At 42.6% G+C, this 41,054-nt stretch carries 26 protein-coding genes and 2 tRNA genes; 25 read left to right on the top strand and 3 right to left on the bottom strand.

The window, feature by feature from the left end; all coding sequences use genetic code 11:
• Positions 1-67: 67 nt before the first annotated feature.
• The gene (locus DXB58_RS24765) at positions 68-313 is read right to left on the bottom strand and encodes an RNA-binding protein (RefSeq protein WP_004297160.1); all 246 of its coding nucleotides are present in this window, start codon (positions 311-313) and stop codon (positions 68-70) included.
• A gap of 441 nt (positions 314-754) precedes the next feature.
• On the opposite strand from DXB58_RS24765, the gene tig reads away from it, so the two are divergent.
• The 13 genes from tig (at position 755) to DXB58_RS24700 (ending at position 20,573) form a co-directional block, all read left to right on the top strand.
• A complete protein-coding gene (gene tig / locus DXB58_RS24760; RefSeq protein ID WP_122138587.1) occupies positions 755-2,110 on the top strand; it encodes a trigger factor in 1,356 nt (451 codons plus the stop codon).
• A gap of 143 nt (positions 2,111-2,253) precedes the next feature.
• Positions 2,254-2,916, top strand: coding sequence for an ATP-dependent Clp endopeptidase proteolytic subunit ClpP (gene clpP / locus DXB58_RS24755; protein ID WP_004297164.1), 663 nt, complete (start codon positions 2,254-2,256; stop codon positions 2,914-2,916).
• Positions 2,917-2,918: 2 nt separating this feature from the next.
• Positions 2,919-4,163: an ATP-dependent Clp protease ATP-binding subunit ClpX gene (gene clpX, locus DXB58_RS24750; RefSeq protein WP_004324650.1), complete on the top strand. Its 1,245-nt coding sequence runs from the start codon at positions 2,919-2,921 to the stop codon at positions 4,161-4,163.
• 168 nt (positions 4,164-4,331) lie between these two features.
• Positions 4,332-6,512 (top strand): DNA helicase RecQ, encoded by a 2,181-nt coding sequence (gene recQ / locus DXB58_RS24745; RefSeq protein WP_004324651.1) that lies wholly within the window; start codon positions 4,332-4,334, stop codon positions 6,510-6,512.
• An 86-nt stretch (positions 6,513-6,598) separates the two neighbouring features.
• Entirely contained in the window at positions 6,599-8,077 is a 1,479-nt protein-coding gene (gene guaB, locus DXB58_RS24740; RefSeq protein WP_004324659.1) for an IMP dehydrogenase, read from the top strand.
• A gap of 103 nt (positions 8,078-8,180) precedes the next feature.
• A complete protein-coding gene (locus DXB58_RS24735) occupies positions 8,181-9,725 on the top strand; it encodes a peptidylprolyl isomerase (RefSeq protein ID WP_122138588.1) in 1,545 nt (514 codons plus the stop codon).
• Positions 9,726-9,779: 54 nt separating this feature from the next.
• Positions 9,780-10,625 (top strand): peptidyl-prolyl cis-trans isomerase, encoded by an 846-nt coding sequence (locus tag DXB58_RS24730; protein WP_122138586.1) that lies wholly within the window; start codon positions 9,780-9,782, stop codon positions 10,623-10,625.
• A 9-nt stretch (positions 10,626-10,634) separates the two neighbouring features.
• Positions 10,635-12,017, top strand: coding sequence for a peptidylprolyl isomerase (locus DXB58_RS24725; protein ID WP_122138585.1), 1,383 nt, complete (start codon positions 10,635-10,637; stop codon positions 12,015-12,017).
• 22 nt (positions 12,018-12,039) lie between these two features.
• Positions 12,040-13,803 carry an OstA-like protein gene (locus tag DXB58_RS24720; RefSeq protein WP_122138584.1) on the top strand — a complete coding sequence of 588 codons (1,764 nt, stop codon included), beginning with the start codon at positions 12,040-12,042 and terminating at the stop codon, positions 13,801-13,803.
• A 1-nt stretch (position 13,804) separates the two neighbouring features.
• Positions 13,805-14,104, top strand: coding sequence for a hypothetical protein (locus DXB58_RS24715; protein WP_004297174.1), 300 nt, complete (start codon positions 13,805-13,807; stop codon positions 14,102-14,104).
• Positions 14,105-14,121: 17 nt separating this feature from the next.
• Complete coding sequence (gene mutL / locus DXB58_RS24710) at positions 14,122-16,017, top strand: DNA mismatch repair endonuclease MutL (RefSeq protein ID WP_122138583.1); 1,896 nt, start codon at positions 14,122-14,124, stop codon at positions 16,015-16,017.
• Positions 16,018-16,120: 103 nt separating this feature from the next.
• Positions 16,121-17,308 (top strand): OmpA family protein, encoded by a 1,188-nt coding sequence (locus DXB58_RS24705; protein ID WP_004305595.1) that lies wholly within the window; start codon positions 16,121-16,123, stop codon positions 17,306-17,308.
• Positions 17,309-18,173: 865 nt separating this feature from the next.
• Entirely contained in the window at positions 18,174-20,573 is a 2,400-nt protein-coding gene (locus tag DXB58_RS24700; protein ID WP_122138582.1) for a DUF2339 domain-containing protein, read from the top strand.
• Between the two features lie 90 nt (positions 20,574-20,663).
• On the opposite strand, the gene trpS is transcribed toward DXB58_RS24700, so the two are convergent.
• The gene (gene trpS / locus DXB58_RS24695; RefSeq protein WP_004297181.1) at positions 20,664-21,758 is read right to left on the bottom strand and encodes a tryptophan--tRNA ligase; all 1,095 of its coding nucleotides are present in this window, start codon (positions 21,756-21,758) and stop codon (positions 20,664-20,666) included.
• A 204-nt stretch (positions 21,759-21,962) separates the two neighbouring features.
• Here trpS and DXB58_RS24690 point away from each other — a divergent pair, with 204 nt between their 5' ends.
• Together DXB58_RS24690 and carB are read left to right on the top strand one after the other, a co-directional pair.
• Positions 21,963-22,550 (top strand): hypothetical protein, encoded by a 588-nt coding sequence (locus DXB58_RS24690; RefSeq protein ID WP_004324666.1) that lies wholly within the window; start codon positions 21,963-21,965, stop codon positions 22,548-22,550.
• A 274-nt stretch (positions 22,551-22,824) separates the two neighbouring features.
• Positions 22,825-26,046 carry a carbamoyl-phosphate synthase (glutamine-hydrolyzing) large subunit gene (gene carB, locus DXB58_RS24680; protein WP_009000244.1) on the top strand — a complete coding sequence of 1,074 codons (3,222 nt, stop codon included), beginning with the start codon at positions 22,825-22,827 and terminating at the stop codon, positions 26,044-26,046.
• Between the two features lie 102 nt (positions 26,047-26,148).
• Here the strand turns inward: carB and DXB58_RS24675 are convergent, their stop codons facing one another.
• Positions 26,149-28,131 carry a family 20 glycosylhydrolase gene (locus tag DXB58_RS24675; RefSeq protein ID WP_122138581.1) on the bottom strand — a complete coding sequence of 661 codons (1,983 nt, stop codon included), beginning with the start codon at positions 28,129-28,131 and terminating at the stop codon, positions 26,149-26,151.
• 138 nt (positions 28,132-28,269) lie between these two features.
• On the opposite strand from DXB58_RS24675, the gene yaaA reads away from it, so the two are divergent.
• The 10 genes from yaaA to DXB58_RS24620 all read left to right on the top strand — a co-directional run bounded on the left by yaaA (position 28,270) and on the right by DXB58_RS24620 (position 40,852).
• Positions 28,270-29,043: a peroxide stress protein YaaA gene (gene yaaA / locus DXB58_RS24670; RefSeq protein ID WP_122138580.1), complete on the top strand. Its 774-nt coding sequence runs from the start codon at positions 28,270-28,272 to the stop codon at positions 29,041-29,043.
• Positions 29,044-29,046: 3 nt separating this feature from the next.
• Complete coding sequence (locus DXB58_RS24665; RefSeq protein ID WP_122138579.1) at positions 29,047-29,592, top strand: sugar O-acetyltransferase; 546 nt, start codon at positions 29,047-29,049, stop codon at positions 29,590-29,592.
• Between the two features lie 186 nt (positions 29,593-29,778).
• Positions 29,779-29,853 (top strand) — tRNA-Val (locus DXB58_RS24660).
• A 34-nt stretch (positions 29,854-29,887) separates the two neighbouring features.
• A tRNA-Val gene (locus DXB58_RS24655) sits at positions 29,888-29,962 on the top strand.
• 142 nt (positions 29,963-30,104) lie between these two features.
• Positions 30,105-31,451, top strand: coding sequence for an adenylosuccinate lyase (purB, locus tag DXB58_RS24650; RefSeq protein ID WP_122138578.1), 1,347 nt, complete (start codon positions 30,105-30,107; stop codon positions 31,449-31,451).
• A 73-nt stretch (positions 31,452-31,524) separates the two neighbouring features.
• Positions 31,525-33,012, top strand: a complete 1,488-nt coding sequence (locus tag DXB58_RS24645; RefSeq protein ID WP_055167709.1) for a pseudouridine synthase — start codon at positions 31,525-31,527, stop codon at positions 33,010-33,012.
• 104 nt (positions 33,013-33,116) lie between these two features.
• Entirely contained in the window at positions 33,117-34,520 is a 1,404-nt protein-coding gene (asnS, locus tag DXB58_RS24640) for an asparagine--tRNA ligase (RefSeq protein ID WP_122138577.1), read from the top strand.
• 139 nt (positions 34,521-34,659) lie between these two features.
• Positions 34,660-35,151, top strand: coding sequence for a DUF4488 domain-containing protein (locus DXB58_RS24635; protein WP_004324683.1), 492 nt, complete (start codon positions 34,660-34,662; stop codon positions 35,149-35,151).
• A gap of 256 nt (positions 35,152-35,407) precedes the next feature.
• Positions 35,408-36,616 carry a glycoside hydrolase family 88 protein gene (locus tag DXB58_RS24625; RefSeq protein WP_122138576.1) on the top strand — a complete coding sequence of 403 codons (1,209 nt, stop codon included), beginning with the start codon at positions 35,408-35,410 and terminating at the stop codon, positions 36,614-36,616.
• Positions 36,617-36,754: 138 nt separating this feature from the next.
• Positions 36,755-40,852, top strand: a complete 4,098-nt coding sequence (locus DXB58_RS24620) for a hybrid sensor histidine kinase/response regulator transcription factor (RefSeq protein ID WP_122138575.1) — start codon at positions 36,755-36,757, stop codon at positions 40,850-40,852.
• Positions 40,853-41,054 lie beyond the last annotated feature (202 nt).

Below are 41,054 nucleotides of genomic sequence, written 5' to 3'. Positions count from 1 at the left end.
AAAGTAGGAAGAAAACTACTTCGTTTTCCTCCTACTCGATTTTTCTTAGCTATGTTAGCGTCGGCAATTAAGCTCTAGGTCTAGCTTCTTTAACTACCATTGTACGGCCCATGTATTCAGCTCCGTTCAATTCAGCAATAGCTTTTGCAGCTGCAGCGTCGTCTTCCATTTCGATGAAAGCGAATCCTTTGGATTTACCGGTTTCACGGTCCATAACAACTTTAACTGATGATACTGCTCCGTAATCTTCCATCACTTGTTGCAGATCTCCTTCCTTAACACGGTAGTTAAGGTTTCCAACATAAATGTTCATAATGAAAATGATAAAAAATAAATAAATGAATAAAACTCTCTGGATAGATGGTTACTAATAAAAAGATTAAAACGACAGAGAGTTTACAAATGCGTTTTGGTAACGGAAGTAAAAACCTTGTAATCAAATCGAGAAACTAATGGTCCATCAATCCGCAACAAAGAAAAGAATAATTTTTGGATTAACCATCTTTTTGGAAAGTTAATTTGCGGATTATCAGAAAAAAAGTAGGCCGGGGGAACCTGGCGGGGTGGGTGTTGATGGTGATTTTATCTTGTTTATAGATGGAATATCAGTGAAATATCGATAAAAGATGTGTGAAAGATGGGTGGCGTTGCTGAAATAAATCTGCAATGTCTTTTGAAATTTGAAAGATTAGCACTAATTTTGCACCCTCTTTGAGTATAGAACAAAGTATAAATCAAATAAATAATTGTCAGAATGAACGTTTCATTACAAAACATTGACAAAGTAAGCGCAGAGCTTACTGTAAAGCTTGAGAAAGCCGATTATCAGGAGAAAGTAGACAAAGAGTTGAAGTCACTCCGTCAGAAGGCACAGATTCCGGGATTCCGTAAAGGTATGGTTCCGACAAGTCTTATTAAAAAGATGTATGGTAAGTCGGTAATTGCAGAGGTTGTGAATAAGGCACTGCAAGAAGCTGTTTACAATTATATTAAAGAAAATAAGGTGAATATGTTGGGCGAGCCGTTGCCTAACGAAGAAAAGCAACAGAATATTGATTTCGATACAATGGAAGAATTCGATTTCGTATTCGACATCGCTTTGGCACCTGAATTTAAAGCAGAAGTAAGTGCTAAAGATAAAGTAGATTATTATACTATCGAAGTTTCTGACGAAATGATCGACAACCAGGTGAAGATGTATACTCAACGCACTGGCAAGTATGATAAGGTAGACGCTTACGAAGATAATGATATGCTGAAAGGTCTGCTGGCACAGTTGGACGAAGAAGGCAACACAAAAGAAGGCGGTATTCAGGTAGAAGCTGCTGTGTTGATGCCTGCTTACATGAAGAACGACGATCAGAAAGCTATTTTTGCTAATGCAAAAGTAAATGATGTATTGGTGTTCAATCCGAATGTAGCTTATGACGGACATGCTGCCGAACTGGGTTCTTTGTTGAAGATTGACAAGGAGATTGCAAAAGACGTGAAGTCTGATTTCAGCTTCCAGATAGAAGAAATCACTCGTTTTGTTCCGGGTGAATTGACCCAGGAAGTATTCGACCAGGCATTCGGCGAAGGTGTTGTGAAGACTGAAGAAGAATTCCGCGCTAAGATTAAAGAAGAAATCGCAGCAAGATTTGTGGCTGACAGCGATTATAAATTCCTGATCGACATTCGCAAGGTGATGATGGAAAAAGTAGGTAAACTGGAATTCTCTGATGCCCTGCTGAAACGTATCATGTTGCTGAACAACGAAGAAAAGGGAGAAGAATATGTTGCTGAAAACTATGATAAGAGCATTGAAGAACTGACTTGGCACCTGATTAAGGAACAGTTGGTTGAAGCAAACGATATCAAAGTAGAACAGGAAGATGTGCTGAAGATGGCTAGAGAAACAACGAAGGCACAGTTTGCTCAATACGGTATGATGTCTATTCCTGACGATGTGCTTGACAACTATGCACAGGAAATGTTGAAGAAGAAAGAAACTATCAATAATTTGGTAAGTCGTGTGGTAGAAGTGAAGCTTGCTGCTGCTCTGAAAGCACAGGTTACTTTGGAGAACAAGAACGTTTCGATCGAAGAATTCAATAAAATGTTTGAGTAATCATTCGGTTGAATAAAATATAAAGTCACAGAAACACAGAGTTTTTATAAAATTATAACTCTGTGTTTTTTTGTGTCTCTGTATTCTTTTTCGTTTCTTTGTACTTACGTTTATTTTTAATTTATAAGAAAGGAACAATTAACATGGATGATTTTAGAAAATACGCAACCAAGCATTTAGGAATGAATGGCATGGTATTGGATGATGTGATTAAGTCGCAGGCCGGGTATTTGAATCCCTATATTCTGGAAGAAAGACAGTTGAACGTAACTCAACTCGACGTTTTCTCCCGTTTGATGATGGACCGCATCATTTTCCTTGGTACACAAGTTGATGACTATACAGCTAATACGCTTCAGGCACAGTTGTTGTATCTGGATTCTGTGGATCCGGGTAAGGATATCTCTATCTATATCAACTCTCCGGGCGGAAGTGTATATGCCGGACTGGGCATTTATGATACGATGCAGTTTATTTCAAGCGATGTTGCTACCATCTGTACAGGTATGGCAGCTTCAATGGCAGCCGTATTGCTGGTTGCCGGTGCTGAAGGCAAACGTTCTGCATTGCCTCACTCACGTGTGATGATTCATCAACCGATGGGTGGTGCGCAAGGACAAGCATCGGACATTGAAATCACAGCTCGTGAGATTCAGAAATTGAAGAAAGAACTTTATACGATCATCGCCGATCATTCGCATACTGATTTCGATAAAGTATGGGCGGACTCTGACCGCGACTACTGGATGACAGCTCAGGAAGCGAAAGAGTACGGTATGATTGATGAGGTATTGATTAAGAAATAAAAATGGCTGATTCAAAAACAAAGAAAAGGTGTAGCTTCTGTGGACGGTCGGAGAATGAAGTAGGATTTCTGATTACGGGAATGAGCGGCTACATTTGCGACAGCTGTGCTACCCAGGCTTATGAGATTACTCAGGAAGCATTGGGAGAAAGCAAGAAAAGTGCAGGAGCTACCAAGCTCAACTTAAAAGAACTGCCCAAACCGGTAGAAATCAAGAAATTCCTCGACCAGTATGTGATCGGACAGGATGATGCGAAACGCTTCCTTTCCGTATCGGTCTATAACCATTATAAACGTTTGTTGCAAAAAGACAGCGGTGATGATGTGGAGATTGAAAAGTCGAACATTATTATGGTGGGTAGTACCGGAACCGGGAAAACGTTGCTCGCACGCACGATTGCTAAGTTACTGCACGTGCCGTTTACTATTGTAGACGCTACAGTGCTGACGGAGGCCGGTTATGTGGGCGAAGATATCGAAAGTATTTTAACCCGTTTGCTTCAGGTGGCAGATTATAATGTACCTGAAGCTGAACAGGGTATCGTGTTTATCGACGAGATCGACAAAATTGCCCGTAAAGGAGATAATCCTTCCATCACTCGCGACGTGAGCGGTGAAGGCGTACAGCAGGGATTACTGAAATTGCTCGAAGGTTCTGTGGTGAACGTACCTCCCCAGGGAGGCCGTAAACATCCGGACCAGAAGATGATTCCGGTAAATACCAAGAATATTCTCTTTATCTGCGGCGGTGCGTTCGACGGTATCGAGAAGAAGATCGCCCAACGGTTGAACACCCATGTCGTAGGTTATACGGCATCCCAGAAAACAGCGACGGTAGACAAGAATAACATGATGCAGTATATCGCTCCACAGGATTTGAAGTCATTCGGACTGATTCCCGAAATTATCGGACGTCTTCCGGTGTTGACTTATTTGAATCCGCTGGACCGGGATGCGCTTCGTGCGATCCTTACCGAACCGAAAAACTCAATCATCAAACAGTACATCAAACTGTTTGAAATGGATGGTATCAAGCTGACATTTGAAGATGATGTCTTCGAATATATCGTCGACAAGGCGGTAGAATATAAGCTGGGTGCCCGCGGATTGCGCTCTATTGTGGAAACAATCATGATGGATGTCATGTTTGAAATCCCTTCAGAGAACAAAAAAGAGTATAAGGTGACGCTGGATTATGCAAAGATGCAACTGGAAAAAGCGAATATGGCACGACTACAAACCGCTTAAAATCAAAGAGTAAGGCTACAGAAAATGATCGTAACTGTATTTTCTTGAAAATATTAGTCGCATTTTGCTTGGTAATTACGAAGTTGTTTATAACTTTGTTTGGCTCTCTTGAAGAAGAGAACATACTTAAAGTTAAACCATGAACTGAATAAAACAACCTTAGTTAAGATGGCAGGGAAGATTAATTTAACAGATGAACTGAAAAAGTATTTCGGATTTAATAAGTTCAAGGGAAACCAGGAAGCGATCATTAATAACTTGCTCGATGGTAAAGATACCTTTGTACTGATGCCTACCGGTGGCGGGAAATCTTTATGCTATCAGCTACCTTCGGTCTTGATGGAAGGTACGGCAATCGTAATTTCTCCGCTCATTGCGTTGATGAAGAATCAAGTGGATGCAATGCGCAATTTCAGTGAAGAAGATGGCGTCGCCCATTTTATCAATTCTTCATTAAATAAAGGCGCGATAGACCAAGTGAGGTCGGACATCCTTGCCGGAAAGACAAAATTGCTATATGTAGCGCCGGAGTCGCTGACGAAAGAAGAAAACGTAGAGTTTTTGCGTTCGGTAAAGATTTCGTTCTATGCAGTGGATGAAGCTCACTGTATTTCTGAATGGGGCCATGACTTTCGACCGGAATACCGGCGGATTCGCCCTATTATCAATGAAATAGGTAAAGCTCCGTTGATTGCGCTTACCGCAACGGCGACACCGAAGGTGCAGCATGATATCCAGAAAAATCTGGGAATGGTAGATGCTCAAGTCTTCAAATCTTCGTTCAACCGTCCGAACCTTTATTATGAGGTACGTGCGAAGACCGCTAATATTGACAGGGATATTATCAAGTTTATCAAAAACAATCCGGAGAAATCGGGCATTATCTATTGCCTTAGCCGGAAAAAAGTGGAGGAACTTGCTGAAATCCTGCAGGCAAACGGTATCAATGCGCGTCCTTATCATGCTGGAATGGATTCGTTGACCAGGACCAAGAATCAGGATGATTTCCTGATGGAAAAAGTGGACGTTATTGTAGCGACTATCGCTTTCGGTATGGGAATTGACAAGCCGGACGTGAGGTTCGTGATTCACTACGATATTCCAAAGAGTCTGGAAGGGTATTACCAGGAGACCGGGCGCGCCGGTAGAGATGGCGGTGAAGGTCAGTGCATAACCTTTTATACAAACAAAGACTTGCAGAAACTGGAAAAGTTCATGCAAGGAAAACCTGTGGCAGAGCAGGAAATTGGCAAGCAGCTTCTGTTGGAAACCGCTGCTTATGCCGAATCTTCCGTATGCCGACGCAAGACGTTGCTGCATTATTTCGGTGAAGAATATACGGAAGAAAATTGTGGAAATTGTGACAACTGTTTAAACCCTAAAAAACAAGTGGAGGCTCAAGAGTTATTGTGTGCCGTGATTGAAGCGATTATCGCGGTGAAAGAAAATTTTAAGGCAGATTATATTATAGACATACTACAAGGTAAAGAAACTTCCGAAGTACAGGCGCATTTGCATGAAGACCTCGAAGTCTTCGGCTCCGGTATGGGTGAAGAGGATAAGACATGGAACGCAGTGATTCGTCAGGCGCTGATTGCAGGTTACTTGAGCAAAGATGTGGAGCATTACGGACTCCTGAAAGTGACGGAGGAAGGACATAAGTTCCTGAAGAGACCGAAGTCATTCAAGATTACCGAGGACAACGATTTCGAAGAGACGGAAGAAGAAGTTCCGGCACGCGGCGGTGGCTCCTGTGCAGTAGACCCGGCTCTTTATTCCATGTTGAAGGACTTGCGGAAGAAACTCTCGAAGAAACTGGAAGTGCCGCCTTATGTGATCTTCCAGGACCCGTCTTTGGAAGCAATGGCTACCATTTATCCGGTGACATTGGACGAGTTGCAGAATATACCTGGCGTAGGTGCCGGAAAAGCAAAACGTTATGGTGAAGAGTTCTGTAAATTAATCAAACGCCACTGTGAAGAGAATGAGATAGAACGTCCGGAAGACCTGCGGGTACGTACGGTTGCCAATAAATCTAAGATGAAGGTAGCTATTATTCAGGCTATCGACCGTAAAGTGGCGTTAGATGATATCGCTCTTTCCAAAGGGATTGAATTTGGTGAACTGTTGGACGAGGTAGAAGCGATCGTTTATTCGGGAACCAAACTGAATATAGATTACTTCCTGGAAGAAATCATGGATGAAGATCATATGCTTGATATCTACGATTATTTCAAGGAATCTACCACTGATAAGATTGATGATGCGCTTGACGAATTAGGCGATGACTTCACGGAAGAGGAAGTTCGTTTGGTACGTATTAAGTTCATCTCTGAAATGGCTAATTAAAAAAGCGAAAAAAATAGGCGTGCAGGTATGCGGTTTTGAATAAAAACCGTATATTTGCACGCAATAATTTTTAAACGCATAGCCCTATGTCATTTATTGCTGATAAGATTGTAATGGATGGGTTGACTTACGACGACGTATTGTTGATCCCCGCTTATTCTGAAGTTTTACCGCGCACTGTCGATCTCTCGACTAAGTTTTCAAAAAACATTGAGTTAAAAATTCCTTTTGTGACGGCTGCCATGGATACGGTTACCGAAGCGAAAATGGCTATTGCCATTGCTCGTGAAGGTGGTATCGGTGTGATTCACAAAAATATGTCTATCGAAGAACAGGCAAGACAAGTTGCTATCGTAAAGCGTGCCGAAAATGGTATGATTTATGACCCTGTAACGATCAAAAGAGGTTCTACTGTTCAGGATGCACTGGACATCATGGCGGAATATAAAATCGGTGGTATCCCTGTGGTAGATGATGAAGGTTATTTGGTGGGTATTGTTACCAACAGAGATTTGCGTTTCGAAAGAGACATGGCAAAACATATTGATCTTGTCATGACTCCGAAAGAAAGATTGGTGACTACTAACCAGTCTACTGACTTGGAATCTGCTGCACAGATTCTTCAGAAACATAAGATTGAGAAACTTCCGATTGTCGGAATGGACGGAAAGTTGATCGGTCTTGTCACTTATAAAGATATTACAAAAGCAAAAGATAAACCGATGGCTTGCAAAGACGCCAAAGGTCGTCTGCGTGTAGCTGCCGGTGTAGGTGTTACTGCCGATACGCTGGATCGTATGCAGGCATTGGTGGATGCCGGTGCAGATGCAATCGTGATTGATACAGCTCACGGACACTCTAAGTTTGTGATTGAAAAACTGAAAGAAGCAAAGAAACGCTTCCCGAATATTGATATTGTGGTAGGTAACATTGCTACCGGAGATGCTGCCAAAGCTTTGGTGGAAGCTGGTGCGGATGCTGTGAAAGTAGGTATCGGTCCGGGTTCTATCTGTACAACTCGTGTGGTTGCCGGTGTAGGTGTTCCACAGTTGTCAGCCGTCTATGATGTAGCAAAAGCGTTGAAGGGTACAGGTATTCCTTTGATTGCCGATGGTGGGTTGCGTTATTCGGGCGACGTGGTGAAAGCATTGGCTGCCGGAGGATATTGCGTAATGATCGGATCATTGGTTGCCGGAACAGAAGAATCTCCGGGTGACACTATTATCTTCAATGGTCGTAAATTCAAATCCTATCGTGGTATGGGTTCATTGGAAGCAATGGAGAACGGTTCGAAAGACCGCTACTTCCAGAGTGGAACTGCAGATGTGAAGAAGCTTGTTCCCGAAGGAATCGCTGCCCGTGTTCCTTATAAAGGTACGCTTTTCGAAGTTGTGTATCAGCTGACTGGCGGTTTGCGTGCAGGTATGGGATACTGTGGCGCTGCTAACATTGAGAAACTTCATGACGCTAAGTTTACCCGCATTACCAATGCAGGTGTAATGGAAAGTCATCCGCACGACGTGACGATTACCAGTGAATCGCCTAACTATAGCCGTCCGGAATAATAGATAGATACGGTGAACTATTAACGGTGAACGGTGAACAGGCTGTATAATCAGCAGGGTGTTCACTGCTCACCGTTTGTTGTTTGAAAAATAAAAATTGATGATGAAAAGAAGCCTGTTGTTGGGATGTATTTCTCTCTTTGTAGTCGCGGTCTTTGCACAGGAAGATCCGGTATTGATGCGTGTTAACGGAAGAGAGATACTCCGTTCGGAATTTGAATATGCATACCGCCGTTATGCGGAACGTTCAAATGCCAAACTTTCACCCAAAGAGTATGCGGCACTTTTCGCTCAATCAAAGTTGAAAGTGGAAGCAGCCAGAGCTGCCGGACTTGATACGACCTCTGTTTTTCGTAAACAACAAGAGAAATGTCGGACAGAGTTGGTGGAATCTTATCTGATAGACAGGCAAGTGATGGATAGTTGTGCCCGTGCTATCTATCAGAAGATGGGACTGAAAGCACGTAGCGGCAGGGTACAAGTGATGCAGATTTTCAAACGTTTGCCACAGACAATCACTTCCCGGCATTTAGAAGAAGAAAAAACGCGGATGGATTCTATATACCGGATGATACAGAATCAGCCGGATTTGAACTTTAACCGTTTGGTCGAAATATACTCGGATGATAAGCAAAGTAGATGGATCGAATGTCTGGAAACAACGAGCGAGTTTGAGAATGTTGCTTTCTCTCTGGCAAAAGGTATGGCATCGCAGCCCTTTTTCACTCCTGAAGGGATTCATATCTTGAAAGTGATGGATCGGGAGGAAACAGCTGCTTACGAAAATGTCAGTGCCAGGTTAATGGAACGGATACGGCGCAAGGAGATTTTGGACAAAGGTACAGGCGCGGTGCTCGAACGCTTGAAAAAAGCATGGCAGTATGCTCCCAATCAGGCGGCAATGGAAGAACTGCTGGCGAAAGGCCGTACAGAACAAACCCTGTTTACGATTGACGGACAAGCATACACCGGAACTATGTTCACGCATTTTGCCTCTTCTCATCCTCAAGCTGTCAAACGGCAGTTGGAAGGATTTATAGCTAAGTCATTGCTGGATTATGAAAGCCGGAATATCGATAAAAAGCATCCGGAAATTCCTTATGCCTTGCGGGAATCTGATGAAAACTATTTGGTGGAAGAGATAACACGTCAGAAAATAGATTTGCCCGCAGCTAATGACCGGGCGGGATTGGCTACTTATTTTAAATTTCATTCGTCGGATTATCGGTGGGAGAGCCCCCGGTATAGAGGAGTCGTGCTTCATTGCGTTGATAAAAAGACGGCAAAGCAAGCCAAAAAAATGCTGAAGAAAGTCCCGGAAAAAGAGTGGGCGGACAAGCTTCGGCAAACTTTTAATACATCCGGGGAGGAAAAGATACAAGTTGAACAAGGAATTTTTGCCGACGGAGACAATAAATATATAGATAAACTGGTTTTTAAGAAGGGTGATTTTGATCCTTTGATGTCTTATCCTTTTACTATTGTAGTAGGCGAAAAAATGAAAGGTCCGGATGATTATCGGGAAGTAATTGATCGGGTTCGAAAGGATTATCGAAGCTATCTTGACACGTGCTGGATGCGGGAATTGAGTGAGTCCGGTAAGGTTGAAATAAACCAAGAGGTTTTAAAAACAGTTAATAATAACTGATGTAACCGATTATTCACTATCTTCGTACCTTAAATAAGTAGATTTTAGTTGCCGATGCGAATATTAGTCCTCTTACTGATTACCCTTCTTGGTTGTGGAGCGTGCAAGGAACAGCGTGACCACAAAGGAAAGACTCCTTTAGTAGAGGTGGACGGTAACTTTTTATATAAAGAAGATTTGATGTCCGTGCTTCCGGTCGGATTGTCAAAAGATGATAGCATTCTCTTCACCGAGCACTATATTCGTAGTTGGGCGGAAGAGATTTTATTGTATGAGAAAGCTGCGAACAATATCCCCGATAATGTGGATGTAGACAAGCTGGTGGAGAATTATCGGAAAGCGTTGATAATGCATACTTATCAGCAGGAGTTGATTAACCAGAAGTTGACGAATGATATTTCCGAACACGAGATAGCAGAGTATTACGGCAAAAACAAGGAATTGTTTAAACTGGAAAGTCCGTTGATTAAGGGATTGTTTATTAAAGTGCCGTTGACAGCTCCGCAGTTGAATAATGTGCGCAGATGGTATAAGTCGGAAAAACAGGATGCTATCGAGAGCCTGGAAAAATATAGTTTGCAGAATGCGGTGAAATATGAATATTTCTATGATAAATGGGTGTCCGTGACCGATGTCCTGGACATGATTCCGTTGAAAGTAGAGGCACCGGAAGAGTACGTAAACAAACACCGTCAGGTAGAATTGAAAGATACGGCTTATTATTATTTCCTGAATGTGAGCGATTATCGCGGAGTTGGTGAGGAGAAACCGTATGAATTTGCCCGCTCGGAAGTGAAAGACTTACTGGTAAATCAGAAACGGGTGAGCTTTATGGAACAGGTAAAGAACGACTTGTATCAGCAGGCGGTAAGTAAGAAGAAGATTATATATAATTATTAAATACAAAGAATGAAGAAGTTTGTGAACTTTAGATTTGTTGTTACCCTTGTCCTGGCAATATTTGCTAATGTGGCAACCTATGCACAAGATAATGTGGTTGATGAAGTAGTTTGGGTAGTAGGTGACGAAGCTATTTTAAAATCAGATGTAGAAGAGGCCCGTATGGATGCCTTGTATAATGGACGCAGATTCGAAGGCGATCCTTATTGTGTAATTCCTGAAGAGATTGCTGTGCAGAAGTTATTCCTGCATCAGGCAAAGTTGGACAGTATCGAGGTTTCCGAAGCGGAAATCATCCAGCGTGTGGATATGATGACCAATATGTACATCCAGCAGATCGGTTCCAGAGAGAAAATGGAGGAGTATTTCAATAAAACATCCACCCAGATTCGTGAAACTTTGCGTGATAATGCACGTGACGGATTGACGGTTCAGAAGATGCAGCAGAAACTGGCAGGAGATATCAAAGTGACTCCGGCAGAAGTACGCCGTTATTTCAAAGACCTTCCACAGGATAGTATCCCTTACATTCCTACACAGGTGGAAGTGCAGATTATTACTTTGCAACCCAAAATACCCGTTTCGGAAATCGAGGATGTAAAGAAGACACTGCGTGATTATACGGATCGTGTGACAAAAGGAGAAATCGACTTCTCCACATTGGCACGTTTGTATTCTGAAGACAAGGCTTCTGCCATTAAAGGTGGTGAATGTGGATTTATGGGACGTGGTATGATGGACCCCGCTTATGCGAATGTGGCATTCAGCTTGCAGGACCCGAAGAAAGTTTCCAAAATTGTAGAATCGGAATTTGGTTTCCATATTATCCAGTTGATTGAGAAGCGTGGTGACCGTGTTAATACCCGCCATATCCTGTTGCGTCCGAAAGTATCGGAAAAAGAACTGACCGAGGCTTGTGCCCGTCTGGATTCTATTGCAGATGATATTCGTGCTAATAAATTCACATTTGATGATGCCGCTGCCGTTATCTCACAAGATAAGGATACCCGTAACAATCACGGTATCATGGTGAACATCAATGAACATTCAGGTATCACTACTTCTAAGTTCCAGATGCAGGATCTTCCTCAAGACGTTGCTAAGGTAGTGGATAAGATGAATGTTGGTGAGATTTCCAAAGCTTTTACAATGATTAATGAGAAAGATGGAAAAGAAGTATGCGCTATCGTGAAATTGAAAACCAAAATCAATGGTCATAAAGCAACCATCGCGGAAGACTATCAGGATCTGAAAGAAATCGTAATGGATAAGCGTCGCGAAGAGGTGTTGCAGAAATGGATTCTGAACAAGCAAAAACACACTTATGTACGCATCAACGAAAACTGGCAGAAGTGTGACTTCAAGTATCCGGGTTGGGTCAAGAATGACTGATATAACCTTGCTTTGACTTTATATGCTGAAAAAGAATAAGAAAAATAAACAACAAGACAGGCATAGATGGCTCCTTATAGGCTTTCTATGCCTGTTTGGTGTATGTCTTGTGGCACAAGTGAGGCCGACGAGACAGAAACCCACGGCAGGGGCTTCGACAAAATCGACTGCGGATACGTCTAAGACGGCTCCCAAAACCAAAACGCCGGCGGGTAATAAGAAACAATCGGACAACAAGAAGCAACCGGAGAATAAAAAGACCAAAGTTTACTTGCTTCATGCTGACGAAGGACAGGCGGATAAGCTGGCACGTCCGGATGTGCAGGTGTTGATTGGTAACGTGAAGTTGCGCCATGACAGTATGTATATGTACTGTGACAGTGCACTGATTTTTGAGAAAACCAACTCCGTAGAAGCCTTCAGCAATGTGCGTATGGAACAGGGAGACACCTTGTTCATCTATGGTGATTATCTTTATTATGACGGAATGACGCAAATTGCGCAACTTCGTGAAAATGTGAAGATGATTAACCGGAACACGACCCTGCTGACGGACAGCTTGAACTACGACCGTCTCTACGATCTCGGATATTATTTCGAGGGGGGAACTTTGATGGATGAAGAGAATGTACTGACTTCTGACTGGGGCGAATATAGCCCTGCAACAAAACAGTCGGTATTCAACCATGATGTGAAGTTGGTGAACCCTAAGTTTGTGTTGACCTCCGATACATTGAGGTATAATACTGAAAACAAAATAGCAGTGATTCTCGGACCTTCCAATATTGTCAGTGATAATAATCATATCTATTCGGAACGGGGATTCTATAACACATTGACCGAACAAGCGGAATTGTTGGACCGTTCGGTCCTGACCAATCAGGGGAAGAAACTTGTAGGCGACAGTCTGTTCTATGACCGGGTAATCGGTTACGGAGAAGCATTCGATAATGTGAAGATGACAGACTCCATCAATAAGAATATGCTGACGGGCGATTATTGTTTCTATAATGAATTGACGGACTCCGCGTTTGCAACAAAACGTGCTGTTGCTATCGATTATTCACAGGGAGACAGTCTTTATATGCATGGGGATACTTTGCAGATGGTGTCCTATAATCTGAATACCGATTCTTTGTACCGGTTGATGAAGGCTTACCATAAAGTACGTATGTATCGTACAGATGTTCAGGGAGTATGTGACTCACTGGTCTATAATTCGAAAGATTCCTGTATGACCATGTATACTGACCCTATTCTTTGGAATGACGGACAGCAACTGCTTGGTGAGCAGATCAAGATTTATATGAATGACAGCACGATTGACTGGGCGCACATTATCAACCAGGCGTTGACAGTGGAGATGAAAGACTCTATTCACTATAATCAAGTGTCCGGCAAGGAGATGAAAGCCTATTTCGTTAATGGAGATATGCGCCATATTGAAGTGATCGGTAATGTGTTGACAGCTTTTTATCCTGAAGAGAAAGACAGTACGATGACCGGATTTAATTGTTTGGAAGGTAGTATGTTGCATCTTTATATGAAGGATAAGAGAATGGAAAAAGGACTTTTTATCGGTAAATCCAACGGAACGATGTATCCGATGGACCAGATACCGCCTGATAAACTGCGTCTTCCCACTTTTGCCTGGTTCGATTATGTCCGTCCGCTAAATAAGGACGATATTTTCAACTGGCGCAGCAAGCGTGCGGGAGAAACATTGAAGCCGACTACCGACCGGCGACCAAAGACAGAAAAGCGAAACTTAATAAATATGAAGTAGTATGGGAATGTTTAACTCAATGAGAAAGCCCCGGGGCTTTAATCATCAATACATTTATGTAGACGAGCGGAAAGAAAAGCTCGCTAAGATGGAGGAGAACGCCAAACGTGACTTGGGGATGCTACCGGAGAAAGAATTTAATCCGGAAGATATTCGCGGTAAATTCGTCGAAGGTACTACACATTTGAAAAGAAGAAAAGCAAGTGGCCGCAAACCGGTTTCTTTCGGAATCATACTGATAATCATTGCCTTCCTTCTCTATCTGTGGCATTATTTAGCAACAGGAAGCTGGAGTTTTTAATTGTTAATTTACGAAGTATGAGCGATATCATTCATTTGTTACCTGATTCGGTAGCTAACCAGATTGCTGCCGGTGAAGTGATACAACGTCCGGCATCTGTTATCAAGGAGCTAGTGGAGAATGCGATTGATGCAGATGCGCAAAATATACATGTGTTAGTGACTGATGCGGGTAAAACCTGTATTCAGGTGATTGATGATGGAAAAGGAATGTCCGAAACGGATGCCCGTCTCTCTTTTGAGAGGCATGCTACTTCCAAGATACGGGAAGCTGCGGACTTGTTTGCTTTGCGTACCATGGGATTTCGTGGAGAAGCATTGGCATCCATCGCAGCAGTGGCGCAGGTAGAACTGAAGACGCGTCCGGAATCGGAAGAACTGGGAACGAAACTGGTGATTGCGGGTTCTCAAGTGGAGAGCCAGGAGGCTATATCCTGTTCTAAAGGAAGTAACTTCTCTGTAAAGAACCTGTTCTTTAATGTGCCTGCCCGTCGTAAATTTCTAAAGGCTAATTCTACTGAATTGAGCAACATCCTTGCCGAATTTGAGCGTATCGCTTTGGTGCATCCGGAAGTTGCCTTTTCGCTTTATAGTAATGATTCGGAGCTCTTCAATCTTCCGGTATCACAATTACGTCAGCGTATTCTTGCTATTTTTGGTAAGAAGCTCAACCAGCAATTACTGAATATAGACGTGAACACTACCATGGTGAAAATCTCCGGATACGTAGCCAAACCGGAGACTGCCCGTAAGAAAGGAGCCCATCAGTATTTTTTTGTCAACGGACGTTATATGCGCCATCCTTATTTTCATAAGGCAGTCATGGAGGCTTATGAGCAGTTGATTCCCGCCGGTGAACAGATTTCCTATTTTATCTATTTTGATGTAGATCCGGCCAATATTGATGTGAATATTCATCCGACAAAGACCGAAATCAAGTTTGAGAATGAGCAGGCCATCTGGCAGATACTTTCAGCATCCGTTAAGGAATCGCTGGGTAAGTTCAGTGCTATCCCTTCCATTGATTTTGATACGGAGGATATGCCTGACATTCCGGCATTTGAGGAAAAGATATCTTCCGAACCTCCGAAGGTGCATTATAATACAGATTATAATCCGTTTAAAGTCTCTGCCGGTGGCGGTGGATCGTATAGTCGTTCGAAAGTAGAATGGGAGGATTTGTACGGAGGGTTGACAAAAGCCAGTAAGATGAATAATCCGCAGCCGGAACCCGAAATGGATTGGGAGGATTCTTCTATTGGAGGCGAACCGGCCTTTGTGGAAGAAAAGATAGAGACGGTGACATCCGCCGCTTCTTCTACCTTGTATGCCAACGAACCGGTGATGGAAAAAGGAAATCAGCATTTGCAGTTTAAAGGGCGGTTTATTTTGACTTCAGTTAAATCGGGTCTGATGCTAATCGATCAACACCGGGCACACATACGGGTGCTTTTTGATCGCTATATGGTACAGATTCAACAGAAACAGGGAGTATCTCAAGGCGTTCTCTTCCCGGAAATCTTACAATTACCGGCTTCAGAAGCTGCTGTCCTTCAAAGCATTATGGATGATTTGTCGGCAGTCGGCTTCGATTTGAGCAATCTGGGAGGCGGTAGCTATGCCATCAATGGCATCCCTTCGGGTATTGAAGGACTGAATCCGGTCGAACTGGTGCGTAATATGCTACATACAGCGATGGAAAAAGGGAATGACGTTAAGGAAGAAATCCAAAATATTCTGGCAATCACATTGGCGCGGGCAGCGGCTATTGTCTACGGACAGGTGTTGAGTAATGAAGAAATGGTAAGCCTTGTAGACAACCTTTTTGCCTGTCCCTCACCGAATTACACACCCGATGGGAAAACCGTTTTGACAACCATTAAGGAGGAGGACATCGAAAGATTATTCAAATAAAACAAATAAATTCATCTTTTCCTAAAACCTTTTAGTTCAGTTCGTGTTATTTAAATAGTTCAACAAAGAAAAAGATTTAAATAACCACTTAACTATTAGGTATATGAAAAAGATTCTGATGTTGCTGGCATTTGCCGGCGTTGCGTCTGTCGCTTCTGCGCAGCAGACAATGACTGTAACTGAATACGAAGTGATTCAGGTGCAAGATAAATATCAAGTAATAACTAATCCTTTCTGGAGTAACTGGTTCTTCTCTGTAGGAGGAGGTGCCCAGGTATTGTATGGAAACAATGACCATATCGGTAAGTTCAGAGATCGTGTTGCTCCCACATTTAACGTGTCTGTTGGTAAATGGGTAACTCCGGGATTCGGATTGCGTTTGCAGTACAGCGGATTACAAGCCAAAGGATTCACCACCAGCGAAAATGCTAATTATGTGGTTGGCGGTCCGAGAGAAGATGGTTCTTACAAACAAAGATGGGACTACATGAACTTGCATGGTGATTTGATGATTAACCTGAATGCACTTTTCGGTGGATACAATCCGAATCGTGTATATGAAATTATCCCTTATATTGGTGCCGGTTGGGCTCATGCTTATTCTCGTCCTCACACTAACTCCGCAACTTTCAATGCAGGTATTATCAACCGCTTCCGTTTGTCGAATGCTGTTGACTTGAATCTGGAATTGAGTGCAACAGGTCTGGAAGGCAAGTTTGACGGAGAGCACGCAGGTAAACCTGACTACGATGGTATCTTAGGTGCTACTATTGGTGTAACTTATTATTTCCCAACTCGCGGATTCCAACGTCCGGTTCCACAGATTATCTCTGAACTTGAATTGAACCAGATGCGTAACCAGATGAATGCAATGGCAGCAGCTAATATGCAATTACAACAGCAGTTGGCAAATGCACAACAACCGGTTGAAGTAGAAGATACTGAAGAAGTTGTTATAACAGATACTAACATTGCTCCACGTACTGTATTCTTCAAGATCGGTTCTGATAAATTGTCTCCGCAGGAAGAAATGAACTTGTCATATCTTGCCAGCAAGATAAAAGAATCTCCGAACGCTACATACACAATCAACGGATATGCAGACTCTGCAACAGGTACTCCGGCTTTCAACCAGAAGTTGAGTTTGGAACGTGCACAAGTTGTTAAAGACCTGCTCGTTAAGAAGTATGGCATCTCTGCCGATAGATTGAAAGTTGCAGCCGGTGGTGGTGTTGACAAATTCGGTCAACCGATTCTGAACCGTGTAGTATTGGTCGAATCAGCACAGTAATCATATAATTTCAGTATTCGGCGATTCTTTGTGATCGCCTGCTGAAAGAGAGAAGGCGGCTGAAAGCGAATCCTGAAATAAGGTATTTTCGCTTTCAGCTGCCTTTTCTTTAGTTTGGTAGAGAATGTGAATGCGAGTTGTAATATGTGAAGTTTACAAACTTGTGGACCACAAACTTGTGAACTTTTGATTCTATACTTGATTGGTATATGAAAACGCTTTCGCTGATTATAAATATAGGTTGTTTTAGCTTGAAAAAGCATAGCTTTAGGGAATGGAAAGCATAGTTCTAGCCTACCTAAAGCTGTGCTTTAGAGCATTGATAAGGGTACTCTGCACTTCTTCTACAAAGAACTAATTTTTTCATCCCCTTCACCTTTCTTCTGAACTCTCGATGAATATACTGTTTGCGGGTGAAGGGAGTCCTTTTCATTACTGTGTTCATCACATTACACATCAAAAAAAGTTATTATAGTGTTTTCTAAAATTATTGCATTAATTGCAGAAAACACTGCAATGTTTTTTAATCATCCCAATGAAAAAATCTATTAGCATATTTGTTTTTGCTATTAGCATATTCCTGTTAGCTATAATGATATTTTGATTAGCTATAATGATATTGTATACAAAGCAAAGTGAAAGAGCTGGTGTAAGAGTTGCCATTCACCCATAAACTCTTTATTCATCGGGAGCCTGGGATAAAGGTGAAGGGCGATTCTATCTCCAGATTTTGAGATCTGTAGTCTGATTTGTGTAATTGATGTAAGCTTACATTGTTGAGGTAATCCAAATAATTTAATAACAATTGATTGAGGCTATTAATTATTATCTATATTTGTGATATCGAACTTAAATCTGGGATATTATGGACGATTTTAATACTGTATATGCGCTACTTGTTTTAGTTATGCTATTTGTTCTATTGAGTAGATTGGATAATCGCTTCGGGAAAATAGAAAAGGAATTGAATGAGATAAAGAAACGGATGGAAGATTATCTCAAGGTTCAGCAAAAGATGACTACTGAAGAGCATAAACCTAAAGAGGAAATATTAGTAAAAGAAACAGAAGCTGTTCCTTTGATGTCTCAAATGACAGAGCATGTCACGGTAGTCAAGGCTGCACAACAAGGGACAGTTGTTCAGGAAAAACAAGAATCGGTTATTGAAACAGTCCGTGAGGCACTGGAAGAAACACCTGAAAAGACAGTTGAAACAGAATTGGAAGAAATTTGTGTTGAGGCTGTTCGAAAAGAATCTGCTAAATCTCCGACTGTTCCGGTTATCCCGGTTGCTCCGGCTGTTTCAAGACAAAAGAAACAAGTGAACTATGAGAAGTTCATCGGTGAGAATCTCTTCGGAAAGATCGGTATCCTTATATTCGTCATCGGTGTAGGCTTCTTTGTGAAGTATGCTATTGATAAGAATTGGATCAATGAGACTTTTCGTACCGTACTTGGTTTCCTGACGGGAGCTGTATTGCTGGCCGTTGCCGAACGGTTGCAAAAGAAATATCGTACATTTAGCTCGTTACTTGCGGGTGGCGCTTTTGCTGTATTCTATCTTACGGTTGCCATTGCATTCCATTATTATCATATCTTCTCGCAGACTATGGCGTTTATCATTCTGATAGGCGTCACTGTATTTATGTCTGTTCTGTCTGCGGTGTACAATCGGCGTGAACTGGCTATCATTTCACTTGTCGGAGGATTTCTTGCACCTTTCATCGTAAGCAGTGGAGAGGGAAGTTATCTGGTACTGTTCACTTATGTAAGTATCCTGAATCTCGGTATGTTTGGACTTTCCATTTATAAGAAGTGGGGTGAGCTTCCGATTATCTCATTTGTCTTTACCTGGCTGATAATGGGAATCTTTCTTTTATTTAGCTATACCTCCAGTTCTACAGTTATTTCGGGACACTTGTTTTTGTTTACCACTCTGTTTTATTTTATCTTTCTGCTTCCGGTGTTCTCCATTCTTCGTGGGGAAGATATGCGAACAATGAGTCGGGGACTGGTATTCGTCATTATAACGAATAATTTTATTTATCTGCTTTCGGGGGCTTTGTTCTTGCGGAATATGGGATGGTCTTTCAAAGCAAGCGGTTTGTTGAGCCTGTTCATTGCTCTTGTTAATTTAGGACTGGTGCTTTGGTTATGGAAGAGCCGGAAAGACTATAAATTCCTGGTGTATACCACTCTGGGGCTTGTGTTGACATTTGTCTCTATTACCGTTCCGATTCAGTTGGATGGAAACTATATAACATTAGTTTGGGCGTCAGAAATGGTGTTATTATTATGGCTTTATATCAAGTCGAGAATCCGGGTATATGAATATGCGGCAAAGATACTGGTGGGACTCACCTTTATTTCTTACCTGATGGATATATATAGTGTAGTAATGCATGAGCATCATGCTGTCAGCACTATTTTCCTGAACAGTTCATTTGCCACCTCTTTGTTTGTAGGGCTGGCTACGGGAGCATTTGCTCTGTTGATAGGGTATTATAGACCATTCTTCTCTACAGCCCGTCAACTGAAATATGGTTTCTGGAATCCTTTCATGCTTTTTGTCTCTGTAGCCATACTTTATTATACATTTATGATGGAATTCCATCTGCATTTTGAGGGAGCTACGAGGAGCGGAGCAATGTTCTTGTTTACTGCCATTGCCATTTCGAGTGTTTGTTATGCTTTTAGAAAACGATTCCCGATCACCCAATATCTGACTTTCTATATGTTAGCTATTGGGATAAATACGCTTGTATACATCATAAATATATGGGGAGATCAATGGGAGAACATGGCTTTTGTGCCTGTTGTACTGCGATGGTTCACGGCAGCATTTGTAATAGCGAATATATACTATGTGGCACGCCAATACTATCTATTAATCGGCATCAAGAGTCGTTTCACTATTTATCTCAATATTCTGGTCACTCTTCTTTGGGTGACAATGGTACGCTCTTTCCTTTGGCAGGTAGGAGTAGATGATTTCAGTGCCGGACTTTCGCTTTCATTAAGCATTGCCGGATTTGTTCAGATGGGACTAGGGATGCGTTTGCATCAGAAAGTCATGCGCATGATAAGCCTTTCGACTTTTGGAATCGTTCTGCTTAAACTTGTATTTGACGATTTGTGGGCAATGCCTACTATCGGTAAAATCATTGTATTTATCATTCTCGGACTGATATTACTGATCCTTTCATTCCTTTATCAGAAATTAAAGGATGTATTATTCAAGAATGACGAAGATGAAGTTAGCTAAAACTTAAATTGTATATTATAATAAAGGCTGCCATTCTTTCTTAGAGTAGGCAGCCTTTACTTTATATGATGCGTTTTTATGCAAACTTCCTTATTCTTGTGAGAAACGTTTTACCTGTTCTTCGATTAACTCCTTGTCATCGAAATAATTAATCTTCATTGCTTTCTTCACATCTGCCAAAGTCTCGGCAGCAGCAGCTCTGGCTACTTCGCATCCTTGCTGAAGCATGTCATAGATAGCCGGAATGTCTTTGCTGAACTCTTTACGACGGTTACGAATCGGTTCGAGTATTTCTTGCATAATAGAGTTCAGGAAACGTTTCACTTTTACGTCGCCCAGTCCGCCGCGTTGATAATGTGCTTTCAATTCTGCCAGATTCGGATAATCCGGTAAGTAGCGTTCGAAATGTTCGGGGAGACAGAAAGCGTCAAGGTAAGTGAATACGGTGTTACCTTCAATCTTTCCCGGGTCTTGTACACGGAGATGTCCCGGATCGGTATACATACTCATGATCTTCTTCTGGATTTCTTCCGGTTCTTCCGAAAGGTAGATACAGTTTCCGAGTGATTTACTCATTTTAGCCTTACCATCAGTTCCCGGAAGACGCAGACAGGCTGCATTGTCCGGCAACAGGATTTCTGGTTCTACCAATGTCTCACCATATATATAGTTGAAACGGCGAACGATTTCACGAGCCTGTTCAAGCATTGGTTCCTGGTCTTCACCCACTGGGACAGTTGTTGCACGGAATGCTGTGATGTCCGCTGCCTGGCTGATAGGATAAGTGAAGAAACCTACGGGAATACTTGCTTCAAAGTTACGCATCTGGATTTCCGATTTCACAGTCGGGTTACGTTGCAGGCGGGATACGCTTACAAGGTCCATATAATAGAAACTAAGCTCGCATAATTCCGGAATTTGCGATTGTATGAAGATGGTAGCTTTAGACGGATCTATGCCACAAGCCAGATAGTCAAGAGCTACTTCAATTACGTTTTGACGCACCTTTTCCGGATTGTCTATATTGTCTGTCAATGCCTGTGAATCGGCAATGAAGATAAACATCTTACTATAATCACCTGCATTTTGCAGGTCAACTCTGCGTTTCAACGAACCTACATAGTGACCGATATGAAGTCTTCCGGTAGGACGGTCGCCCGTCAATATGATTTTTTCTTTTCCCATATTTTTATTACCTTATTATATAATGACGACAAAGATAAGGATAAAAACTGAAAGATACATCAAAATGTAGTTACTTCATGATTTGTGCTTACTACTGTTAACCTTGAAAATGAGCTTTCTATTAGAAGAAACAATTATTAAAGAAAATATTCTGTTTACCGGATTAATTCAATATCTTTGTCGGTATCTAAAAACTTTTATATCATGAAAACAGGAAAACTACTAGGAATGTTGCTATTCGTTCTAGGTACATTCAGCCTGATGGGTTGTAATGATGAAATGACTGATGAGGAAGAAGGCTGGTATGATAGCATCCCGGATGGAAATTTCTTTTCGAGAGGAAATACGGTACGATTTTACTATATAGATGGGAATGGAAACAGTCTGATAAAACCGGAGGATAAAAATACACTCCCTGTGTCATGGCGTGAAGAATTAGTTAATCCGATAGAACGTACAGAAGACTATAATGCGGAGCATGGTAACTATAATGGTAATCATAACTGGGTTGTCTATGATGAGGAAGAGGAGTTGTATTATTGCGAAGTGAGTGCTTACGGAGATGAAAGACAGAGCACTTATTCTTTTCCGATTTATGTAAATGGCGATAAGGATGGAATGCAAATCACCTATAAATATACGGATAGAGACGTTATCGGCGGTAAATATTGGGCGAAAATAATATCCTGGAAATATAATGGCGTACATGTTTACTCGGATGACGACGAACCATACAAGAAAGTATTCATTAAAAAGGCCAACGGAAAAACAACCGTTTCATTAACGCGGTAAACTATTTCAGTAAAAAAGTGAACGTTTCTTTTTGTCATGTGCAAAATATGTCGTTACTTTGCACAAATTTTGAAGCTAACAATGAATCAACAGGAAATCAGAAGTAAGTATTATCTACATTCGGATGTTTTGCACCCGGAAACGGCAGACTTCTTCTCTTTTCTCCAAAAACGATATTTTAGTTCTTTGGTAATGCGTTAATCCTTTTTTGAGGGTAACGCATTTTTTTTATGGACGAACTTAGAAATAACAACTTATTATAACAACAAAAGAAATGGAAAAGGAAATCAAGAAAGTTCTCGTTTTGGGTTCTGGAGCACTCAAAATCGGACAAGCCGGAGAGTTCGACTACTCTGGTTCACAAGCACTGAAAGCTTTGAAAGAAGAAGGTATCAGCTCAGTATTGGTAAACCCGAACATCGCAACCATTCAGACTTCTGAAGGTATTGCCGATAAAGTGTATTTCCTTCCCGTAAACACTTATTTTGTAGAAGAAATTATCAAGAAAGAACGTCCTGATGGTATCTTGCTGGCATTCGGCGGACAGACTGCGTTGAACTGCGGTGCGGAACTCTACACACAGGGTATTCTTGATAAATACGGAGTAAAGGTGCTTGGTACATCGGTAGAAGCTATCATGTATACAGAAGACCGTGATTTGTTCGTGAAGAAACTGAACGAAATCGAGATGAAGACTCCGGTTAGCCAGGCAGTAGAAAACATGGAAGATGCCATTGCTGCTGCACGCAGAATCGGTTATCCTGTCATGGTACGTTCTGCTTATGCATTGGGTGGTCTTGGTAGCGGTATCTGTGCCGACGAAGAAGAATTCCTGAAACTGGCTGAAAGCTCCTTTGCTTTCTCTAAACAAATTCTGGTAGAAGAATCGTTGAAAGGCTGGAAAGAAATCGAATTTGAAGTGATCCGCGACGCTAACGACCATTGCTTCACAGTAGCCAGCATGGAAAACTTTGACCCGCTGGGTATCCATACCGGTGAATCCATCGTAGTGGCTCCTACCTGTTCACTGGATGATAAAGAATTGACTCTGTTGAAAGAACTTTCTACTAAATGTATCCGTCACCTCGGTATCGTGGGTGAATGTAACATTCAGTATGCTTTCAACTCTGATACGGACGACTACCGTGTGATTGAAGTAAATGCCCGTTTGAGCCGTTCTTCTGCATTGGCGTCTAAAGCTACCGGTTATCCGTTGGCATTCGTTGCTGCTAAAGTAGCACTCGGCTATACACTCGACCAGATCGGTGAAATGGGTACTCCGAATTCTGCATATTCAGCTCCTGAACTTGACTATTACATCTGTAAGATTCCTCGTTGGGACTTGACTAAGTTTGCCGGTGTATCTCGTGAAATCGGTTCAAGCATGAAGTCGGTAGGTGAAATCATGTCTATCGGTCGTTCTTTCGAAGAAATCATCCAGAAAGGTCTTCGTATGATTGGTCAGGGTATGCACGGTTTCGTAGGTAACGACGAACTGCACTTTGACGATTTGGATAAAGAACTTTCCCGTCCGACTGACTTACGTATCTTCTCTATTGCACAGGCTATGGAAGAAGGTTATACTATCGAACGTATCCACGACCTGACTAAGATCGATCCCTGGTTCCTTGGCAAACTGAAAAATATCGTAGACTACAAAGCTAAATTGTCTGCTTATAATAAAGTAGAAGATATTCCGGCTGACGTGATGCGTGAAGCGAAAGTATTAGGTTTCTCTGACTTCCAGATTGCTCGTTTCGTATTGAACCCGACTGGAAATATGGAGAAAGAAAATCTGGCTGTACGTGCTCATCGTAAGGCTTTGGGTATTCTTCCGGCTGTGAAACGTATCAATACCATCGCTTCCGAACATCCGGAACTGACTAACTACCTGTATATGACTTATGCAGTAGAAGGTTATGATGTAAACTATTATAAGAATGAAAAATCAGTAGTGGTACTGGGCTCGGGTGCTTACCGTATCGGTAGCTCGGTTGAGTTTGACTGGTGTTCGGTAAATGCCGTTCAGACAGCCCGCAAATTGGGTTACAAATCTATCATGATTAACTACAACCCTGAAACGGTTTCTACTGACTATGATATGTGCGACCGTCTGTACTTCGACGAACTTTCGTTCGAACGTGTACTCGACGTAATCGACTTGGAACAACCTCGCGGTGTGATTGTCTCTGTAGGCGGACAGATTCCGAATAACCTAGCAATGAAACTTTACCGCCAGTCGGTTCCTGTATTGGGTACTTCTCCGATCTCTATCGACCGTGCTGAAAACCGTAACAAGTTCTCTGCTATGCTTGACCAACTGGGTATCGACCAGCCGGCATGGATGGAACTTACCAGTCTCGAAGAGGTGAAGGGATTCGTAGAAAAAGTAGGCTATCCGGTATTGGTTCGTCCTTCTTACGTTCTTTCGGGAGCTGCTATGAATGTTTGCTACGATGACGAAGAATTGGAAAACTTCCTGAAGATGGCTGCCGAAGTTTCTAAAGAATACCCGGTAGTTGTTTCTCAATTCCTTGAAAATACAAAAGAAATTGAATTTGACGCTGTTGCCCAGAATGGTGAAGTGGTGGAATATGCTATTTCTGAACATGTGGAATTTGCCGGTGTTCACTCCGGTGACGCTACACTGGTATTCCCGGCACAGAAGATTTACTTTGCAACGGCACGCCGTATCAAGAAAATCAGCCGTCAGATTGCCAAAGAACTTAATATCTCCGGTCCGTTCAATATCCAGTTCCTGGCTCGTAACAACGAAGTGAAAGTAATCGAATGTAACTTGCGTGCTTCTCGTAGTTTCCCGTTTGTTTCTAAAGTACTGAAACGTAACTTCATCGAAACAGCTACCCGCATCATGTTGGATGCTCCGTACTCACGTCCGGATAAATCTGCATTTGATATCGACTGGATTGGTGTAAAAGCATCTCAGTTCTCTTTCTCTCGTCTGCACAAGGCTGACCCGGTATTGGGTGTGGATATGTCTTCTACAGGTGAAGTTGGATGTATCGGTGATGATTTCTCTGAAGCATTGCTGAATGCAATGATCGCTACCGGATTCAAGATTCCTGAAAGAGCAGTAATGTTCTCTTCCGGTGCTATGAAGTCGAAAGTGGATTTGCTGGATGCCAGCCGTATGCTGTTTGCCAAGGGATATCAGATTTACGCTACTGCCGGAACTGCTGCATTTTTGAATGCTCATGGAGTAGATGCGACTCCGGTTTACTGGCCGGATGAGAAACCTGGTGCAGAGAATAATGTAATGAAGATGATCGCTGACCATAAGTTTGACCTGATCGTAAACATTCCGAAGAATCATAGTAAGCGTGAATTGACGAACGGCTATCGTATCCGTCGTGGTGCAATCGATCACAACATTCCATTGATTACAAATGCTCGTCTGGCAAGTGCCTTTATCGAAGCATTCTGCGAATTAAAATTAGGTGATATTCAGATCAAGAGCTGGCAGGAATATAAATAAACTGCTTTAGCTGTTTATCAAAATAAAAAGAACTTCCTCTTTGGAATGCCAAAGGGGGAGTTTTTCTTATTTAAGTGTCTTGTTACAAATAGATGTTTTCTGTTATTTGCTTACACGATAATTGTGTACTTTCAGATTCTCTATCCGGCTATTGAAGTTTCCGGCTTTCTCGAGCGGGAAAAACAATGTGCGTATATAACTCATAGAATCCTTTCCTGCATTGAAATAGCATTTCTGTATGTTCATTTCTTCAACAACTTTTCCGTTAACTCTGAGTGTGGTACTACGATGATCGCCTTCAATCTGAATGGTCGCTTTCTCTCCCGGATTCACTTTATATGGGAACGTATTCAAATAACCATCGCGTGCAAAACCCATCATCCCTCGAATTGGATCTGCTAGATAGAATACGGCATTGGGTGAACGGAACAATTCTGTTCCGCTTTTCTCTGGTGCTCCGGTAATGTCGAAGCTGACTGTATAATTATAGCCGATTTCCGGGTAAGTGGAAGTGCTGCCGGGAGCGACGGTAGAACGCTCATATACCAATGCCGGACTCTTGCCGATTCTTCCCAATTGATTGACTCCGGGGGCTTCACTGATAGCACTACGCTTTTCATTATACACTTCGAACGGCAGACTGGTTTCTTTCCCTGTCCATGTCTTTACTGCTAGAGTTTGTAACGCAGGGAATACACGGTGATGAATGTCTTTCACGGAAATTCCATTACCTGCATGGTCGTTCCAAATGGCAAACATGCCACCGAGAATAGCAGGGTGCTTTTCTTCGAATACGGCTTTCCCGATATGTGCCGGTGTCCATTCTTTATATAAAAATGCCTCGTTAAGATAATCCTGATAGTAACCGGCTAATGGAACAATATAAACCATTTCATCCGGGATACTGATTAGCTGGTAGCCGTCTTTTATCATGGTTGCTGGGTCGGCATATCCGTTATACCAGGCATTCATAATGATGTTTTCTGATTTGACAGGGGTGTCTCCTTTTGCATGAGTGAGAGCGCCCCATATCACGGCTTGTTTGCCAAAGCCTTCTACCAGCCGGATATAATGGTCGGTGAAAGCCCGGAATTTTTCTACTACCTCTTTCTTGGCATTCGAGTATTCGTCGGTACCGATATGCACACGCTTGCCCACGAATACAGGGTCGTCACCTTTCAGGTATTCTTTGAACAGATCGTCTGCAAATTGATAGGTTTCCGGTTTGAATAAGTCAAGATGATCCATTCCGTACTCCTTGCTCCCAATTTCCGGTTTGTAATGAGTGAATGCTAATGAATGTGCCGGAATATCAATTTCCGGTATAATCTCTACAAAGTTGGTTGCAGCTTGTTTCTGAAAATCAATAAATTCTTTTTTAGAATAAGAACCGTCGCGGGCTGTCAGTCCCGGATAAGTTTCGGACTCCAGACGGAAAGCAGCATAAGTCTTGTCCCAGTTGTTATCAAAATATTGCTTGAATCCATTATCATTCAGATGGACTTGCAGGGTATTCATCTTGTAATAAGCCATTATTTTTACCAGATCCTGAAGATAGCTCATCGGAATGAATTTACGACCGCAGTCTATCATGAATCCCCGGATGGAGTAGTCGGGATAGTCGCGGATTATTCCTTTGGGAAATGAGTGCTCCTGGCTTTGTTCTGCTATTTGCAAGAGGGTACGTGTGCTCCAGTAAAGCCCTGTCAGGGTGGGAGCAGAAGTCGTGATTCGATCGGTAATCTTGATTTCATAACCCTCTTCTCCCAGTTCTTTGTCAGCTGACAGTGATAGGATGAAGTCTCCGGATGTGGCTTTGTCTTGAGTTACGCTTAATGTTTTTCCGAACATTTGCTGATAATCGTCGGCAAACATTTGGGCTATTCGCAGCAATTCTGGATTTGCAGAGGTGCATACTATCTTCGCATTTGTTTCCGGAGTGAAATTACCATCTTTTCCTGTCCATTGTTTGAGTTCGGGGACAACAAAAGGTTTAGAGTTTACGCTGGCATAGGATAAACTGCCATACAAACAGAAGATTGTCAATAAGCATAACACTTTCAGGGGGATTAGTGTGTGTGTCATAATGGGGGCATTTTTGTTATTAATAAATGATTAAAGTTAATTATTGGCTGAATTTAGGGATAATCTGTCTATTAGCCAGCAAGAGAAGCGATTTATTTTTTATTTTTGTTTTTCGAAAAGATAAAATCAGATTTAACAATGTTAGTACTTCTATCTTGTGCCAAGACTATGAGTGAAACTTCAAAGGTGAAAGTTCCTTTGAAGACGGTTCCACGATTTCAAAAAGAAGCTTCCGGGATTGCTTTGCAGATGTCACAGTTTTCGGTGGACGAACTGGAACGCCTGTTGCGTGTGAATGCTAAAATAGCTGTGGAAAATTACAAGCGTTATCAGGCTTTTCATGCAGAGGGTACACCGGAACTGCCTGCTTTATTGGCTTATACCGGAATTGTGTTCAAACGGTTGAATGCAAAAGATTTCTCGAAAGAAGAATTTGAATATGCACAGGGACACTTGCGGCTGACTTCTTTTTGTTATGGACTGTTGAGGCCTTTGGACGTTATTCGTTCCTATCGGTTGGAAGGAGATGTAGTGCTGCCTGAACTGGGTAATCAGATGATGTTTTCTTATTGGCAGTCCCGCTTGACGGATGTGTTCATTGAAGACATCAAGAAAGCCGGCGGCATGCTTTGCAATTTGGCCAGTGACGAGATGAAAAGCTTGTTTGATTGGAGGCGGGTGGAAAAAGAGGTGCATGTCATCACTCCCGAATTTCAAGTATGGAAGAATGGAAAATTGGCTTCGATAGTGATATATATCAAAATGTCCCGTGGTGAAATGACACGGTTCATTCTGAAGAATCGAATTGAAAATCCGGAGGATCTGAAAAGCTTCTCTTGGGAAGGGTTTGAATTTAACGAATCTCTTTCGAACGAAAAGAAGTTTGTATTTACTAACGGCAAAGAAATATAAGGTATGACGGAAGTTGAGAAGATGCGTAGTAGCCAGTTGGCTGATATGTCTGCACCGGAATTGCAGGTACGTTTTGAACATGCCAAAAAAATATTGGCACGTATGCGGGGAATGAGTACGTACGATGAGGGTTATAGAGAATTATTGGATAAGTTGGTACCGGGGATTCCTGAAACTTCCATTATATGCCCGCCTTTCCATTGCGATCACGGAGACGGAATCAAGTTGGGTGAACATGTGTTTGTTAATGCTAATTGCACTTTCCTGGATGGAGGATATATCACAATTGGTGCTCATACACTGGTCGGTCCTTGTGTGCAGATTTATACGCCTCATCATCCGATGGATTATCAGGAAAGAAGAGGCTCTAAGGAATATGCTTATCCGGTGACGATTGGTGAAGACTGCTGGATTGGTGGCGGCGCTATTATCTGTCCCGGTGTGACGATTGGTAATCGTTGTGTGATAGGAGCGGGGAGTGTTGTGACGAAAGATATTCCCGACGACAGTGTTGCAGTCGGGAATCCGGCACGGGTGATTCGCAAATAAGTTGCTTTATCTGGTAGACGGACTGGACGAAGTGAAAGTTGCGAGAAAAAAACTTTTTTGTATTATTTGTTGATAATCAGAGCTTTTCTTTATTAGGCAAAAACTTTCTTGAAAAATAATGCATGAAATGTTTGCAGAATTCAAAAAATGCCGTACCTTTGCATCGCTTTTGAAACGGAAGTGTACGGGCGCTTAGCTCAGCTGGTTCAGAGCATCTGGTTTACACCCAGAGGGTCGGGGGTTCGAATCCCTCAGCGCCCACACTAAAAAACGAAACACTTCCGGCTCATTAAAAGGGCGCTTAGCTCAGCTGGTTCAGAGCATCTGGTTTACACCCAGAGGGTCGGGGGTTCGAATCCCTCAGCGCCCACACCAAAAAGGAAGTCTTACGAAGCAATTCGTGAGACTTTTTTTATTTCTTACCGCTTTTATACAAACTTTCTCTATCCTTTTGCTCTATAACTCAGGAAAAAGAGTTAATTTTGCAGTCTGATAATTATCTAAGAAAACGTATGGAACTTGATGTATTAACGGCCATATCTCCGATTGATGGTCGATATAGAGGCAAAACTAAAGCTTTGGCAGCTTATTTCTCTGAATTTGCACTGATTAAATACCGTGTACAGGTAGAGGTGGAATACTTTATCACCTTGTGCGAACTCCCTTTGCCGCAATTAAAAGGAATCGATAGCAATGTGTACGAAACTTTACGGAATATCTACCGTAACTTCTCTGAAGCAGACGCACAGCGCATTAAAGATATCGAAAGTGTAACTAACCACGACGTGAAGGCCGTAGAATACTTCCTGAAAGAAGAATTTGACAAGATGGGCGGAATGGATGACTACAAAGAGTTTATCCACTTCGGACTGACTTCTCAGGATATTAACAATACGTCTGTTCCTCTTTCTATCAAAGAAGCATTGGAACAGGTTTACTATCCGTTGATTGAAGAACTGATTGCACAGTTGAAAACTTATGCAACAGAATGGGCTAACATTCCGATGCTTGCCAAAACTCACGGTCAACCGGCTTCTCCTACTCGTTTAGGCAAGGAAGTGATGGTATTCGTTTACCGTCTCGAACGTCAACTGGTTATGTTGAAGGCATGTCCGATTACCGCTAAGTTTGGTGGTGCTACCGGAAATTACAATGCACATCATGTGGCTTATCCTCAATATGACTGGAAACAATTCGGCAATCGGTTTGTTGCAGAGAAACTGGGATTGGAGCGTGAAGAATATACTACACAGATTTCGAACTATGATAACCTTTCTGCTGTTTTTGATAGTATGAAGCGTATCAATACGATTATGGTCGATATGAATCGTGACTTCTGGCAGTACATCTCTATGGAGTATTTCAAGCAGAAGATTAAAGCCGGAGAAGTGGGATCGAGTGCCATGCCGCATAAAGTGAATCCGATTGACTTTGAAAATGCGGAAGGTAACCTGGGTATAGCAACGTCTATCCTGGAACATTTGGCTGTGAAACTTCCTGTTTCCCGTTTGCAGCGCGATTTGACAGACTCGACAGTGTTGCGTAATGTAGGTGTGCCTTTCGGTCATATCGTGATTGCCATTCAGAGTTCTTTGAAAGGATTGCGTAAACTGTTGCTGAACGAACCGGCTATTTATCGTGACTTGGATAACTGTTGGAGCGTAGTGGCAGAAGCTATTCAAACCATTCTGCGCCGTGAGGCTTATCCGCATCCGTATGAAGCTTTGAAAGCTTTAACCCGGACCAATCAGGCTATTACAGAAAGTTCTATTAAAGAGTTTATCGAAGAATTGAATGTAAGCGAAGATATTAAAAAAGAGTTAAGAGCAATCACTCCCCATACTTATACGGGGCTTTAATTGTTTACTTATATAATAAACGTGTTTTTAAATAGGCCGTGAGGCCAAAGTCTAATTTTATTCGAATAAAAAAATGAGCACAGAAAACGAAGAATGGCGCGAAAATTCTTTCAATGAAGAGAATACAGGTGCCGGCCGTGATGGTAACAGGTCTTACAACAGAGAAGGTGGAGAACGTCCGTATCGTCCTTCTTACAACCGTGAAGGCGGGGATCGCCCGTATCGCCCGCGATTTAATGCCAACAATGAAGGAGGCGAACGCCCGCAGCGTTCGTATGGTGACCGCTCTTATGGCGATCGTCCTCAACGTCCTTCTTACAATCGTGAAGGTGGCGATCGTCCGTATCGTCCTCGCTTCAATAACAATAATGAAGGAGGCGAACGCCCGCAACGTCCTTACAACCGCGAAGGTGGTTCTTATGATCGTCCTCAACGTCCTTCCTACAACCGTGAAGGTGGTTCTTATGACCGTCCCCAACGTCCCCGTTTCAATAGCGGTGAAGGTGGTGACCGTCCTCAACGTCCTTCTTACAACCGTGAAGGTGGCGACCGTCCTTACCGTCCCCGCTTTAATAACGGCGAAGGTGGCGACCGTCCTCAACGTCCTTCTTACAACCGTGAAGGTGGTGACCGTCCGTATCGTCCCCGTTTCAATAACGGTGAAGGTGGTGGCGGCTATCGTAGCAACAACGGTGGTGGCGGTGGCGGCTATCGTCCGAGATACAACAATGACCGTTCACAAGGAGGCTATCGTCCTCGTCCGCGTACCGGCGATTATGATCCGAATGCTAAGTATAGCGTAAAGAAGCAGATCGAGTACAAGGAACAGTTTATTGATCCGAATGAACCGATCCGTCTGAATAAGTTCCTGGCTAATGCTGGTGTTTGTTCACGTCGCGAGGCTGATGAATTTATCACAGCAGGTGTGGTTTCTGTAAACGGTGAAGTAGTAACGGAATTGGGTACAAAGATCAAGCGTTCGGATGTGGTTAAGTTCCACGACGAACCGGTAAGCATCGAACGTAAAGTATATGTATTGTTGAATAAGCCGAAAGATACGGTTACTACATCGGATGATCCACAGGAACGCCGTACAGTAATGGATTTAGTGAAAGGCGCTTGCAACGAACGTATCTATCCCGTAGGACGTCTTGACCGTAACACGACTGGTGTACTCTTGCTGACGAATGACGGTGATCTGGCTTCCAAGCTGACACACCCGAAATTCCTGAAGAAGAAAATTTATCATGTTCATCTGGACAAGAACCTGACCAAAGCAGATATGGATCAGATTGCAGCTGGTATTCAGTTGGAAGACGGTGAAATCCATGCAGATGCGATCAGTTATACAGATGATTTCAAGAAAGACCAGGTAGGTATCGAAATTCACTCCGGAAAGAACCGTATCGTTCGCCGTATTTTCGAATCACTGGGTTATAAAGTAGTAAAACTCGACCGTGTGTTCTTCGCCGGACTGACCAAAAAAGGTCTGCGTCGCGGAGACTGGCGTTACCTGTCGGAAGCAGAAGTAAACTACCTCCGCATGGGATCGTTTGAATAATAAGTCAATAAATAACAACTTGACAGAGGACGAGGAAAGAGAGCGGGAAAAATGAATCCTGCAATTGAAACCTCGTCTTCTTGTATCTAAAAAGAAAAAGTTAAATGGAAAAGATTGGTAGAACAAAAATTGTTGATCTGTTGAAGCGCACAGATATTGGCGCGATGGTCAATGTGAAAGGATGGGTTCGCACCCGCAGAGGTAGCAAACAAGTAAACTTTATCGCACTGAATGACGGTTCTACAATAAATAATTTGCAGGTCGTAGTAGATTTGGCTAATTTCGATGAAGAGATGCTGAAACTGATTACTACCGGCGCTTGTATCAGCGTGAACGGAGAAATGGTAGAGTCAGTAGGTTCCGGTCAGAAAGTGGAAGTACAGGCTCGTGAAATCGAAGTGCTGGGTACTTGCGATAATACATATCCATTGCAGAAGAAAGGTCACTCCATGGAGTTTCTGCGCGAGATAGCTCACTTGCGTCCGCGTACGAATACGTTTGGTGCTGTGTTCCGCATCCGTCACAACATGGCGATTGCTATTCACAAGTTCTTCCATGAAAAGGGCTTCTTCTATTTCCATACGCCGATCATTACGGCTTCCGATTGTGAAGGTGCCGGACAGATGTTTCAGGTGACTACCATGAACCTGTATGACTTGAAGAAAGACGAGAGAGGTTCTATCTCTTATGAAGATGATTTCTTCGGTAAGCAGGCGAGTTTGACCGTTTCCGGTCAGCTGGAAGGTGAGTTGGCTGCTACTGCTTTGGGATCTATCTACACATTCGGTCCTACGTTCCGTGCCGAAAACTCCAATACTCCCCGCCACTTGGCAGAGTTCTGGATGGTTGAGCCGGAAGTTGCTTTCAACGATATTACAGACAACATGGACTTGGCAGAAGAGTTCATCAAATATTGTGTGAAATGGGCGTTGGATAACTGTGCGGATGATGTGAAGTTCCTGAACGATATGTTCGACAAAGGCTTGATTGAGCGTCTGCAAGGTGTATTGAAAGATGATTTCGTACGTCTGCCTTATACAGATGGTATCAAGATTCTGGAAGAAGCTGTTGCGAAAGGTCATAAGTTCGAATTCCCGGTTTACTGGGGTGTGGACTTGGCTTCTGAACATGAACGCTTCCTGGTAGAAGAACACTTCAAACGTCCGGTGATCCTGATTGACTATCCGAAGGAAATCAAGGCCTTCTATATGAAGCAGAACGAAGACGGTAAGACCGTACGTGCTATGGATGTTCTTTTCCCGAAGATCGGTGAAATTATCGGTGGTTCCGAACGTGAAGCGGACTATGACAAGCTAATGACCCGTATTGAGGAAATGCATATTCCGATGAAAGATATGTGGTGGTATCTGGATACCCGTAAGTTCGGTACTTGTCCTCACTCCGGTTTCGGATTAGGATTCGAACGTCTGTTATTGTTTGTAACAGGTATGGCGAATATCCGTGACGTGATACCGTTCCCGCGTACGCCAAGAAATGCTGATTTCTAATATTCCGGTATATTTATGTAAAACTCGCATAATCTTTAGGTTATGCGAGTTTTTTTATGCTCTGAATTGCTGTATTTCCAAAATAAATCTTTATATTTGAAAATACGCATTCAAGAGTGTTAACTAAAATAATACAACAATGAAAAAGCTCTATTTCTTTACCATGCTTTCAATAATGTTGTTAGCGGTAACAGGTGCGATGGCCCAAAAGAAAACAAAATTCAAGGCGGCCGATTTAAAAGGTATTTGGCAGCTCTGCCATTATGTGTCGGAATCTCCCGATGTTCCGGGAGCATTGAAACCTAGTAATACATTTAAAGTGTTGAGTGATGACGGACGGATCGTGAACTTTACCATTATCCCCGGCTCGGATGCCATTATTACAGGATATGGAATGTGGAAACAACTGACGGATGATTCTTATAAAGAAAGTATCGAGAAGAACATTCATCTTCCGATGCTGGATAATCAGGATAATATTTTGGAATTCGAGATCAAAGATAACGATTATCTCCATCTGAAATACTTTATCAAGAACGATTTGAATGGAAATGAGTTGAATGCCTGGTATTATGAAACCTGGAAAAGAGTAGAAATGCCGGCTAAATTTCCGGAGGATATTGTGAGATAAAGGGAAGATACCTTTATTGTGAGACACGGATTTTGCAAAATACTGCATGGTTGCCTGGCTATGCCTGACAACGACTTATTTTGTGAAATCCGTGCCTGTTTTTATGAAAAAGATAAAAACAAAGATCTTTTGGACAAAATCAAAGTCCGTAGAAATAGAAACGAAAATGAAAAAATAGATTTGCAAAGGTTGTGTCTGCGACTTACTCTAACTTTGTTGCCAGTAATAGAATACAGTAACAAAATAAAGTAGAACAATGAAAAACAAACTTTTACTGGCGGTAGGGAGTATTGCTCTCCTGACTGCTTGTGATGCTTCAAAAGAAAATGAAATGGAATGGTTCGACCATGCAGTGAAAACATCCGGACATCAGTTGCTCTATATGTCAGAACAATTGAAGAATGAACCGGACACCGCCTGTTTTCCCCGTTCTATCAAAGAAGGAAAGTACAGACTGGAGCACCCCACCGACTGGACGAGTGGCTTCTATCCCGGCTCCATGTGGCTAGCATACGAGTTGACAGGTGATGAAGTTCTGGCAAAAGAGGCACGCAAATATACGGATCGTCTGCAGGATATGCAATATTATACGGGTAATCACGATTTGGGTTTTATGATGTTTTGCAGTTATGGGCAGGGCATCCGTTTAAAACCAGAGTCAACGGACCGTTTGATTCTGATTAATTCGTCAGAAAGCTTGTGTTCCCGTTTTCGTCCGGAAGTCGGACTGATCCGTTCGTGGGATTTCGGTGAGTGGAGCTATCCGGTGATTATTGATAATATGATGAATCTTGAAATGCTGTTCTGGGCTTCGGAGCAAACCAATAATCCGAAATATCGAGAAATAGCCATCTCTCATGCCGACAAAACGTTGAAAAATCACTTCAGGAAAGACATGACTTCCTATCATGTGGTGAGCTACCTGGCAGATAGCGGCGAGGTGGAGTCAAAAGGAACCTTTCAGGGATATGCCGATTCTTCCGCCTGGGCGCGTGGACAGGCTTGGGGAGTATATGGGTATACTATGTGTTATCGCTTCACCAAGCAGCAGAACTATTTGGATGCCGCTCATAAAATAGCGCGGTTTATTATCGATCATCGTCCGGCTGAAAATGACTATATACCTTATTGGGATTATGATGCTCCCAAGATACCGAATGAACCACGAGATGCTTCTGCGGCTGCCGTAACAGCTTCTGCATTGCTGGAGTTGAGTGGTTATGGCGACAAGAAACAAGGGGAAGAATATTTTCGTTATGCGGAGCATATCCTGAAGCAGTTATCCTCTGATGATTATTTGGCCAAGGAAGGAGAAAATCATGGTTTCATCCTGTTACATTCGGTTGGTAGTTTCCCGCACGACAGTGAAATTGATACTCCGCTCAATTATGCTGATTATTATTATCTGGAAGCCTTGAAGCGCTATAAAGATCTGAAAGAAAAATCAGAAAATCAGTCTTACTAACTTGGAGGAAGACCGTTGAAGATAATCGTATTCGTTTTGAAGCCAATACCGGTCCTTTATATGAGTTAAAAAAAGGATTCATTTATCAGATTGAATTGAAAATACTTATCTTTACGATAAATTCTTCAATATTAGCTCATGAAAGACCGGCATTTGCTATTTAAGTACATATTCGGATTAACCGTTTACATCTTATTTTTTCCTTTGGCTGTATCGGCCACCGACAGCTTCATCCATTTTAAACGGTTATCCGTGGATGACGGACTATCGCAAAATACTGTGCTAGCTCTGACACAAGATCATAATAATAAGATTTGGGTAGGTACCATAGACGGACTGAACTGGTATGAAGGTTCTCGCTTCGTTTCGTATTATAAAGCGCCGGATGATACGACCAGTCTGGCGAACAATCATGTCTATTCACTTCATACCGATTCGAAGGGTACGGTATGGGTAGGTACGCAGGTCGGTTTATCCCGTTATAATATTGTAGGAAATAATTTCACCAATTATTCGTCACCGGACAATCAGCCGATGCAAGTATTGGCTATCGGAGAACCGGAGGAAAGTGACCGGCTTTTGCTTGCTACCAATATCGGTCTGATGGTTTTTGATAAAAAAAACGGGCGGATGAAAGTGCAGCCAGAACTTGCCGGGAAAGTGATCTATTCTGTTTGCCGGATGAATGACGGCTTCCTATTGGGTACTTCGGAAGGTGTCTATTTCTATTATGTACGTAACGGAAACGTGACTCGGCTTCTTCTTCAATTGAAAGGAGAAACGATCTCTGATATGCTCTATGATGATAAAGCCGGGAATTGTTGGCTGGCTTCATTGACAAACGGGGTGTATTGTGTGGATAATAACTTTCAAATAAAACATCATTATAACAAGCAAAATACTCCTGCTTATTTCCTTACGAACTCGGTCAGAACACTGTCCGGAGATGATAAAGGAAGGGTTTGGATAGGAACCATGGAAGGTTTGCTTATCCTTGAACCGGAGACGGAAACCTTCCGGATCTGTCGTTTTTCTCCTGAAGATCCGACTACATTGGGGCATAATTCCATCCGTTCTATTTTGAAAGACAATCAAGGGGGGATGTGGATCGGTACATTTTACGGTGGGCTTAATTATTATCATCCCCTCGCTCCGGCATTCGGACGTTTGCAACATTCCGCCTGGAGGAATTCGTTAAGTGATAACACGGTGAGTTGTATTGCCGAAGACCCGGATAATGGAAATCTCTGGATCGGCACGAACGATGGCGGATTAAATTATTATAATCGGAAAACCGGAGTTTTTTCATATTACCGGACGGGTACTTCCGCCAACTCTTTAAAGTCTGACAATATAAAATGTATATGGACGGACAAGGATGGAAGTGCCTATATCGGCACTCACGGAGGGGGAATGAGTCGCCTGCATCATAAGAGTGGCAGGATAGAAACATATTCCTTTCCCCATTCTACTACCCTGACTAATAGTTGTTACTCCTTATTAGACGGAACAGATGGAACGCTTTGGGTAGGTGGTATGAGCGGACTTTACCTTTTCGACAAACAGACCGGAGAACTTTCGCTGCATCCATTAGCTAAAAAGTATAAAAAGTTGGAGAATGTACTGATATATACGTTGTTCCGCGATTCGAAAGGAAGAATATGGATTGGTACGGAAGAGAGTCTGTTTTTGTATGCCGGCGGGAAACTGGAAGAATTGCATCTTTCTTCTTCGGCTTATCTGCATGGGTTGATACAAGCTTTCTGTGTACAGGAAGATAGCCGTCATGAAATCTGGATCGGCTCTTCCACAGGACTATATTGCTATAAGGAAGGAGCACCGACAGCCTGGAAACACTATACGATGAAAGACGGTTTGCCGAACGACTTTATTTATAGCATACTGGAGGATGAACGGGGACGTTTATGGTTGACAACTAACAAGGGACTGGCTTGTTTCAATACGGAAGAGGGTACTTTCCTCAACTATACGAAGCAGGACGGATTGCCTCACGATCAGTTTAATTATTTCGGAGCTTGCAAAGCTCACGATGGTACCTTCTTCCTGGGGTCTCTTGGTGGCGTTGCCTATTTCAAACCTTATGAATTGGGTGATAATCCATATTCTCCGGATGCGGTGGTAACAGGAGCTGTTGTCTTAAATCAGGTGATTACGGATATGAAAAGTGAACGGGTACGCTATTTTCAGGACGAGCAAGGGCGGATGCTGGGTATGTCGTTTCCTTCCGATCAGAAACTTTTTAATATCCGGTTTGCCGTTATCAACTATTTGGCTGGCAAGCGGAATCAGTTTGTTTACAAATTGGAAGGCTTTGAAACCGAGTGGAACTACTCCCGTCATGTTTCCTTTGCACGAGCGAGTTATTCTAATCTCCCGCCCGGTGAGTATGTGTTCAAGGTGAAGGCATGTAACAACAATGGAAAGTGGAGTGAAGCGACTACTGAATTTTTTGTGCACATCACTCCGATGTGGTATCAGACCTGGTGGGCAAAGACGCTTTTCATCTTCTTTTCTGTAGGGCTTCTCGTTTTTGTGATCTATTTTTTTATTGCTCGTGCCAAAATGAAGATGCAAGTCCGGATTGAACAGATAGAACGAAACAAGATAGAAGAAATCAGTCAGGAGAAAGTACGTTTTTACATGAATATGTCTCATGAGTTGCGTACTCCGTTGAGTTTGATATTGGCTCCGTTGGAGGAACTTTTGGGACAGAGTAATCTGAAAGGTACTCCAGTGCAGCAGAAACTGGATTACGTTTATAGGAACGGGCGGAAGTTATTGCACATTGTTAACCAGTTGCTGGATTTCCGTAAAGCCGAAGCAGGTGCAATGCCTCTTCATGTTACGCAGGTGAATGTAGAAGAACTGTTGCAAGATGCTTTTGCCCTGTTTAAAGAAAATGCGCAGAAGCGTACTATCAGCTTTCATATAAAATCCGATTTAGAAGGACGGTTGTTTCCGGCAGATAAGACGTATGTAGAGACAATCTTGATGAACCTGCTGTCTAACGCCTTTAAGTTTACACCGGACGGTGGAAGCATCTCGCTTTCCTTATGGACAGAGGGAGATACCTATGGTTTCACGGTAAGAGATAGCGGAATCGGTATGTCTCCAGAGCAGCTAACCCGTATTTTCGAACGTTTCTATCAGGTAGACGGTCAGCGAAAGGGAACGGGTATCGGACTGTCATTGGTGAAGATGCTTGTAGAGAAACATCACGGCACTATTACCGTGGCAAGCGAGCCTGCTCAATATACAGAATTTAAAGTCACTCTACCTGCTGACATAACTGCCTTCACGGAGAAAGAACGTGAATTACCGGCACATGAAGTCGAAACATCTGCTTCTTTCCGGGAGCTTCCGGTGGCTGATGAGTATTTCTCTGGTGATGCGTCAGTTATAGTTTCAGAAGAACTATCGGATGACGATCAGATAGAAGCCGATAGTGAGGAAGGACGTCCTACTATCTTGTTGGTAGATGACAATAAAGAAATGGTAGATTACCTAAAAGATAATTTCCGGCAGAACTATGTGACGCTTACCGCCGGAAACGGAGAAGAAGCATTGGCTATCATGAAAGAACACCGTGTAGACATTGTTCTTTCCGACGTGATGATGCCGGGAATTGACGGCATCAAACTTTGTCAGTTTATTAAGCGAAATCTGCAAACCTGCCATATTCCCGTCCTTCTGTTGTCTGCCAAAGGAAGTGTCGATGCACAGACGGAAGGCATTCAGGCTGGAGCAGATGATTACATTGCCAAACCGTTCTCTATTCACTTATTGAAAGGAAAAATTGCTAATCAACTGAAAGCACGCCAGCGGTTGAAACACTATTATTCGAATACGATTGATATAGATACTGCTAAAATGACTTCGAATAATCTGGACGAGGAATTCATGAGCAAAGCTATTCAGGTGGTAGAAGAAAATATCAGTAATGAAGACTTCACCTCTGATGAGTTGGCAAGCCAGCTTTGTATGAGCCGTTCGTCGCTTTATCTCAAGATGAATTCCATATCCGGTGAACCGCCGGCAAACTTTATCCGGCGTATTCGTTTTAATAAAGCATGTAAATTGCTACTTGAAGGGCGCCACTCTATTTCAGAGATTAGTGGAATGGTCGGTTTCGGATCTTCTTCTTATTTTTCTACTAGTTTCAAGAGGTATGTAGGTTGTTTGCCATCGGAGTATGTGAAGCAGCATACTAAGTAATTGCTTTGCAGTTATGCATTTGTTCACCACAGAGGATGCGGAGGACACAGAGGTGAATCTTGTTCATGCCGGTACGGAAATGAATGAGATGACATGTATTCTAGGAATATTTGTACAGTATAAACAAGTTATATGACACCCGGGTCTCATTAGTGCTGACACCCGGGTGTCAGGTATAGTGCCTGTTGCACAACTCAATCAT

The organism is Bacteroides sp. OM05-10AA (assembly GCF_003439055.1).
In the GTDB taxonomy this organism is placed as follows: domain Bacteria; phylum Bacteroidota; class Bacteroidia; order Bacteroidales; family Bacteroidaceae; genus Bacteroides; species Bacteroides intestinigallinarum.
This window is presented reverse-complemented; position numbering and strand designations above follow the sequence as displayed.

Excerpts from the sequence above, each read along its gene's own strand:
- DXB58_RS24765 (WP_004297160.1), bottom strand. The coding sequence starts at position 313 with ATGAACATTTATGTTGGAAACCTTAACTACCGTGTTAAGGAAGGAGAT.
- tig (WP_122138587.1), top strand. The coding sequence starts at position 755 with ATGAACGTTTCATTACAAAACATTGACAAAGTAAGCGCAGAGCTTACT.
- clpP (WP_004297164.1), top strand. The coding sequence starts at position 2,254 with ATGGATGATTTTAGAAAATACGCAACCAAGCATTTAGGAATGAATGGC.
- clpX (WP_004324650.1), top strand. The coding sequence starts at position 2,919 with ATGGCTGATTCAAAAACAAAGAAAAGGTGTAGCTTCTGTGGACGGTCG.
- recQ (WP_004324651.1), top strand. The coding sequence starts at position 4,332 with ATGGCAGGGAAGATTAATTTAACAGATGAACTGAAAAAGTATTTCGGA.
- guaB (WP_004324659.1), top strand. The coding sequence starts at position 6,599 with ATGTCATTTATTGCTGATAAGATTGTAATGGATGGGTTGACTTACGAC.
- DXB58_RS24735 (WP_122138588.1), top strand. The coding sequence starts at position 8,181 with ATGAAAAGAAGCCTGTTGTTGGGATGTATTTCTCTCTTTGTAGTCGCG.
- DXB58_RS24730 (WP_122138586.1), top strand. The coding sequence starts at position 9,780 with ATGCGAATATTAGTCCTCTTACTGATTACCCTTCTTGGTTGTGGAGCG.
- DXB58_RS24725 (WP_122138585.1), top strand. The coding sequence starts at position 10,635 with ATGAAGAAGTTTGTGAACTTTAGATTTGTTGTTACCCTTGTCCTGGCA.
- DXB58_RS24720 (WP_122138584.1), top strand. The coding sequence starts at position 12,040 with ATGCTGAAAAAGAATAAGAAAAATAAACAACAAGACAGGCATAGATGG.
- DXB58_RS24715 (WP_004297174.1), top strand. The coding sequence starts at position 13,805 with ATGGGAATGTTTAACTCAATGAGAAAGCCCCGGGGCTTTAATCATCAA.
- mutL (WP_122138583.1), top strand. The coding sequence starts at position 14,122 with ATGAGCGATATCATTCATTTGTTACCTGATTCGGTAGCTAACCAGATT.
- DXB58_RS24705 (WP_004305595.1), top strand. The coding sequence starts at position 16,121 with ATGAAAAAGATTCTGATGTTGCTGGCATTTGCCGGCGTTGCGTCTGTC.
- DXB58_RS24700 (WP_122138582.1), top strand. The coding sequence starts at position 18,174 with ATGGACGATTTTAATACTGTATATGCGCTACTTGTTTTAGTTATGCTA.
- trpS (WP_004297181.1), bottom strand. The coding sequence starts at position 21,758 with ATGGGAAAAGAAAAAATCATATTGACGGGCGACCGTCCTACCGGAAGA.
- DXB58_RS24690 (WP_004324666.1), top strand. The coding sequence starts at position 21,963 with ATGAAAACAGGAAAACTACTAGGAATGTTGCTATTCGTTCTAGGTACA.
- carB (WP_009000244.1), top strand. The coding sequence starts at position 22,825 with ATGGAAAAGGAAATCAAGAAAGTTCTCGTTTTGGGTTCTGGAGCACTC.
- DXB58_RS24675 (WP_122138581.1), bottom strand. The coding sequence starts at position 28,131 with ATGACACACACACTAATCCCCCTGAAAGTGTTATGCTTATTGACAATC.
- yaaA (WP_122138580.1), top strand. The coding sequence starts at position 28,270 with ATGTTAGTACTTCTATCTTGTGCCAAGACTATGAGTGAAACTTCAAAG.
- DXB58_RS24665 (WP_122138579.1), top strand. The coding sequence starts at position 29,047 with ATGACGGAAGTTGAGAAGATGCGTAGTAGCCAGTTGGCTGATATGTCT.
- purB (WP_122138578.1), top strand. The coding sequence starts at position 30,105 with ATGGAACTTGATGTATTAACGGCCATATCTCCGATTGATGGTCGATAT.
- DXB58_RS24645 (WP_055167709.1), top strand. The coding sequence starts at position 31,525 with ATGAGCACAGAAAACGAAGAATGGCGCGAAAATTCTTTCAATGAAGAG.
- asnS (WP_122138577.1), top strand. The coding sequence starts at position 33,117 with ATGGAAAAGATTGGTAGAACAAAAATTGTTGATCTGTTGAAGCGCACA.
- DXB58_RS24635 (WP_004324683.1), top strand. The coding sequence starts at position 34,660 with ATGAAAAAGCTCTATTTCTTTACCATGCTTTCAATAATGTTGTTAGCG.
- DXB58_RS24625 (WP_122138576.1), top strand. The coding sequence starts at position 35,408 with ATGAAAAACAAACTTTTACTGGCGGTAGGGAGTATTGCTCTCCTGACT.
- DXB58_RS24620 (WP_122138575.1), top strand. The coding sequence starts at position 36,755 with ATGAAAGACCGGCATTTGCTATTTAAGTACATATTCGGATTAACCGTT.